The organism is Alcaligenes sp. RM2, assembly GCF_052931795.1.
Genome location: NZ_JBRFIO010000002.1, coordinates 1 through 57671, shown reverse-complemented (window position 1 = coordinate 57671; position 57671 = coordinate 1). Strand labels below are relative to the sequence as shown.

Genomic DNA, 57671 nt, shown 5'->3' with positions numbered 1-57671 from the left:
CAGCTCGATGGCGTCTTTCAAACCCGCTGTCTGAAACAAGGGGCTATCGGAAGCCACTTTCTGCGCAAAGTACTGCAGCACAGCGCCGATATTGTTGTTATCCAGTAAAGAGGCCAGCGCCTGCACGTGCTCGGGGCTGGGTGCAATGGGCAAGCGCAAATCCACGCTGGGGGCGTCGCTTTGCAATTGGGTACGAATATGGTTCAGATCCTGCTTGTCCATCGCCCCCACATAGCCTTTGGGGTACAAGCCATAGCGGCCTGCCCGTCCGGCAATCTGGCGCACTTCGGTTGCGTTCAAGGCTCGCATGGAGCGGCCGTCAAACTTGTGAACCGTAGAGAACAGGACGCGGCGAATCGGCAGGTTCAAGCCCATGCCAATCGCATCGGTGGCTACCAGCACATCGGCCTCGCCTTGGGAAAAGCGCTCGGACTCGGTGCGGCGCACTTCCGGAGCCAGCGCGCCATAAATGGTGGCAACTTTCCAGCCTTGGGCGCGGTAACGCGCACTTAGCGTTAAGACATCCTTACGGGTGAAAGCCACCACCGCATCACCTTTGGACACGCCCTGAGCTTCACGTTGACGATCTTTGCGCCCCCGCCACGGCGCTTCCTGACGCCCTTGCTTGCCTGTGGCTCGCGGCGGGTCTACCGGATAAGGCATGACCTCCAGCGGGGTTTTGCGTTCGGTAAATTCCAGCTCCATGGTCTCTTCCATGGAACGCACCAGACGCTCGCACGGACGCAGGACGGAAGCATCACCACAGACAAACAGGGTACGGGCCGGAACACCGACCAGAGCTGCAGTCCAGGCCCAGCCGCGCTGCTCGTCTTGCAACATTTGAATCTCGTCCAGAACGGCCACGCGCACTTCCATCGTGGGGTCCATCATCTCGACCGTGCAGGCAGTGTGCTGGGCACCGGGCACCATCACGCGCTCTTCGCCCGTAACCAGATTGCAGGGGATGCCCGCGTTCATCAGACGATCACGCACCTCCATGGCCAGCAGTCGCAGCGGAGCCAGATATACGCCGGATCGGGCTTCCATCAGGGCTTCCAGGGCCTCGTGCGTCTTGCCCGAATTGGTCGGGCCCAAACGGAACACCAGATGGCGGCGGATGCCTCGGGCCAGGCTGAACATTTCCGGGAAGTCGCCCAGGCGCATCAAGTCCTGGGCACGCTGTTGCTCCACACTTTCCAGAATGCGGCGCACCGGGCCATTGAGCAGACGCTTTTCAAAATCCCCGGCCTCGATTTCCTTTTGCTCGATGCCCTCTTCCAGAGCCATGCGCAAGGCTTTGGCCAGTTCCAGAAAGGACGAGCCATCAATCAGGGGGCGCTGGGTTTGCAAAAATGCATCCAGCGAATCTTCCAGACGTTGGGACAAGCGGTTTTGAGCCGCTGCATTGAACAAGACCGTGACGCGGGCAGGCAGTCGGTCCAGTTCCGAGCCGGTACGTGGCAAAGGCACGGCGGCCTGCATACGAACATTGGCGCGCCAGTGCTGACGCTCGCCCGCTACGGGCACATTCACCGCCAGCCACAAATCCTTGTGCCACCACAGGCGCAATGGATCTTCCGGGTCAATTTCGTAATCGCACGCTTCTTGCTTCTTGATCTGGTTCAGCACTTGTTGCTGACGCCATTGTGTACGCGCACGGTCAGCCGCTCGCTGGTACTGCGCACGTTCACGATTGCTCAAGCTGCTGGCGTATTGCTCGCGCCATTGCTCAATCTGGCTTTGATCAATCGCTGCCAATAAATCCGGGTGATGGGCAACACGGTCACGGCCGCCAGCGGCTCCGCCACGCACTTCCAGTTTGGTACTGGGCAAACGGCGATCAGCCAGCCATAGCTCGTATTCCTGACGAGTAATGCCCAGCAAGGCCATCGTTTCTTCCGACCCTATGCACTCCTGCTCCCAAGCCCAACGCTGCTGTCGTTGCTCTCTCTGACGCTCCTGGCGTTGGGCTTGAGCCTGCAGCAAAAACTCCTGCTGCTCGGCATCCAGCTTGAACTCCTGGGTCAAGACAGCGGCACTGGCATTGCGGCCATACACGGTCATGAACCAATGGGCAGGTTCCCCGGCTTGCAGGCCCTCGAAGGCCTCCAGGGTGATGCGTTGCGGCTCGCAACCTTGCTCTTTCAGCCAGGCTGTCAAACGCTCCTGGGCCTGATTGAACTTGCGCTGTTTGTCGTTTTGTTCTTTTTGACGCGCTTGTTCACGTTCTTTTTGGGCCTGCTCCCAGCGCTGACTGCGTTGCTCGCGATCGCGCTGTTCGGCCTGTAACTGCCACAAATAGGTCTGCGCCAAAGGCATGGACTGCCAGGCCTGCACTAAAGCCTGCAAGCGCGGGCCGCGCTCGGCTTCGGGCCAGTTCTCGCTTAAAGGCAAGGACTGGGAGGCTATCGCTCCGGCCAATTGAGCGCGCTGTTCAAGCAGTTGCTCACGCAAGGCTTCATAAATATCCGCTTCCAGCTTGTCCACGCTCATTTGATACAGCAGGCGCAGGGTACGAATCACGACCTCGGGCACACCTTGGGACTGTAAACGCTGGTCCGCATCCTTCAAACCCAGTTCGGCAGCGATGATCTGATTGAAAAAGGCGGCGTCCTGCGGCAAGCGCCAGGCTTTCAGCCACACGCGCCGTATGCCTGCCCGGTCCTGAAAACGCGCTTTCTTGGCGACCTGACGAGCCACACCTTCCAGACGAGGGTAATCCAGCCATTGAGGATGGAGCAGCAAGCCCGCTTGAGTGGGAACGGGAGAATCGGAAACAGACGAAGCGCGACGCGCAGCCATAGGGCGGGGACCTGAAAATACGGGAAGAAGAGAACGAGAAAGGCAGACAAGCCGGTTCAAGCAAGCATGAGCAGCATTATACGGGTCTGCTCGGGGACGTTCAGAGGATACAGGCAATCACCGTGCTGCACGTCTTTGTGGGTAAGAAGACACAGGACTACTCAGCCAACCATTCCAGACAAGCTTGCGGCAAAGCAGCCAAACCGGACTGGCTGTGATTACAACCCGGCACGATGCGAAAACGCGGCTCACCACCTTGTTGCTGCGCCAAAGCCTGCGCCAGTTCGCGGGTGCCATCCACCATGCGGCGCTCTTGCAAACGTAAACGACGCAGCTCGCGCTTGTCCTCAGGCATGGCTTCTTCTGCCGGGCCCAGGCTTTGCTCGAACTCGCCAACGGAGAACTGTACGGGCATCGTCATAGCGGCTTTGGGCAAGGGTTGGGCCAGCAGTCGAGCCAGATAGCCCTCCCCCCACCAGACCGAGGGGCTGGACACCACCAGTGCATCGAACAATTCTGGCTGTTGATACAGCAGATGCAAGGCAAACAGGCCACCCAGGGAATGGCCGCAGAGCAAACGCCGCTGCGCATTCAAAGGCGCCTGTGCGTAGGCCCAGGGCAAGAAAACGTCCTGCATCATGGCCAGAAAATCTGGCGCGTGGCCCGCTTCTCCATTGAGCGCGGGGGTGAAGTCCTGATCGCGCCAGACCTCCGCGCCATAACCTATCCCCAGCACGGCACAGGCTTGTGGAGCCTGCTTTTCACAGGTGGCCAACACCGCTTCAAATTGCGGTAGATCAAGCACACACAGCAATGGCCAGCCCTGCGCAGGCGCTGGCACGTCCGGCCAGGCCAAAGTCAGACGATACTGTCGGCCCAATAGGGAAAGAAAATCCAAATGTTCAAGCTGCATAAAAGAATCGCGGTAAGGACGCCAAAGCCCGGCTGATGAACTATACTTTCTTTCTATGTAAACGGTTATCATTCAGACACTTAATGTCCACATCTGCTGTTCCGGCTCCTGCGCTGGCCGACTATCAACACATCCTCAGACGTCGCTGGCTCCTGGTTGGGGCCCTGGTTCTTGTGATTCTGGCCTCGATTGTGGCCGACTTCATGTTGGGGCCCTCGGGTCTTAGCCTGGGAGAACTGAGCCATGCGCTGTTCAACCCGGAACAGTCCGACCCGACCACCCGCGTTATCGTCTGGGAAATCCGCCTGCCTTATGCCTTGATGGCCATGGCCATTGGTTTGGCACTCGGCCTGTCCGGTGCGGAAATGCAGACCATTCTGAATAACCCACTGGCCAGCCCCTTTACCTTGGGGATTTCCTCGGCAGCGGCGTTTGGCGCGTCCCTGGCCATTGTGCTGGACCTGTCGATTCCCGGCATTCCGCAAGCCTGGACCATTGCCGCCAATGCCTTTATTTTTGCCCTGCTATCCGCCATGCTTTTGGACGCGGTGGCCCGCTGGGGCGCCATGAGTACCGCCAACCTGGTGCTGTTTGGTATCGCGCTGGTGTTCTCCTTCAATGCACTGGTTTCGCTGGTGCAATTTGTGGCCAGCGCCGAAGCCCTGCAAGGGCTGGTGTTCTGGACCATGGGCAGTCTGTCGCGCTCCTCCTGGGGCAAGGTCGGCATCATGCTGGCGGTGTTTGCATTGATTCTGCCGCTGTCGCTGCGTGATACCTGGAAACTGACCGCCCTGCGTCTGGGTGAAGACCGCGCCACCAGCTTTGGTATCAATGTCTCACGCCTGCGCCTGGTGTCCTTGCTGCGTATCAGCTTGCTGGCCGCACTGGCCGTATCCTTTGTGGGCACCATCGGCTTTGTGGGCCTGATTGCGCCGCATATTGCCCGCCGCCTGTTTGGTGAAGATCACCGTTTCTACCTGCCCGGCAGTGCGCTGGTCGGTGGGGTGATTCTGTCGCTGGCCTCGATTGCCTCGAAAAACATTGTGCCCGGCATCATTATTCCGGTCGGCATTGTCACCTCGCTGGTGGGTGTGCCCTTCTTCCTGGGCGTTGTGCTGCGACGCCAAATAAAGTGAACCATGCTTGAAGTCCACGATCTGAGCCTGTCTTACGGCAAACGCGAAATTCTGTCCAAGTTGACCATCGAGCCTTTGCAGCCCGGTCAGCTGGTGGCTTTGCTGGGCCCCAATGGTAGCGGCAAATCCACTCTGCTCAAGTCCCTGGCGGGGCTGCTCAAGCCCACCACCGGCGAGATCCTGCTGGACGGTCAGGAGCTGAGCGGCGTCAGCTTCGAGCAGCGCGCCCAAAAAGTGGTGTACCTGCCCCAATCCCTGCCCGCCTCGGTCCACCTGCGTGTGTTTGAATCCGTACTGGTGGCGGCCAATGCCTCGGCCCCTGGTGGCCACGCCCGCGATGTGGATCATGAGCACATCATGCACATCCTGCAACGCCTGGGCATTGCGCACTTGTCCATGCACTATCTGGACCAGCTTTCGGGCGGTCAGAAACAGCTGGTGGGCCTGGCGCAAGCCCTGATACGCAAGCCTACCCTGCTGCTGCTGGACGAACCCTTGTCGGCTCTGGACCTGAACTATCAATTCCACGTGATGGACTTGCTGGCCCAGGAAACCCACGACAACAATCTGATCACTCTGATCGTGCTGCATGACCTGAACGTAGCTCTGCGCCATAGTGACTATGCGCTGATGATTGAAGGCGGTGGTCTGCTGGCGCAAGGCGAGCCTGCCAAGGTGATTACTCCCAACTCGCTGGCCCAGGCTTATGGCGTACGCGCCCGCGTGGAGAGCTGCTCGCAAGGCACCTTGCAAATCATTATCGACGGGCTGCAAGAGCCTGTGCTGTGACCTTCGGAGAACCCATGAACATCCTGCGCCACCTGCTGCTGTCGCTGACCTTGCTCTTGCCTTTGGGCGTGCAGGCCCAGCCCATCGAAGTTACTGATGCCATGGGTCGTACCGTTACCCTGCCTGGCCCCGCCAAACGCATTGTGCTGACTCAGGCACGTCACTTCCCGGTACTGGCTTTGGTCCACCCCGAGCCTGCAAACCTGATTGCAGGCTGGTCGGACGAGTTCAAAACCTCCTTCTCCAACGAGTACGAGACCTATCTGAAGCGCTACCCGCAACTGGCCAATATCCCTATTGTGGGTCGCCATACGGCAGATACCTTCTCGATCGAACAGGCCCTGGCCCTACGTCCGGATCTGGTCGTGCTGACGGCTGCCTTTGCGGGCCTGACTCCCGGTCAGGACACACGCGACTCGGCCCTGATCCAGCGCCTGACTGCCGCCAAAGTGCCCGTCATTGTGATCGACTTCTTTGTGAACCCGCTGGAGAACACCGTACCCAGCCTGCGCGCATTGGGCTACGCCGTGGGTGAGAAAGAACGCACCGACGAGTTCATCCAGTTCTACGAAGAACACATGCAGGGCGTTGCCCAGCGACTGGCCGATCTGCCCAAGGCGGATCATCCGCCCGTTTTTGTGCATGCCCATGCAGGCAGCACGGACTGCTGCAACTCGCCCGGCGCAGGCACCTTTAACGACATGATCAGCTATGCAGGCGGCCACAATATTGGCGCGGATGTCCTGAAAAGCTCCACCGGCAAGCTGAATTTTGAATACATCAATTCCCGCGCGCCTGTGGTCTATGTGGCTACGGGCACAGGCGCAGGCAAGCGCACCACCTCCGGTGGATTGGCTATTGGCACAGGCGTCAACGAAGACCAGGCTCGTAAAAGCCTGCAAGCCATTATTGACGGCAATCGTCTGCAAGCCCTGCCAGCCGTGCGCAGCGGCAATAGCCACGGCATCTGGCATGCCTTCAACGATTCACCTTTGCACATGATCTTTATCGAAGCTCTGGCGGCCTGGATTCACCCCGACCGTTTTCAGGGCGTATCGGCCTTGAAGACATTGGAAGAAGTGAACCAGCGCTTCCTGACCGTGCCGATGGAAGGCACCTACATGATTGATTTGAAGCCCGCCCCCTAAGCCTTCATGTCACGCCTGATTCCACTGGAACTGCCGCCTGCGGGCGGCCATCCCCATCACGTCTTGCTACGCCTGCCAGACAGCAAGCCAGAACAAGGCCCCCTGCCTTTGCTGTGCCTGCTCGATGGTCAGTGGACCTTGCCCTTGCTGGAAGAAAGCGGCCACCCCGCCTTGCAGCACTGCGCGATTCTGTCGCTGGGTTACCAAGGCGAGCGCGATCAGATCACACGTTATCGCGCCCTGGATTACACCCCGCCCAGCCCGGACAGCACTCTATGGGAAGACCCACGCGTCCCCCAATGGCAGGCGGGTGGCGCTCCTGCCATGATCGAACAAGTGCGTATGGCACTAGCCTTGGCCCAAAGCATGGAGCCTGCGCTGACCCGTTCGCGCATCAGCCTGTACGGCCACTCCTACGCTGGCCTGTTCGTGCTGTATGCCCTTAGCCGGCAAAGCCTGCCCATTCAGCACTACCTGTGCGCCAGCCCTTCCTTGTGGTGGCGTGATCCCCTGATCTGGACCTTGCTGGAGCAGGTAGACAAGCCGGTACTGGTAGATATTCTGGCCGGTGCCTCCGAGGCCTGGTATCCGCTTAGCGCTCAGGCAGCGGGCCCGGAAGGACGCAAAAATGGTGTGCCTACCCTGCCCACCATGCAAAAACTCCAAGCGCACTTGCAAGCCCAAGGCATGCAGGCGAATCTGCATGTTCTGCCCGGAGCCGGCCACGGCCACGTTCTGGCCCAAGCCACCTTGCGTGCCCTGGAACTGGCTTGTGGCGCGGCTTAGCCGTGTTCTTCCGGCGCGCATGACGCGCCTTTTTACTTCATATCCAAGTTTTCCCGCCCTAGGGTAACTCCCCCCATTCATCCTCTTGTTTTAGGCCTCAACTTCTTTTAGTCTGTATTTATATGCAAGTGCATAGAAATCAAAAAAAGAGATTGGAGACAAACATGAAGGTAGCGGTATTAGGTGGCGGGCACGGTTGTTACGCAGCAGCGGCAGACTTGAGCGAACAGGGCCACGAGGTCCGTTTATGGCGTCGTGATACGGCCCAGTTGCAGCCTTTGCTGGACCGTCCAGTCATGACCTTGAAAGACGAAGCAGGCGAGCGCGAAATCCCCATTGCCAAAGTCTGCGCCGATATTGGCGAGGCCATCGCCGGTGCCGATCTGGTACTGATTCCTTCGCCCGCCATTGCCCAAACCGATATTGCCCGCGTCATGGCTCCGCACCTGACAGACGGTCAGGTCGTATTTCTGCCCCCAGGCACCTTTGGCTCCTTCATCATGAGCGAGATCGTGCGCGGCACCGGCAACAAGGCCGATGTCAGCTGGGCCGAAACCGGCACCCTGCCCTGGCTGGCCCGCAAACATGGCGATACCGTCATCAACATCACCACCCGCGCCACCCGCCTGCCTACCGGCGTGTACCCCGCGCGCAATACCGACCACGCCCTGGATGTGATTGGCAAGGTCTTCCCCAGCGTGGAGCGCTGCGAAGATGCCCTGTCCGGTGCCCTGATGAACGCCGGCCCCATCATCCACCCACCGCTGATCATGATGAACGCCGGCCCGCTGGAGCACTTCCCGGCCTGGGACATTCATAACGAAGGCACTCAGCCTTCGGTCCGTGCCGTGACCACGCAACTGGACAATGAGCGCATGCGCATTCGTGAAGCGCTGGGCTACGGTGCCCCGCACTTCCCGCTGTCCGACCATTATGAAAACGATCAGTGGATGTATGGCGACCGTTCCTCGCACTCCAAGCTGGTGAAAAGCGGCGACTGGCGCGAGAAGATCGACCTGCACGAACACCGCTACATGCGTGAAGACACCATGCTGGGTCTGGCCTTCTTTGCCTCGGTAGCCGACTGGGCCGGTGTAGATGCTCCCGTCACCAAAGGCTTGCTGGCGATTGCCGGTGCCATCGTGGGTGAAGATTTGCGCCAAGGCCAACGTACACTGGCCAGCCTGGGTCTGGACACGATGAGCCGCGAGCAACTGCAAGAGATGCTGCAAGCCGGGAGAGCCTGATGAACGCGCCCGCCCCGATCAAACGTATCGTTGCGGTGGGCGCAGGTCGCATGGGGCGGGGCATCGCCCTGGCCTATGCGCTGCGCGGCCAAGCCGTGACCTTACTGGATTTCAAACCCCGTCAGCCTGCTGATAGTGCCCGTCTGGAAGCCGAAATACGCCAGGAATTGCGTGCCACGCTGGAACAACTGGCCGACCTGGGCATGTTCGCCACCGAACAGATCGACGACCATCTGGCCTGCATCAGCGTCGCCCCCTTGAGCGCAGCGGCGCAAGTGCTGGGCCAGGCCGATCTGATTTATGAAGGCGTGCCCGAAACACAAGAAGCCAAGACCGACGCCCTGGGACGTATCGGTGAACTGGCCCGGCCCGATGCGCTGATCGCCTCCACCACTTCCACCATGCTGGCCTCGGATCTGGCCCCCATGTTGAGCCATCCGGAGCGTTTCCTGAACGCACATTGGCTTAACCCGGCATTCCTGATTCCACTGGTCGAAATCAGTGCCCACCCCGGCACCAGCGAGCAGACCTTGAGCCGTCTGCAAAGCAATCTGGAATCCATCGGCAAAGTGCCTGTGGTCTGTGGTTGCCACCCCGGTTTCATCGTTCCACGCCTGCAAACCCTGATCATGAACGAGGCCGCTCGCATGGTTGAGGAAGGCGTAGCCAGCGCAGTCGATATTGATAAGGCCACCCGCTACGGCCTGGGTTTCCGCTTTGCCAGCATCGGCGTGCTGGAGTTCATCGACTACGGCGGCAACGACATTCTGTATCACGCCGGGCAATACCTGTCGCAGAACCTGGACCCGGAACGCTACGCCGTACCCGACATCATCACCCGTTATATGGAAAGTGGACGCAACGGTCTGCGCAGCGGACAAGGCTTTCACGAATACCCGGTGGACCAGCAACAAGCGTATCGACGCGACGTGCTGGCCCGCGTACTGGGAATGCTGGATCACATCGGCCTGGCCCCTGCCCGCGCCGAACACCTTGCCAAGGAGACACAGGAATGAAAAAAGACTCCCACGCTGCGCCTTCGTCTTGCTGCCCTCCAAGAGGGCGCTCTTCATCTTGGGACGGCCCTGCGATGAAGAAAACCGCTGCGTTGCTGTTTGCCCTGATGAGCTGTCACGGTCTGAGCCAAGCTCAGGAAGTCCCCACCTTGCGGGTAGGCTGGACCATTCCGGGCGAGGAAGCCAAATACCTGATGGCCAAGCGCCCCGAGCTGTTCCCGCAACTGGGCAAGAAATATCAAATCCAGTGGACTCAGTTCCAGGGCACTTCGCCCATGGTGCAAGCCATGCGTGCTGGCGTTCTGGAATGCTCCACCATGGCCCCCATGTCGCTGGCCAATGGCGCTATTGAAAGCGGTCTGGAAGCCTATATCGTGGCCCAGCACGTGCACTCGGACGATGACCACTTCTCCGTCTACTGGGCCGTGAAGGAAGACAGCCCGATCAAGACCGCGGCGGACCTGAAAGGCAAGGTCATTGGCACCAATGCTTATGGAGCCGGTGTGTACTTCGACATGCTGCTGTGGCTGCGCCAGAACGGTATTGACCCGGACAAGGATGTAAAAATCGTTGAAACCGGCTTTCCACCTGCAGCTGACGCGATTCGCAGTGGCCGTATTGATGCCGGTCCCATGGCCCAGCCCTTTGCCCTGCTGAACGAGAAGAAAGGCGGTTTGCGCAAACTGTTCTCCCTGTCCGAAGTGGCCAGCCCATCCGTACAGATTTTCGAAGCCTGCAGCAAATCCTATAGCGACGCCAATCCCGAAGTGGTGCGCGCCTATGTGCAGGACTTGAAAACGGCCATGGGCATGCTCAGCAAAGACCCTGCACTGGCCGTAGAAGTCACGGCACAAATTACCCGTGCGCCCAAGGACTTGCTGGCCCAGTACCTGTTCACCGACAAGGACTTTGCCCGCGTCCCGGATATGCAGCCCAATCTGGAATCCATCCAGGGCACCTACGACCGCTATCACAAGGCTGGTTTCCTGAAGAAAGCCTTGAACGTGCAGGACTTTTATCGGGCTGATTTACGCGAGGCAACACCATGATTGAACTGGATGGTGTCGGTAAAACCTTTAACACCCGGCAGGGCCGCAGCCATACGGCCCTGCAAGACATCGCCCTGAGCATTCCGGCAGGGCGATTCGTGTCTATTCTGGGACCCAGCGGTTGCGGCAAAAGCACCCTGCTCTATATGTTAGGGGGCTTTGAGTCCTGCTCCAGCGGCCAGATCCGCGTCAAGGGCAAGCCCATTACCGGCCCAGGCCCGGACCGGGGCCCGGTGTTTCAGGAGTACGCCCTGTTCCCCTGGAAAACCGTGCTGGGAAACGTGGCCTACGGCATGCGCGAACAAGGCATGCCCAAGGACCAGGCCGAACAGCGCGCCAGCGAATGGCTGGACAAGGTCAAGCTGGGGCCTTACGCCTCCTTCTATCCACGTGAACTGTCCGGCGGTATGCGTCAGCGTGCGGCCATCGCCCGCACCCTGGCCTATGAGCCGGACATCCTGCTGATGGACGAGCCCTTCGGGGCGCTGGATGCCCACACGCGCGTCACCCTGCAAACGGAACTGCTCAGCTTGTGGGAGCAGTTACGCAACACCGTGGTCTTTGTGACGCACGGCGTGGACGAGGCCGTCTTCCTGTCCGATACCGTGATTGTCATGACTGGCTCGCCCGGCCGCATCAAGGAGGTAGTGGAGATTGATCTGCCCCGCCCCCGCGTCCGTAGCGAGCTGCTGCGCAATCCGGTCTATCAGGAAACCATTATTCGTCTGGAGCAATCCTTGATGGCGGAGGCCCACCCATGACGCCACAGCACTGGTATGAACATCGCTGGGCCTCCTTGGTCATGGCGGCCATTCTGGTGCTGCTGGCCTGGGCAGGGCTGGCCCGTTGGGTAGGGCTGGATTCCTTCCCCAGCCCTTGGGCGGCCTTGGGCGAACTGCCTGCCCTGATCAGCGACCCGATGGCCTGGTCGGCAATCCTGCAGTCGGTTGGCCGCATGTTTGCCGGTTATGCCCTGGCACTGGTCGTGGCCGTCCCCCTGGGTTTGGCCATGGGCCGCAGCCGCCTGGTCTATACCGCTTTCTATCCTCTGGTGGCCCTGGCCTATCCCATGCCCAAAGCGGCCTTGATGCCGATCTTGATGCTGTGGTTCGGTCTGGGGGATTTCTCCAAGATCCTGGTTATTGCGCTGGGCGTGTCCCTGCCTTTGCTCTATCACAGCTATCACGGCGCAACCCGCATCGAGCCCAAGCTGATCTGGGTCGCCCAGTCCATGGGCATGGGGCCCATTGCCCGTCTGGGCAAAATTGTTCTGCCCGCCTCCTTGCCGGAAGTCATGATTGGCTGCCGGGTCGGGGTGGTCATGGCCCTGATCGTGATGGTGTCCTCCGAGATGATTGCGCGTCAGGAAGGTATAGGCAATCTGCTGTTCACCTCCATGGATATGGCGCAGTACTCCACGGTGTATGCCGTCATCATGCTGCTGGCCGTGCTGGGCATTGCCTGCGATGCGCTGTTCGAGTTTGTCCGCAAACGCTGCACACACTGGCATGACTCGACCCAGAGCCTGATGGACAAAGGATGACGCTATGACCACCAAAACCTTAGCCTCACCGGGACAAGCTATGCGTTCTACTCCAACCCGCCCGGCCAAACGCCGGGATTTGTCGGGACTGTCTTTATGCATCAGTCCGGCCCTGATGCTGATTGTCTGGGAGCTGTGCACCCGCTCGGGCTGGGTCAGCCCGCAGTTGCTGCCTGCCCCCTCTTCCATTCTGATGCGTGTATTGGAGCTGGCCGGTCAGGCGGACTTCTGGCAGAACCTGGGCATCACTGTCTACCGCCTGATTAGCGGTTTACTGATTGCCTGTGTGGCCGGTGTGGCCCTGGCGCTGATTGCACAGCTGACGCGCTGGAGTTCGTTTCTGCTGGATGCCCTGATCCGTCTGCTGGCCCCTATCCCCAAGATCGCCCTTTACCCGGCACTAATCCTGATCATGGGGTTTGAAAGCTCATCGAAAATCGCTCTGGTGGTCTCGGATGCGATTTTCCCTGTGCTGATGGCCAGTTGGGTGGCTGCGCAAACGGTGGACCGCAAGCTGATCTGGTCGGCGCGTGCCGCCGGGACATCTCGCAGCGCCTGCCTGTGGAAAATCATTTTGCCCGCCATCAGCCCGACCGTGCTGGCCGGTGTTCGGGTGGCAGGCGTCATTGCCTGCGTGGTGGTCTTTCTGGCCGAGATGATTGCCTCCACCGACGGTCTGGGCCATATGCTGACCGCCGCCGCACGCAGCTACCGCACGATTGATATGTTTGTACCCTTGGTCTGGATCTGTGTGCTGGGCTTCGCACTGAACCTGACGATTGCCGCTTTGCAGCGCAAAGTGGATCATACGAACTGATACTGAACCAACCACTTGCCCGGCCAATGGCAGCGCTGGCCGGGCTTTCGCAGGCTCACTCAATCACTCTGAACGAGTAGCCTGCTTTTTTTTGCATCAAGGAAGTCGCTTCACTATGGCCAGCCGTACTCTGACTGACGCCTATACCGGGCACGATACGTTTATCCCCTATCTGCTCAATCGCAGCACCTCGGCCTTAAATGCTGACTTTCAAACCTTGCTGCGCAGCCATGAACTGACCCTGCTGCACTGGCGTGTGCTGGCTTTTCTGAACGAAACCGATGGCCTGGGCGTCAGTACCCTGGCGCAATATACCGACGTGGATCAAACCACCTTGTCGCGCGCCCTGGTGGTAATGGAAAACGCGGGCCACCTGTCCCGCCAGCCCGACCCGCTGGACCAGCGCCGTGTACTGATCCATCTGCATGAGCAAGGTCGCCAGCACTTTCTGCGTGTTCTGCCCGCGGCTCTGGACATTCATCACCGCGCCATCCAGGGCTTTTCGGCGGAAGAACTGACCCAGTTGCGCCAGTTCCTGAACCGCATTCGCGCCAATATCAATGGAGATGCGCGCTAAATAGCCCGCCCCTGTGCTTTTTTATAAAGCGTCCGCGTGGCCGTTTTCATACCGTTGTCACCCTGAATCCGCCCCCAATCGGGGCGCGTTGCCTTTAAAGACCCACGCACGAAATGGACATTCAAGGGTATGAGCCTTTATTTACGTTAGGAAAGACCATAAAATGATAATGATTAACATTTAGTAGCGCAGCCTCCTGCCTGAGATGTCCTGCCAGGCAAGCTTGGCTTTCTTACGGAAAATAAGATCTCGTGACTCTCTCCCCTACCCGTGCTGGACGTCGCCAGCTTTTGCTGGCTGCCGCAGCCAGCCCTTTGCTGTTTGGCGTTCCCCGCCTGCTTCGCGCCCAAGACGGTCCCCTGAAAATTGCCCTGCTGACATCCTTGTCCGGCCCCTTCGCCTCCTTGGGCGAAAGCATGCGCGCCGGTCTGGAGTTGATGCTGCAACAGTGCAATTACGAGATGGGCGGGCGCAAGGTGCAGTTGCTGGTAGAAGACGACCACGGCAAACCGGACGAAGCCATCCGTAAAGTGCGCAAGCTGATCGAGCGCGACAAGATCGACGTTCTGGGCGGTGTCATCAGCGCCAATATCGCACTGGCCATTCGTGACATCGTGCACGATGCGCAACTGCCTACCTTCATTTCCAATGCCGCTGCCAATGGCCTGGCTCGTGAAGCAGCCAGCCCCTACGTATTCCGCCCCACCAAAACCAGCTGGATGCTGGGCCACACCGGCGCCTTGTGGGCCTTCGAGCACATTGAAAAATCCGGCGGCATCACGCTGGGTTCGGACTACACCGCTGGCCGCGAATACATTGAAGACTTCGCCAATACTTATCAGGAACAAGGCGGCACGCTGGGTGAGCGCATCTGGACGCCCTTGGGCACACCCGACTTCGCACCTATCCTGATGAATCTGGCCGCCAGCAATCCCAAGTTTGTCTACACCTTCCTGGCCGGTGCCGACGCTGTGCGTTTCCACCAGCAAATGCAGGACTACCAACTGCACGGCAAGATTCAGATCGTGGGCCCCGGTGCCCTGTTCGATCAGGAAGACGTGATTACCGCTGTGGGCGAAGCTGCTTTGGGTGGCGTCAGTACCTTCCACCAATCGCCCGGCGCTCCGGCTGCCCAGGACTTTGTGGCTGCTTACCAGGCCAGCCGTGGCCGTTTGCCCGGCGAAGCCAGCACCTCCGGTTACGTGACCGGCCAGGTCATCAAGGCCGGTCTGGATGCGGTCAAGGGTGATCTGTCCAACAAGGCGGCCTTCAAACAGGCCCTGCTGGACAAGCCTATCAACACCGCCTTTGGCCCCATGGCTTTTGACCCGCGCAATAACCAGTCCATTCTGGATATTTACGTCAACCGGGTGGAAAAAGACGCGCAAGGTCGCCCCTTTAACACGGTGGTCCACACTTACCAGCGTATCCAGGACCCCGGCCCGCGTTCTTGAGCTCCACCTTGTCTTATTTTCTGCTTCAAATCCTCAATGCCCTGTCCTTCTCAGCACTGCTGATGTTGGCGGGGCTGGGGCTGTCTTTAGTGCTCAGCCTGATGAACTTCATCAACCTGACACACGGCTCTTTTTTCCTGCTGGGCGGCTATATCAGCGTCCAGTGGCTGGCATCCGGCGCGCCCTGGTGGCTGGCCTTTCCCGCCGCTTTCGCACTGTGCGGGCTGATGGGCCTGTTGCTGGACCGCTTCCCCTTTCGCCAGTTCTACCAGCGCACCCACTTGATGCAGGTGCTGCTGACCTACGGCCTGTCCGTCATTCTGGCGGATTTGATGCGCTGGGGCTTCAGCGCCGACACGCTCTCGCCCATGCTGCCGCAAGTGCTGCGTGGCGGCGTGTGGATCATGGGCCTGCCCTTCCCCACCTATCGTCTGTTCCTGATCGTCACCGGCCTGACGCTGGCCTTGCTGTTCTGGTTCCTGCTGGATCGCACCCTGTGGGGTGCCGCCATTCGCGCTTGCGTGCAGGACGCCCAGATTGTCGAGACCCTGGGCTTGAACTCGCGTCGCCTGTTTGCCATCGGCATGGCGCTGGCCGCTGGTCTGGCCGGTTTGGGCGGCGCCCTGGGCGCTGGCATGCTGTCGGTTTACCCCGGTCTGGATGAAGAAATCCTCTTGCTGGCCTTGCTGGTGGTGGTCATTGGCGGCTTGAACTCGGTACGCGGCACCTTGCTGTGCGCGCTGATTCTGGGTTTCGTCACCACCTTTGCCCGCGTCTGGGTTCCAGCCTTTGCCAATGCCGCCACCCTGGCCGTCATGCTGGGCCTTCTGCTTTGCTGGCCCAATGGCTTGAGCAAATCCGCTACGCGTCAGGTTTAAATGAACAAGCTCAACACCTGCCTGCTGCGCACTGGACTTTGGCCTGCTCTGGCTTGCCTGGTCTTGCTTAGCAGCTATTTCTGGGGCGACGCCTTCTTGTGGCGCTTTGGCACCGAAGCCCTGCTGATTGCTTGCGCAGTCCTTAGCGTCAATCTCCTGATAGGTTACGGCGGTCTGGTATCCCTGGGCCACGGTGCCGTCTTTGGCTTTGCCGCCTATGCCACCGCTGTCAGCAGCCAGTATTGGGGCGCGTCCCTGCCGCTGATGCTGCTGGTGGGCATTGGGGCGGGCACTCTGTTGTCCATATTGATGGCGCTGATCAGCCTGCGCAGTTCCGAGCTGTTTTTCATGGTGGCTACGCTGGTCGCCGGGCAATTGATCTGGGAAGTTGCATTTCGCTGGCGTGATGTCACGGGCGGTGCCGATGGCCTGCGCGGTTTCCCGCGTCTGAGCCTGGGCGATCTGCCCTTGAGCGCCCCCTACACCCTGATGATTCTGGCCCTGGCGCTGGCGGTCATCTGCTGGTTGCTGCTGCGTTCTTTCAGCCGCGCCCCAATCGGGCTGGCCTTGACCGGTCTGCGCGATCAGCCCTTGCGCATGGCCGCCCTGGGTTATCAGGCATGGCGTATCCGCCTTTACACCTTCATGATTGCGGGTGCGGTAGCGGGTGCTGCTGGCGGCCTGTATCCCTTTGCGAATCAGTACGTCAGCCCGCAGCAAGTGCATTGGAGCTTCTCGGCCACGCTCATCATCATGGGTGTGATCGGTGGCATACGCACCTGGCGTGGCGCATTTATTGGGGCCACCTTCTATCTGTTTGCCCAGACCTACCTGAGCTCCTACACGGATCGTTGGCAGTTACTGGTAGGTTTGATCTTTGTGCTGACAGTTCTGTTCATGCCCAATGGTCTGGCAGAACGACGCAAGAGGTCTGCATGAGCGTTTTATTAAGCACTCGCGAACTGGCCTTGCATGTAGGCGGTCTGGATATCCTGACGGACGTCAGCCTGGAGCTGCGTGCGGGCGAAACCCTAGGGCTGATTGGCCCCAATGGCGCAGGTAAAACCACACTGTTCAACATCATCAGTGGTCTGGCCACTCCTTCCAGCGGTCAGGTATTCCTGGAAGGCAAGGACCTGCGCAGTCTGGGCCCGATTGAACGCGCCAAACAAGGTATGGTGCGCAGCTTTCAGACCAGCCGTATTTTTCCTGAACTGACCCTGCTGCAAAACCTGGCTCTGGCCGTGCGCATCAAAAAAGATTGCGCCTACCACTGGTGGGGCCGCAAGGCCGCCCGCGCCGCCAGCCAAGAAGCAGCCGAAGCATTGCTGGAACATAGCGCCCTGGCCGGCCGGGGCCATGTGCTGGGTCGATCCTTGTCCTATGGAGAGCAGCGCATTCTGGATTTGCTGATCGCCCTGGCGCAGCAACCCCGCGTGCTCTTGCTGGACGAGCCTACCGCTGGTCTGTCCGAGTCCGAATCGCGTGAAGTCATGGCATTGGTCCACGCCATGCGCGGCCAATGTGCCGTGCTGCTGATCAGCCATGACATTGATATTGTTTTCCAGGAATGTGACCGGATTGCCGTGCTGTCATCGGGCACCTTGTTGACCTGCGACACCCCGGACGCCGTGCGCCAGCACGAAGGCGCGCGTCAGGCCTATCTGGGCGAACTGGCTTTGGAGGCGGCATGAGCACAGCGCTGAACATCTCCGGCCTGCATGCACGCTACGACCGTGCCGACATTCTGCAAGAAATTTCGCTGGATATCCCCGCCGGGCAAAGTGTGGCCCTGCTGGGCCGCAACGGCGCCGGAAAAACCAGCCTGCTGCACTGCCTGTTCAATATGGGCCCGCAGTGGAGCGGACAAATCAATGTGCACGGGAAAAACATTGCAGGTTGGCCCACGCACAAAATCGCCCTGCTGGGCATGGCTTTGGTACCACAAGGCCGGGGCCGTTTCCCAACGCTGACCGTGCAGGAAAGCCTGCGTTTGGCCGGGCTGGCACGGCGTCCGCGCTCGGATGATCGTTGGACGCTGAACAGCATCTACGAAGCCATGCCGCGTCTGTACGAACGCCGCCAGTCCTCCTGCTCCGCCTTGAGCGGTGGCGAACGACAATTGCTGGCACTGGCCCGTGCGCTGCTGACGCAGTCCTCCATTATTGTTCTGGACGAACCCAGCGAAGGCCTGGCTCCCATGACGATTCAGGACACCTTGTTGCCGCAGCTGCAAACGCTGAACGAGCAAGGTATTACCGTACTGATCGCCGAACAGAATTTAAGTCTGGCTCTGCAGTTGGCCGAACGCGCTTTGTTATTGGGTAATGGTCAGCTGGTGTATGACGGCCCTGCCGAGCAACTGCGCCAGGACGCCGCCCTTTTGCAACGCCATCTGGGACTTTGACATGCTGTCCGTATACAGTTTGTCGCTTCCCTTGCCCGACGGTATGGAATCCTGGTTACGAAACCAGGTTCCCGACCACACCTTGGCGGTGATTGCCCGTCGCAGACAGCAGTCGGACCAGCATTTAAGCCTGCTGGCCCACGGTGCGCTGCGCCATTTTCTGGCGCCCTTGCTGGGCTGCACGCCACGCGCCGTTCCCATCACCCAACTGGAACATGGCAAGCCCGTGCTGGATCTGGACGATGCCGATCTGCACTTTAGCCTGTCGCACAGCGGCGAGCGTGTGCTGATTGGAATTGCCGACCGAACTATAGGCATAGACATCGAGGCCATGCGCCTGCCCGTCAAAGCAGGGCTGGTCGAACATTGCAGTGTGCCGTCCGAGCGGTCCTGGCTAAAGAGCGATCTGGACTTCTACGCGCTTTGGTGTGGCAAAGAGGCCGCCCTGAAACATGCAGGCACGGGTTTTCATATTCAGCCTCAAGAATTATCCTTGGACGGTCACCCAGATCATGGATGCACCGTACAATCCCCCCATCCCATCTTGCAAGGTTTGGTGGTGCACAGTCACCGGCCGGTGGAAAACTATGCCGCCGCCATCTGCCTGAACACCCCCTTTGCTCCGTGGACAGTCAGCTTTTTGGACAGCGCTCAACTGCCTGACACCAAGCTGACTGAGCACGAGTAAATCTGACAAGCCTGCTTATTTATGTAATAGTTCTCATTACCATGATGAAATCTATTCCTGTTGAACAAATTTGGCCTGACGCTTTTGCCCAGCGATACCGCGATGCTGGACACTGGCAAGGGGAAACTTTTGGCGCTTTGCTGCGCACGCGCGCGCAAAACCACCCGGAACGCGAAGCCATTGTTGGCGGCACCCAGCGCTGGACCTATGGCGCGCTGGACCAGTACGCCAGTCAGATCGCGGCGGGCCTGCTGCAAGCCGGTCTGCGCAAGGGCGACCGCGTCCTGGTGCACCTGCCCAACATCCCTGAGTTTGTCAGTGTGATCTTTGGCCTGTTCCGTGCCGGTCTTTTGCCCGTGTACGTCCTGCCTGCGCACCGCATCACCGAAGTCGAACACTTTGCCAATACTGCTCAAGCGCGCGCCTATATTGGTGTGGACGCTCATGCCGGTTTTGACTACCTGCCTTTGGTACGCGAACTGCGTGAACGCTGCCCGCAGGTCGAGCAGGTTTACATCGTGGGCGACGCACAAGAATTTACGTCCCTGGCCCAGTTGCAAAGCAGCGCTGCCAATGTAGACGTACCCGTATCGGCGGCCCAGCCTTCCGAAGTGGCGTTCCTGCAAATCTCGGGGGGCAGCACCGGCTTGTCCAAGCTGATCCCCCGCACGCACGACGACTACATCTACACCTTGCGCGAGAGCGCCAAGATTGCCGGACTGGACGAGAACAGTGTGTTTCTGGGCGCTTTGCCCATTGCCCACAACTTCCCCATGAGTTCACCCGGTTTTCTGGGTGCTCTGTACGCCGGAGCCAAAGTGGTGCTGAGCCCCGCCCCCAGCCCGGACGTTTGCTTTGAGCTGATCGAGCGCGAAGGCGTAACCGACACCAGTCTGGTTCCCCCCCTGCTGATGCTGTGGATGGATGCAGCTACCAAAACCAGTGCCAAGCTGGATTCATTGAAAGTCATCCAGGTGGGCGGAGCCAAGTTGAACGCCGAAGCGGCCAAGCGCGTACGTCCTACTCTGGGCGTGACCTTGCAGCAGGTATTTGGCATGGCCGAAGGTCTGGTGAACTACACCCGCCTGGACGATCCCGAGGACACCATCATCAACACACAGGGCCGTCCCATCAGCCCGGACGATGAAATCCTGATCGTGGACGACAACGGCAATCCGGTCGCCCCTGGGGAAACCGGCTATCTGCTGACACGGGGTCCTTACACGATCCGTGCCTACCACAACAACCCCGCGGCCAATGCCCGCTCCTTTACCGAGGACGGCTTCTATCGCACAGGCGACGTGGTACGCATGACGCCCGAAGGCTACTTGATGGTTCAGGGTCGTGCCACTGACCACATCAACCGCGCTGGCGAAAAAATCTCCGCCGAGGAAATTGAAGATCATCTGCTGGCTCACCCGCAGGTCTTTGATGCTGCCGTGGTATCGGTGCCCGACGAGTTTCTGGGCGAGCGCAGCTGCGCTTTCATCATCCCCAAAGATGACAAGCCCCGCGCGATTGAACTGAAGAAATGGATACGCAGCCGCGGTTTGGCCGACTTCAAAGTGCCGGATCAAATCGTGTTTGTGGACCGTTTCATGGAAACTGCGGCCCTGAAGATCAGCCGCAAGGAATTGCGCGCCCAACTGCGCGAACAACTCGAAAACACAACGCAAGAATAATCATGAGTACTGCACTTACCCTGGAACGCATGCGCGCAGATATTGCCGCCATGTTGCATGAAGACCCCCAGGACATTCTGGATGATGACAATCTGATCGACCTGGGTCTGGACTCCATGCGCGTCATGACCCTGGCCACCCGCTGGCGCGAAGCTGGCGCTCCTATCGAGTTTTCCGAGATGGCCTCGGTGGTCACCTTGGGCCAGTGGTGGTCCCTGATCGAACGCGCCCAACAAAACGGCCGTTGATTTTCTTACTGCAACACGCTTATGTTTAGCTCCCCTTCCGAACTGCCATTGCGCCCCCTGACCGAAGCACAAGAAGGTCTGTGGTACGCCCAGCGTTTGGACCCGCTCAACCCGATTTTCAATACCGGGCACTGCACGCATATCCATTCGGCGCTGGACACCGCGCTGTTTGCGCAAGCCATCAATCTGACGCTGACCGAAGCCGATGCCTTGACCTTGCGCATGGTGGACACGCCCGACGGCCCGGCCCAGTATCTGCGCCCGCAAGAGCCCATTCAACTGGAAATTGTGGACCTGTCTGCCCACGCAGACGGGGCCGAACAAGCCCAAGCCCAGCTGATGGCAGACCTGCGCACACCGCTGGACCCAACCGTTGCGCCACTGGCACGGCACATCCTGTTTGTACTGGGGCCCAAGCACCATCTTTGGTATCAGCGTATCCATCACCTGGCCGCTGACGGCTATGGCATGGCACTGATCGAGACGCGAGTGGTCAAGCTCTACAAGGCCCTGCTAAGTGGCCGTGAAGATCATGGGCATGCGCTGGAATCGTTCACCCTTTTACAGGATGACGATCAAAACTATCGGAGTAGCGAGCGCCGCAGCAAGGACAGACAGTTCTGGCTGGACACATTAAGCGATGCAGAACCCGCCCAAAGCCTGAGCGAATCCCAGGCTTTGAGCGATCATCATTTCCTGCTGGCACGCAGCGCCGTCAAGCCCGAACTGACAGCCAGCCTGCAAGCATTGGCACAAAGCAGCGACATCAGCTGGCCAGACATCCTGACGGGCCTGACCGCCGCCTATGTGCGCCGTCACACCCGCCAGGACGAATGCACGGTGGGCGTGCCCTGGATGGGCCGTCTGGGCCATATCAGTGCCCGTATCGTCTCCACCGTCATGAACGTGGCACCGCTGCGTTTGCAGATCGACGAATCCCAGCCCTTGAATCAGTACCTGATCCAAGTTTCCAAGGCTCTGCGTCAGGCACGTCGTCATGGCCGCTACCGTAGTGAACAACTGCGCCGTGATCTGGGTTTGCTGGGTGGCATGCGCCGCCTGCACGGCCCCATCATCAACGTGCTGCCGTTCGATGCGCCCTACGAACAAGCGGGCCTGACCGCCAGCCAGACCGTGCTGTGCGCTGGCCCCGTGGAAGACTTGAACTTCACCTTCCGCGCCCAACCCGATGCCAGTGGCTTGCGTCTGGAAGTGGAAGCCAACCCGCGTCTGTACACCGACGCACAGATTCAAACCCATCTGGTCCGTCTGGAGCAGTTCCTGCTGCGCGCTTTGCAGGCTGAAACCCTGTCTGCCGTGCCGACCTTGACGGATGCCGAACACCACCACTGGATTGAGACCGTCAACCAGACTGCTCACCCGGTCCCTGAAACAACGCTATGGGCACTGATCCACGCCCAGTTGCAGGCTCACCCGGAACAAAGTGGCCTGGAATTTGAGGGCAAGAAGCTCAGCTACGCCCAGATCAACGAACAAACCGCCAATCTGGCCGCGCAACTGCGTCTGGCCGGTGTGCAGACCGGCGATATTGTCGCCGTGGCCCTGCCTCGTTCGCTGGAGCTGGTGCTGTCCTTGCTGGCTATTCACCGTGCTGGTGCTGCCTACTTGCCGCTGGATCTGGACCAGCCTGCCGATCGCCTGAACACCATCTTGCAGGCCGCTCAACCGCGACTGCTGGTCGGCCAGCCCGGTTGCACGCTCAATGCCTCTTTGCTGGTCCCGCAGCCTGAACAAACCTGCACTGCGCCAGACTGGGCCACCGCCGGTCCGCACGATCCTTCCTACCTGATCTACACCTCCGGCTCTACCGGCACACCCAAAGGCGTGCTGGTTAACCACGACGCCATCGTCAATCGTCTGGTATGGATGCAAACGCACTACAGCATTGGTGCCGGTGATCGAATTTTGCAGAAAACCCCGGCCACGTTTGACGTGTCGGTGTGGGAGTTCTTCCTGCCCTTCCTGTCAGGTGCAACCTTGGTCGTCGCCCCACCACAAGCGCACCGCGATCCGGCTCATATTGCCCGCCTGATGCGCGAACAAAGCATCACAGTGCTGCACTTTGTGCCCTCCATGCTCAGCGCCTTCCTGGATGAGCCTGCCGCTCGTGGACTGGCTCCGCGCCTGGTGTTTTGCAGTGGTGAAGAACTGTCGGCCGCTACCCGCGACCGCTTCCATTCCCTGCTGAATGCTGAACTGCACAATCTGTACGGCCCAACCGAAGCCGCCGTGGACGTGTCCTACTGGCCTGCGTCGCGGGATGACCAATCCCAGCCTGTGCCCATCGGTTTCCCCGTATGGAACACCGCCCTGTACATTCTGGACGAGCAGTTACAACCTGTACCGCCCGGCGTGGCCGGTCATCTTTACCTGGCTGGCCGACAGTTGGCACAAGGCTACTGGGGCCGCCCGGACCTGACTGAAGAACGCTTTGTGCCCGACCCTTACGCCCTGCATGGCGACCGCATGTACGCCACCGGCGATGTGGCCCGCTGGCGTGAAGATGGCGCGGTTATTTTCCTGGGCCGCTCCGATCACCAGATCAAACTGCGCGGTCAACGTATCGAGCTGGGTGAAATTGAAGCCTTGCTGGCGCGTCATCCCGATGTGGCCCACGTAACCGTGATTGCCCGTGAAGACATACCCGGTCAAATGGCGATTGTGGCTTACTGGGTACCGCAAGCAGGCAGCCAGTGCACGGACAACACGCTGGCCGCTTATGTAGGCGAGCACTTGCCGTCCTACATGGTGCCCAGCGCCTGGATCAGCCTGGATGCCCTGCCGGTGACAGCCAACGGCAAGCTGGACCGCAAGGCGCTGCCCGTTCCTGCCTTGCAGGCCCGCTCGGCAGGCTTGCCGCTGGACGGTGCCACTCAGCACCAAATTGCCGCTGCTTTCGCCACCGTACTGGAAAGCAGCGAAACGCTTTACGCCGACGACGACTTCTTCGCCTTGGGCGGACACTCGCTGCTGGCTGCCAAACTGGCCTTGATACTGCGTGAAGCACGCGGTCAGGCCGTATCAATTGGCACTATTTTTGAATACCCCACTATTGCCCGTCTGGCCAAACATCTGGATCAGTCTGGCAGCGCGGCAGCCGATGGTTTTGGTGCCGTCATCACCTTGCGTCCGGGGCCGAACGATCAGCCCGCGCTGTTTGTGGTTCACCCGGCCGGTGGTTTGTCCTGGTGCTATGCGGCACTGGCACGTCACCTGCCTGCCGGCCGCGCTGTTTATGGCTTGCAAGCCAGTGTGCTGTCTGACGCCTCGCTAGGTCTGGATGGCAGCCTGGATGCCATGGCCAAGGTGTATGTGGATCGTATCGAGCAAGTTCAAGCACAAGGCCCCTACCATCTGGCAGGTTGGTCCGTGGGCGGCATTATTGCTCAGGCCATGGCCGTGGAGCTGCGTCGTCGCGGTCAACTGGTAGGCATGTTGTCCTTGCTGGACGCCTATCCCAGCGACGCGTGGCGTAACGAACCGGCCCCCGAGCCCAATGCCATCTACAAGGCGCTGCTGCATATTGCGGGCCACGACCCAGACAGCTTGCCCGACGTTTCCCTGACCCGTCAGGGTGTGGTGGACTTCCTCAAGCGCAGCGGTCACCCGCTGGCCGAGTTGCCCGACACGCGTCTGGACAGCGTATTTCAGGTAGTGGAAAACAATAACCGCCTGGTGCGCCTGTACGAGCATCACGTCTATGACGGCCCCATGCTTTATTTCCGCGCAGCGCTGGATCACGCCGGCACACAATTGCATCCCGATTTGTGGAAGCCCTACACAGGGCAGTTGGATGTGCACGACATTGCCTCCTTGCACGCGCATTTGACCGGTACTGAAGCCGTGGCCATCATGGCCCCGCTGATGGACTCGGCCATGGCTTTTGCCGAACAGGCACAAGCCCAACCTGAACTCGATGTATAAGCCATGTCTGTAAGACGTTTCTTTCTGGATATCTCGCCACTAATCGAAAGTCGAGCATTCCGCTTTGCCTACTTCGCTCGGGCCGCCACGGTGCTGGTCACCGGCATGTTGATGGTGGCTGCCAGCGTGCAGCTTTATGAGCTGACCAAATCCAGTGTGGCCGTTGCCTTTCTGAACGTGTCCATGGCCACCCCCATGGTGCTGGCACTGATCGCCGGCGGTGTCTTGTCGGACCGCATGGACAGGCGCAGCCTGATGGTGTGGTCACGCAGTGTCTACATCATCAGCGTGGTGCTGTTCCTGCTCAATACGCTCTTGCCCAACCCGCAGGTCTGGTTGATCTATGTGGCTGCTGCCATTGGTGGTGCGGCAGGCGGGATCAGCGTCCCGGCCATGATGTCCGCTACCCCGGCACTGGTCGGTCGAGACAAGCTGGCCGCTGCGGCCGCCCTGTCCGGTCTGGCCATGCAGTTGGGCGGTATTATCGGCCCCGCACTGGCTGGCGTGTTGATCTCCGGTCCCGGCCTGATTTTCTGCTACGTGATTGTCCTGTGCGGTGTCATCGTCACCCCTTTGCTCTTGCGTGCTCTGCCGCCATTGCCTCCGCAAGCGGGCAAGCAGCCTCAGAAAAACGCCTTCCAATCCCTGCGTGATGGCCTTGGTTTTGTGGCCAGCCACCCCTTGCTGCGCGCCCTGTTGCTGATTGATCTGGCTGCCCTGATTCTGGCCACGCCTTTGGCCCTGATGCCCGAGTGGGGCGACACCATTCTGAAAATGGGCGCCACCGCCACCGGCTATCTGTATGCCGCTCCGGCTGTGGGTGCCACGCTGGCCGCCCTGTCCAGTGGCTGGTGCCGTCAGGTATCCCGCCCAGGTGCTGCCATTGTGATTGCCGTGCTGATCTGGGGCCTGGCGGTTGCGGCCCTGTCCCTGCAAACCACGCTGTGGTGGGCGCTGATCTGCCTGGCCATCATGGGTGCTGCCGACACCATCTCCAAAATCATGCGTATGGCGCTGGTTCAGCACCACACCCCCGATTACCTGTTGGGCCGTGTCTCCAGCCTGTGGATGACGCAATATTCCCTGGGCCAGGCCCTGGGCAATATGCAAATGGGTTATCTGTCCCGTCTGCTGGGCCCGGCAGTCGCCGTGGCCGTGGGTGGTTTGGCCTGTGCCGCTGTCGCTTGCGGTTTCGGCGTGTTCAACCAAGGCCTGCGTTCGGCCAGCAAACAGGATGGCCCGCCCAATGCCTGACATCTCGCTTTTGTTCTACCCACGCCTGCTGCACGCCTGTAGAAAGATCTCCTACATGGACCGTCTTGTCGACCGAACCTTTATTTAGGATTAAAAGATGCTAATCAATGTCAATTGCATTCGCCGTACCCCTGCCGCACTGCTGCGCAAGGCCGGCCTGAGCGCAGCCGTCCTGTCCCTGTCCCTGGCCAATGCCTTTGCAGCCCCCGCTTTTGACCAGCCTGATGCTGACTTTCGCGGTTCCCTGAATGCTGCTGGCGTGGTCTATGCAGGCTCCGAAGCCCAACTGGCAGGCCGTGGTTTCACCCCCGGCCAGGAAGTGATCCTGCTGCAAAACGGTCACACTCTGACCCCTCAAGCCCTGGTTGCCGACAAAGAAGGCAATCTGAGCACCAAGATCGCCATCCCCGCTGACGCCGCTGTGGGCGTGCACCCTGTGGTCATGCAAGTCAGCAAGCCCTCGACGGCCGACATCTTCAATCTGAAGGTGTCCCCAAAAGTTGAGCTGAGCGGTCAGGACAAATTCGAACTGCAATCCCAGCACCTGGTGCCCGGCTTGTACCAAAGCGCCTACAGCCCCAAGAACAAAGTGCTGTTCGTGACTTCCGCCGTGGGCCGCCCACCCGTCAAGCAGTCGCAATTGGTGAAAGTGAACCCCAAGACCCTGGCGGTTGAAGCCAGCGTGACACCTGCCGCCCAAAAAGGCCGTGACGATGGTCAGGTTCAAGCCGTTTACGGTGTGGACGTGGACGACAAGCAAGGCAATGTCTGGGTCACCAACACCCGCAGCAGCTCCATTGCTGTCTACAGCCAGAAAGACCTGAAACTGGTCAAACAGTTTGAAGACGGCGTCGTCAGCCACCCACGCGACGTGGTTGTAGACGAGAAAACAGACCGTGCCTACGTGTCCTCGCCCGGCGCCAACACCATCGCTGTATTCGACACCAAGAAGCTGACTCAGCTGGACCCGATCGAGCTGCAATCGAAGACCCGCAACAAGCCCGGCAGCATGAGCCTGATTCTGGACGCTGAAAAAGACCGTCTGTACACCGTCAGCGCCAGCACCAACGAGCTGATCATTGTTGACCTGAAAAACGACAATGCCCAAACCGTGTTCCCCGTACCTGGCGCACGTGGTCTGGCTGGCGTGTCGGTAGACAGCAAGAATGATCAGGTCTACATCACCGCCCAGGGCAGCGACAACCTGCTGATCATCAATGCCAAAGACGGTGCCGTTCAGCACGACATCAAGATCGGTGCCGGTGCCCTGAACGTGGTGTTCGATCCCAAGACATCCCTGGCTTACGTGGCCTCCCGCGGTGCGGGCACCGTGACGGCCGTGAATGGTAAGGGTGAAATCGTTGCCAACCTGGACGGTGGCAGCTTCCCCAACCACGTCTCCCTGGATGGCGAAGGCAATGCCTATCTGGTCAACAAATCCAAAGGTAAGGATGACCAGACGGCTGACCGCATCACACGCCTGCATCTGAAGTAAACCGCCCGATGCGCCCCTTCCATGAAAAGGGGCGCCAAGGCAAAACCCTTGCCCCAAAAAGGACTCCTATGAATAGCCGTATAGCCGACCAAGTCCGCCATGCCACCATTGAAGAATGGTTAGGTCATTACCAGGCCGACAGCAGCGTATTTGCCTCTCCCACCGTCAGTTTGATGGCACACGGCACGGCACTGGAGCGGCATACCAACAATGCCCAAGGGCAACTGCTCTCTGATGCCCAAACCTTGCTGGCGCAAGCCGCTCAGCAAGGTCTGGATGCCCCCCTGTTGATGGGAGTGATCCCCTTTAACCCGACTCGCCAGGCTTACCTGCGCGTTCCCAAAGAATATCAGCGCGATCCCGTCCTGCTGCGCCCGGTACAACGCCCGCCGTTGGCCAAATCCAGCAACAGCATTGCCAGCCAAAGCCTGCTGCCTGATGGCGAAGGCTACGAAGACAGCGTCAGCCGCATCCTGGCCACGATGCGCGAACAGAACATTTCCAAAACCGTGATGGCCCGCACTGTCACCATCACTTTGAACGAAGCCCTGGACCGTCGGACTGTGTTGAGCAATATGCTCCACAGCAATCCTGCCGGCTACACCTACGCCCTGCCCTTGCCGGGCGGCAAGGCTCAAGACCCGGATCTGTTTTTTGGGGCCAGCCCCGAGTTGCTGGTGCGTCGCCAGGGCGATCTGGTTACCGTCAACCCGCTGGCAGGCACCGCCCCTCGCTTTGCCGACCCACAGCGCGACCAGGCCAGCGCCGACAGCTTGATGGATTCCAGCAAAGACCTGCGCGAGCACGCCTACGTGATCCAGGACGTGGTGCGCATCCTGTCCCAGTTCTGCGACTCCCTGGACATGCCTGATGGCCCCAGCCTGACCAGCACCGCCAACCTGTGGCACCTGTCCACCCGTATCAGCGGCCGTTTGCGTGACCCGTCCGTCACCTCTTTGGAGCTGGCACTGGCCATGCACCCCACGCCGGCCGTTTGCGGCCTGCCCACCCAGCCCGCCATGCAGGCCATCGAAGCCACTGAAGTCTTTGATCGCGGCTACTTTGCAGGCGCCATAGGCTGGAACGACCACGAAGGCAACGGCGAATGGGCAGTCGCCATTCGTTGCGGCCATTACACCCAGCAAGAGCTGACCTTATCGGCTGGCGCCGGCATTGTGGACGGCTCCGTCCCTGCCCTGGAACGCCAGGAAACCGGCAATAAACTCATGACCCTGATTAACTCATTGGGTCTGGCCCAGAACATAACCCTCTAAAGGAGACACGATTCATGACCATTCACGCCTTGCCCAGCTACGAACTGCCTCAAACCCCCGTAGCCAACCGCGTCAATTGGCGCCCACAGCCCAATCGTGCCGCCCTGCTCATTCACGATATGCAGACCTACTTTCTGCAGAAATACGATATGAGCCAGGCTCCTATCCCCATGTTGATCGAACGCATTGCCGCCCTGCGCGAGGTTTGCCACAAGCTGGGAATACCCGTGTTCTACACCGCCCAGCCTACCGAGCAACCCGAGAAAGACCGCGCCTTGCTAAACGACTTCTGGGGCCCCGGCCTGACCGCCAGCGAATTTCATGAGCAACAAGCCGTGGTTCCCGAGCTGACACCGGCCGAAAACGACATCATGCTGACCAAGTGGCGCTACAGCGCCTTCCAGCGCTCCGACCTGCGTGAGCAACTGCGCAATCTGGGCCGCGATCAGCTGATCATCACCGGCGTTTACGCCCACATCGGCTGCATGACCACCGCCCTGGAAGCCTTCATGCAAGACGTGCAGCCCTTCCTGGCTATCGACGGCGTTGCCGACTTCTCGCTGGAAGAACACCACATGGCGATCCGCCACGTCTCGCAACGCTGCGGCGTCAGCCTGACCTGCGCCGAAATCCAGGACAGCCTGCAAAGCTAAACAGGAAGCACACATGAGCCCACAAGAATTTGCAGGTGAATGCATAGCCGTCACGGGCGCGGCCCGTGGCATTGGCGCTGCCGTCACCCAACTACTGCTGGAACGAGGCGCCAGCGTCATCGCCCTGGACCTGGACGTAGAAGGACTGACCCAACTGAGTCAATCCGAATACAGTGATCGGGTTTCCTGCCACCTGGTCGACATCAGCCAAGCCGATGCCGTCGATGCAGCGCTGGCCCAAGGGCAGGAAAAACTGGGGCCCATTCATCGTTTAGCCTGTGTCGCGGGCGTCCTGCAAATGGGCCGCATCACCGAGCTGAGCAACGAACAATGGGATCGCACCTTTGCCATCAACACCACCGGCGTCTTCAACGTCTGCCGCAACGTGGCCAAAGGCATGATCGAGCGCAAGCAAGGCGCGATCGTCAACGTCAGCTCCAACTCCGCCGCCACACCACGCATCGCTATGGGAGCCTACGCCGCCTCCAAAGCCGCCGTCACCCAACTGAGCCGCTGCCTGGGCCTGGAACTGGCCCCACACGGCATCCGGGTGAACATCATCTCCCCCGGCTCCACCGACACCCCCATGCAACAAGCCATGTGGGCACAAGGCAGCTCGCGCGAAACCGTCATCGCGGGTTCCGGCGAAAACTACCGTCTGGGCATCCCCCTGCAAAAAATCGCCACCCCCGAAGAAATCGCCGAAGCCGTCCTGTTCCTGCTCTCGGACCGCGCCAGCCACATCACCCTGTCCGACTTGCGCGTGGACGGCGGTGCCACACTGGACCAAGGCTAAACAGCCAGACGCAAAAAAGGGCGGAATCTCCGCCCTTTTTATTGCCCATCGGAACGAGGCCGGACAAAAGCATACGAACATCCCTACTAGTGACAGTGCCGATAAGGACTGACCACCTATTGCCAAGTCAAGGAAGAATACGAACGAACCGAAACATCGTAAATGCGGCTCAATGAAGACAGACTCAGTCAGGTCAAATCGGATCGAATCAGGTCAGGTCAGGTCAGGTCAGGTCAGGTCAGGTCAGCATCAGATTAGACCTGCTCAGTGCAGGTAGCCTCCTATCAGCTACCTCTTAATTCCGTCGAGTCTGTGAACTAGATCGAGCAGCTCCAGCGTGCCAACCGCCCCCGCCAACAACCGTTGAAAGCAGGCCCACTCAAGAGCACTGCCACCATGCTGTTCGGGTCGGGGCAGGCTCAGGCGGGGCGGATCAGAGTGCTTGCCGCGGGCCTGAGATTGCGTAGGGATGCAAGGGGCCTGCTGTTTGAGCCAGGCGCTTGTACTTGGTCCGGGGGACCAAGTACCTGGCGAGTTCAGGCCCCGCCCGTAGCAATCTCAGGACAAGGGAACTGGTGCGCAGCACCAGCAAGCGCTCAGCCCCGCCGGAGCCTGCCCCGACCCGAACAGCCCCCCGGTCCAGCCTCCTGAGCCCGCCTATAGCCCGTCCCTCACAGCTTAAGTCCAGCTACTTCTTGTTCTCGACCGGAGCCTCAACCTGCTCAATCCCGAACAAATGCTCCAAACCCAAGGCCAAAGCATCCCGCCACGCCACAAAATCATGTGCCGTCGCACTCTCCACGTAACGCATGTCATACCCCCGCGCCCGCAGCACATCATCCAGATGACGATTAGCCTGCACCAGGCTGACATCCCGGCTGGAACCTGAAGACTCAAACACCCCGGCACTCATATAAATCTTCACTGGCACAGCTTCTGAGTCCGCCATCTGCCGCGTCAGCCACTGCCCACGAGTATCACCCGGCGGAGCCCACCAGAACGACCCCGACATGCTCAGAACATTGCCAAACAGTTGCGGCAAACGCCAAGCGGCATTCATGGCTGCCAAACCACCATAGCTGGAGCCGCCAATCGCCGTCTTGTCCGCTGTCGACTGCACCCCCTGGGCCTTGAGCCAAGGCATCAATTCCTTATCCAGAAACTTGATATAAGCCTCATTGGGCGGCAACTCCCGCGCCCGTTCCGCCATGCCCGGATTGTCCACCAGGACCAGCCACATAGGCTCCACGCGCCCCTGCGCAATCAAGGTATCCAGCATGGCCGGCGCACGCGCCAAATCCCGATAGTCCCGACCATCGAACAAAATCAAGGTGTGATCAATTTCCTGAGCCCGAGTGCCCGCAGGCTGATAAATCTGCACCTGCCGTTCCACACCCAAAGCCTCGCTGGGCAAGCGCTCCGTACGCCATTGCCCCTGCCCCAACTGCTGCGGCTCCAGGCTCACCACTTCGGCAGGTGCCTGCGTCAAACGCAAGACCGACTCACCATCAAACAGATCCTTGCTGTTTTCCGGCAAAGCCTTGGCATTATGAGGATCGCGCTGCAACGCCGCCCGCAGCACTTCGCGCGCCAGGTTCTGGCCCACATAAGGCACATCCGGCGCCATGCGATAGGCAAAGCGGGCATCACGCGGCAAATCGTAGGTGATGTACCAGATATCCGACTCACCCAAACGATGCATGCGATCGCTATACGAGAAAGGCCCGCCATGCAGACGCACCTCGTTCTGGGCACCGCGCCAGACAAACGTGACGCGATCATGCGTAGTGCTGTAGCGCTCCACCAAAGGCGAACCTACACGCTGCACATAGTCCCAGAAACCGCGAGACGGCTCGCCCGCGCGCAAGCGCATGCTCCACTGACGGATCACATCGCCTTGCAAAGGCTCGGCCTGAGCCGGCGCTTGGGGAGCCGTAACCGATTCAACCTGCCACTGATACTCGCCCTGCCCCTGCACACGCAAACGATATTCGCCCGCCGTGCTGGCAATAAAGCCAAAAGGGCCACCCCGTTCCGGGGCATCTGCCCAATGACGAATCGCCTTGCCATCCGGGCCGAACAATTCCAGCGCCACATCACCACTGTGCTGCCAACTGCCTTGCACCAGCTCATTTTGCTGCAAGCTCAGTATTCGTTCATGATGTTCGTGCGCCTGAACCTCACCTTGAGCCGAAGGCAGCGTAGCCGCCCAAGCCGACCCAGCCATTCCCACCATCAATACAGCAACAACAGGTGCGCGCAACATACATCCTCCTAAATGCCGGTTTGCCGCAGGACAAGCCCAGTACCAAGAAGCAGTATACGATCAAAAATAATCAGCGCACCCCTCGGCTGGCTCGAGGCGGCGCCATTCATCACTCTAGACGGAAAGCCTGAATCAAACGATCCAGCTCTTGCACCTGCTCCTGCAACTCGCTGGAGGTGTGCGCCACCTGGTTCACCATCTCCGCGTTTTGCTGAGTGGCCGAATCCAACTGCCCCACCGCCACGTTGATTTGCTCGATACCAATGGTTTGCTCGCGAGTAGAAGCCGCAATCTCGTGAACAATCGTCATCACTTGCGAGCTGCCGGTGACCATCTCCTCAATGACCTCACCGACCTGCCCCATCAACTGCACGCCTTCGCGGGTGCTATTGGAGGACGCTTCCACCAATTGAGCAATCTCCTGGGCTGACGCCGTCGTGCGCTGCGCCAGAGCACGTACCTCACCGGCCACCACCGCAAAGCCTCGACCTTGCTCACCGGCTCGCGCCGCTTCCACAGCCGCGTTCAAGGCCAGAATATTGGTCTGAAAGGCAATCGAGTTAATCACCGTGGTAATGTCCGCCACCTTGCCACTGGTATCGCGAATCGCGCCCATGCGGTCCACCAGTTCACTGACCATCTGACCACCATGCTGGGCAGTTTTCTGCACCTGGCTGGAGACTTCCTCGGCACGCATGGCGTTTTCTTCGCTCATGCGAACGGTGCCCGTCATCTCTTCCATGGCCGATGCTGTTTCCTGCAAGGCCGCCGCCTGCTGAGTCGTGCGACTGGACAGCTCCAGATTGCCCACAGACAGTTGAGAGGTATCGTCCGCAATCACTCCACTGCTGTGTTGCAGCGTGCGCATCACCTCGTTCAACTTCAGGCGCATCTGCTCGATGGAGGCCATCACGCTATTGTCTGGAATAGAGCGTAGGGAATGAGCAACCCGCAAATCCCCATCAGCAATCGCTTGAGCAGCATCATGCAGCACCTTAGGTTCAGCCCCCAGCTCGGCAAAGATCTGGCGCGCCAGAAACACAGTAACCGCTGATACCAGCAGCACGATCAGAACGAACACGAGTGACGAGCTGAGCAGATTGCTCAGGAAGCGCGCCTGAATATTGTCGATATACACGCCCGAGATCAGCACCCAATCCCACTGCGTCACCCCTTTGCCAAAGGCCAGTTTGGGGGCATTGCTCTTGTCGCTAAGCTTGGGCCAGTGATACTCCAGAAAACCTTCGCCACCATTGCGGCCGATGCGGCTCATCTCGGCAAAAGGGTGCACGCCGTTGCTGTCGACCACGGCACTGACGTTCTGGCCGTCCAGCTCCGGTCGGCTGGGATTCATGATGGACACCACATCGGTCGATAACACCGACACATAACCTTCCTGCCCAAAACGGATACTAGCGATGCGTTGCAGCGCCTGCTTTTGCGCCTCTTCCTTGCTGAGAACGCCTTTGCTGACCAGTTGCTGATAGTCCTGCGTAATGTTTACTGCAATATTGACGATGTGCTGCAAACTACTTTTTCGCTCCTCCATCTGTGCCTGATAGAGCTGATAGTTCACAAACGCAAAAACCGCCACCAACGCCATCAAGCACAAGATCAATGGCAACCACAACTTCTGTTTCAAGCCCAAACGCATCATATTCCCCGAGCAACGCTGAAAAGACAGGTCCCAGGTACGCAAAAACCGACCGTGTCACCACGGTCGGCCTGCATGGAGGCCCCATCGAACAAGCTGGGTAACGGCCTCGGGCTTGAAATACTTAATTAAAGTTACATATCGAGATAATTGGATGCTAAGGCGGCTTATAAAACACTACCGCTCAAGCGTCGGGAAGCTTCATGGCCTTGACCAAAAGAAGGTTCGCTGCTGGCCAGAGTCAGCAAGAAGCCATCTTCAGACATCAATTCCGAGGTCAGACGCCCCTGGTAATGACCCAGCTCCAGATTCAAGGCAAGATCGCGCTGTTCCAGGTTATCGACGCCTTTGATAACCAGCTCAAAGCCCTGCTCGCTCAGTAAATGGCACGCGGTTTCCAGCAATGCCTTGAACGTCGGTTCACGGCAGGCGCGCTGAATAACCTCGGCTTCCAGTTTGACGCCGCTGATTGGCCAGCCACGCAAACGGTTGAGCTTGCTGTTCTCAATATCGGGGCTGGTCAGCCAGACCTGAATGTCCTGTTCTTTCAGAAACTGCAAAGCCTGGATCAGTTCTGGTGTTTCTTCCAATTCCTCGTCGCTGAACAAGTCCAGCTCTACACAGCAAGGTTGCAGCTCGAACTGACTCAACATGCTGGGCATGCGCTTATAGAGGGGCAGCAGCATATCGATGGGCAACTTCAGACCAATATGGCTGGCACGCAGCGAATACTCCTGCCACCAGCGACGCACGTCAGCCATCAGAGTACGCAGCATCCATTCGCACAAAGCCTGACGGTGAATGGCGTCAGGCATATGGCGCAGCACCAGATCCGATGACAGACGCAAGCCTGTGGGCGAGGTCCAGAACACCTGGGCGTCCACACCACTGTATTGGCCCGTACTGGTCGCCACCCGCAACTGATAAGAGAAAGACAGCGCTTCGCTGGCCTGCGGATCAAGCACATCCAGAGTTTCCAGCGCACGCAAGAGTTCCAGCGGCGTGGGCTGGGACGCTTCCTGCTCGTCGCGCTGGGCGTAAAACTCCATAATTTCAGTATCTTGCGGCTCTTGCTGGGCGATCAACTTGCCCGTAAAGGTGTAGCCCCAGCCGTGCACCGACTTGATCGGCAAGGCCACCCCTGCCTGAGTGGCCTTGCGGCGCAAACGGCTGATCAGGGAATCCACTGCACGGCTGTCACTGGCAGCCAGGCCTTTGTCGCGCATCAGGTCTTCACGGCTGAAACGGGCATCCGCATGGCGGATGAATGCGTCCATTAATTGACGTTCGCTATGCGTCAGTTCCAGTCCCACCCCATTGGGAGCCACCAGAGTCCAGCCTTTATCGCGCAAGATCCATTCCTGCTGGCCACTCTGATCCTGAACCTCTTCCATCGCCTGGGCGGCACCCACGGCGGCATACACATTACGGCGGCGCACGGCATGGCACCAGGCCATCAGCTCGGGAACTTGCACATCCATAGCCAGACACGCATCAGCACCCGTCAGCAGCAACTGCACACGAGCACTGGCAGACAGGCCGGACTGAACGGCCACAATACCCAGCGAGCCAAAGTCATTGCGCAATTTGGCCACCATCAAAGGCACGTAGCCCGTCTCAACAGGAAACAGCAACAGATCGGCCTGGCTCAGACGCGCCTCGGCTACCTTCTCCAGGGATCTGACAACGCTTGTCTTGGTACCGAAAACCCGCAGTTGCTCCAGCCAGTAGTGCAAGCCTTCGCCTTCTTCCAAAACAATCAACACGCAGTGTGCATGTTCCATAAGCGCCTACTATTTAATTATTGTCAGTCCCACGACGGTCCCGGCGAGGGCCGACAATACTATTTTTATCAATAGTTAGAATTATCACTTCTAGAATACGGAGCACAAAGTAAAGAATGGTCAAATGTGGCGTTTGAAATTTTTTGTCTTCAAAATAACGTCCGCCTTACCACCTGAACCATCTCGGGATTATTTTCTAATCGCTGTTCTTTTAAAATCATGCCCCACAAATAATTATAGTTTCCATAACGATGGGGCATAAAAAACCCGCTCGAAAGCGGGTTGTTCTAGCTCAAGACCAGGCAGAATACTTACTGGGCGGCAGCGTCCAGGCGAGACTGCAACTGGGCAGCAGGCAGCCAGCCATCAGCGCGGCTACCATCGGCAAAGTAAATGGCCGGGGTACCTTGAACGCGCAGTTTTTGTCCCACTGCCAATAACTGATCCAATGGATGCTCACACGAGGCTTTCTCGGGTCGCACTCCGCCCCCCATCCAATCACTCAAGGTTTTAGCGGGGTTTTGGGCACACCAGATGTCCTCGGCTTTGCGGCGGCTATCCGGTCCCAGGATGGGAAACATCAGGCTATAAACCGTAACATTGTCGATCTCCTGCAAAGTTGTATGCAGACGTTTGCAATAGCCGCAATTGGGATCTTCAAAAACCACCATTTGACGGCTACCGTCGCCTTTTACCAGCTTGATAGCCTTATCCAGCGGCAAGTCATTCAGCGACACACGATTGAGTTCCTGCATGCGCTGCTCGGTCAGATCAACACGAGTTTTGCTATCCAGCAAAGAACCCTGCATCACAAAGCTGGCCTGCGGGTCGGTGTAGAGCAAGGTGCCGCCCACTTCCACTTCCAGCAAATTGGGAAATGGTGTGGCGCGAATACCATCGACCGTCACGCCGGGGAAAGCGGCTTCAAAGGCCTGGCGGGTAGTCTCGAAACGTGTGTCTACTTTGGCGGGGCTGGCGGCCTGAGCCAGGCTGCACAGCGACAAAAGCGCCAGTGCCAATACAGAACGAAGGTGCAACATCATGAGGTACTTCCTTTGCTAATCGACAAGACCCTAGCGGCCTTAGAACAAGAGCGCGCCGGGGCTGACGCCGGCAGCATGCGCAATCAGGCGGCGTTTCACCCAGGGCATGCGGTCCACCACTTGCATACCGGCATTGCGCAGCATGGAAGCCGGTGCCCCCGGTGCCGCAAACAGACGATACAAGCCATCGGTGGCTGCCCGCATGGCCGCAATCGGTTCAGCGCGAGCGCGCTTGTAGCGATTGAGTACACGCATATCACCGACCGAATAATGCGGGCCGCGCTCGGACAAGACCTTGATCAGGGCTTCGATATCGCCCAGACCCAGATTCAAACCCTGGCCAGCCAAAGGATGGACGCGATGCGCCGCATCACCCACCAAGGCCACACCGGGCGACACCAGGCCGCTACGCTCAAAGGTCAAAGGGAAACCGCGTACCGGGCTACGTAAGCTTAATTGCCCCAAACGGCCATTGGATAAAGAGAACAAGCTGTTTTGCAGATACTGCGCCTGCTCCTCTGAGGGCATGGCCAGCACCTTGTCGGCCTGCGCTTGCGGCACGGACCAGACCATGGAGACTTGCGATCTACCATCCACATCCGGCATAGGCAACAGGGCCAGAATCGAATCGCCAGTAAACCACTGCAAGGCAACTTGCTGGTGCGGGCGCTCTACGTTGAAGTGGGCCACCAAACCGGCGTCCCCATACTCACGACCATGATGCTCAATGCCAGCGGCAGACCGCAGGCCGGAACGGGCACCATCTGCCCCCACAAACAAATCGGCGCTGATGCGCTTCTGTCCGGCTGTGATGATGGTCTTGCCTTCCAGACGCTCGAAACGGTCTTCAATCCAGGGCACACCGAACACTTGCAAGGCCTGATACAGCGCCTGCTCCATCTGTCCGGACTCAACGATCCAGGCCAGATAATCCTGCGCGTCCTGCCAAGCATGCAGATTCAGGCAACCGCCGCCATCACCATGTACTTCCATGGCCTGCACTGGCGAAATGCGCTGGGCCGACATCAAGTTCCAAGCACCCAACTGCGTCAGAAAACGCTGGCTGGCGACCGAGACGGCGTAGACACGGGGGTGATACTGCCCCGCCGCCAGTTCCATAGGCTTGTAAGCGGGGGACAGGATGCTGACATCAAACCCGGCCTTGCGTAAACCCAGGGCGCTGGCCATACCGGCCAAGGCCCCTCCACACACCACAATTCGTTCTTTGCTCATCGTGCGCTCGGTGCTCCTGCCTGACGTGGCCACAACAGCCACATTTGACCTTGCTGCTTCATGCGCCCTGCCTGCGCACCAGCCTGATCGCCCGTGCCCCAGTACAAGTCGGTACGTGCGGCACCTTTAATCGCCGCGCCCGTGTCCTGAGCAAAAACCAGTCGCTGCAGAGGCTGGTTAGAAGCAGGCTGCGAGGTAGCCAAGTACACAGGCGTACCCAAAGGCACGTACGTGGGGTCAATAGCCACGGAACGCAGACCAATCAAGGGAATGCCATAGGCACCTTTAGGGCCCAGCTCCGGATCCACAATGGCCTCTTCGCGGAAGAACACCATAGCGGTATTTACATTCATCATTTCCTGAACGCGATGCGGATTGCGCTTGGCCCAGGCCTTGATGTTTTGCATGGAAGTCTGCGCCAAAGGCATCTCGCCCTGCTTGGCCAGCCATTGGCCTACCGAGGCATAAGGGCGACCGTTATGGTCGGCATAGGCCAGACGCACGGCGCTGCCATCGGGCAGGACCGCACGACCCGAGCCCTGGATCTGCAGAAAAAAGCCTTCTACCGGATCTTCCGCATACACGATCACTGGTGGCTGGCGCTCCTGCCTGGATACGATCTGCTCGCGAGTGTCGTAAGGCACAATGCGTTTGCCCACTTGCTTGCCGCGAATACGCTTGCCAGCCAGCTCGGGATACAAGCTACCCAGATCAATCGTCAACAAATCATCCGGCGCAGCGAAAAGCGGCCATTGATAGCTGGAACTACGGGTGCGCGAGGCCTTGAGCAAAGGCTCGTAATAGCCCGTGACCGTATTTTGAGCCACCTTGCCGTCGCCGGTCAGCAAACGCCAGGGCTGCAACTGTTGCTGCAGAAAATCACGTACAGCAGCCGTATCTTTGGTGTCAGCGTTCAGACCGGCAGAAGCCGCAGCCTGACAAACAGGCTGCCAGGCACGGGGATTGGCACGTGCGGGCATGGCCAGCGAACCGCTGACAGGACGCATCAGGCCCTTGCAGTTATTGATGAAACCTTTCCAGACATGGTCCAGCGAATCAGCCTGCCAGCCCGGCAAGGCGGACCAGTTCACGGCTTGATAACGCCCTGCCAACGCACGCGCCGGGGTTTCCGGCAGTGCCGACAAGGACGGCACGCGCAACGGTTGCAGAGCGATATCAGGACCGCCTTCTGCTGTACCCGGAGCCGTTGGCGAAGAACCCTGATCCCCAGGAATGGTGGAACAGGCACTTAATGCCAGCAGTACGGCTGGCACGCAATAAATTATCTTCATGGCTGGGTTTGGCCCTTAGTGCAAGGTACGGGGAGAGGAAAGGATGAACTCCTGAATGGCGACCTCAAAGGGCACACCATTTTCACCAACACATTGATAGCTGCCGCGCATGGTGCCAAACGGCGTGTTCAGGGGGCAACCACTGGTGTACTCAAAGGTCTCACCTGGAGCCAGCACCGGCTGTTGTCCTACAACGCCCAGGCCACGCACTTCCTGAACCTGCTGATTGTCGTCCGTAATGATCCAGTGACGACTGATAATCTGGGCCGTCTGCTGTCCATTGTTGGTAATCCGTACGGTATAGGCAAAAACATATTGATTGCTATCGGGCTCGGATTGCTCAGGCAGGTACTGGGGCGTGATCTGCACCTCAATATCGTCAGGCTTCATGATGGATTCCAGGTTACGGCTGTACAAATACGGGGCGCTGCACAGCCCCCCGCTTGAAACTATAATGATGACATATGGCCACGATTTTCGTGATGTCTAATCTTTACGGCACCTATTATGTCCCAAGCCAGCTCCACACGTATCGCTCCCAGTATTTTATCGGCCGACTTCGCCCGCCTGGGTGAAGAAGTCCGCAATGTTATCGCCGCCGGTGCCGACTGGGTTCACTGCGACATCATGGACAACCACTTTGTACCGAACCTGACTTTCGGCCCCATGGTCTGTGCTGCGCTGCGCCCCCACACCACTGCCCCCATCGACGTACACCTGATGGTGGAGCCCGTGGACGCGCTGATCCCCGAATTTGCCAAAGCCGGTGCCGATTACATCAGTTTTCACCCCGAAGCCTCGCGCCACGTGGATCGCACCCTGTCGCTGATCCGTGACCACGGCTGTAAGGCCGGCCTGGTATTCAACCCGGCCACCCCGCTGAACTGGATGGATCACCTGATGGACAAGCTGGATCTGGTCCTGCTGATGTCCGTTAACCCCGGCTTTGGTGGCCAGGCCTTTATCCCCAGCGCCATGGACAAGCTGCGCCAAGCCCGCGCCCGCATTGATGCGTGGACTGCAGAAGGTGGTCAGCCCATCCTTCTGCAAATCGACGGTGGCGTGAAGGTGGACAATATCGGCGCCATCCGTGCAGCCGGTGCTGACACCTTTGTGGCCGGTTCGGCTATTTTTGGTCAGCCCGACTACGCTCAGGTCATCCGCGACATGCGCGCGCAAATCGCTCTGGCAGAGCAGGCCTAAATCCTGCGTTCGGCCTGCTGTTCCCGCTACTGCAGCATCGTATTGCGGCTATAACTGCCCTGCCGAACCGCACTGTCGGGGCGGCGGCGCTCCACAAACAAGGCATTGCCCTGCACCCGCTTGGCCTGTGCCTTGGCAGAACTGGCCAGCTCCGCAATTAAAGAGCCCGAATACAATTCGGGCTCCTCGATTGTGACCACACCTAAAGACAGGCTCACTAGCGGGTGAAACACCAGCACGCCTTGACGGTTTTCAGCCAAATAGCCGCCTGCTTGCCGATGCTCCAGTCTATACAGGGACTCCAGCTCTTTTTCCAGCTCGTCCAGAATGCTTTGGCAGCGCTCGGCCCAGTCCGGGCTGGTAAACACCAAAATAAAATCGTCCCCCCCCACATGGCCCACAAAGTCCATGCGAGCCACCGCGTAACGGGTGAAGAGCTCGGCCATGGAGCGTAACAGCTCATCGCCTTTGCGATAGCCGTACAAATCGTTGTAGGGTTTGAAGTGGTCCAGATCCGCATAGCACACAGCGAAGTTCTGCCGATTACGCAGCAAACCATCAATATGCTCATCAATCGGCACATTACCCGGCAATTGCGTCAGTGGATTGGCATAACGCGCCGTCATGATCTGAATCTGCGTAATTTCACGCATCAGCTCCACACTGGAGCCCAGGCCCAGATACTCACCCGCCCCGGTAATGATGAAACCATCACTCAAGGCATCCCCCGCTCCCTGCGTCATCAAGGTGCCCAGCTCCAGCAAGCTGGTATCGCAGTCAACAATCAGCGGTGGGGTTTCAATAAACAGGGAGCATGGCTTGTTGCCATACAGTTCGCGGTGATAAGGCCGGGCAAGCTGATCATAAAGCTGGCTACGACGCAAAATACCCGTCGGTCGATCCCCTCGCACCAGAGCCACGGCACTAAGATCTGGGTGGCTTTGAAACAGCTCATACACACGATTCGTGGGTGTATTATCAGGCACCGCAGGCGCGGCACGCAGTAAACGCCGCACGCTCATGGAATCACGGCCTTGCACTTGACGTTGAGTGCGCACAGTGGAGGGTCCAAACAGCGCGGCTTGAGCGGGCTCCAGCTGAGGAGGGGGGTTAGGTTGAGGGCGACACAGCAAATAGCCCTGCCCACAGGCCACGCCCAAGTACCGCAAGGTGCGTAGTTCCGCGCCGGTTTCAATCCCTTCAGCAATCACAACGGATTGAGCATGGCTGGCAATATCGCAAATGGAGCGTACCAATTGCTGCTTGAGCACATCGGTATCAATATCGCGCACAAAGTATTTGTCGATCTTGACGTACTCGGGCCGCAATTCGGACCACAAACGCAGCGAGGCATAGCCTTCACCCAGATCATCAATGGCAAACTGCAGGCCTTCTTTTCGATAAAGCTCAATAGCCTGATTCAGATAGTCGTAGCTGTCAGTACGCTCGGATTCGGTCAATTCGACCACCACCCGGCTCCAGTCAATGCCATCCAGCTGTGGCATACCGGTACGCGGTTCGATGCGGGCCGAAGGCAACATGCGCATCACCACATCCGGGCTGGAGTTCAAAAACAGTTTGCCCGCCAAACCCTGCTGCTTGAAACTGCTGACCAAGGTATGGCAACACAGCTCTTCCAGATCCCATAAGCGGCCACATTGCCGGGCGGCGTCAAACAAGGCCAAGGGCGAATAAAAACTGCTGTCCTTTGGCCCTCGAATCAAACCCTCGTAACCCAGAATCAAGCCGGACTGCAAATCCACAATGGGCTGAAAAACCGGCGTAACTTGTTTTTCTACGAGAATCTGATGAAATGTATCGAGCATCATACTTCCGCTCCTAGGGCCTTTCTGAACGGACTATCGAAAGCCAATCTTGTACCAAAATACGGTTTGCTCACTAAATTGATAAGCCCGCGTGCAGTAAGGAGCTTTAACATGATGAATCAAACGAAATGAAAACCGATGTTCCGAAAACTTTTTTCTGCTCGACCTTAACAGGAATTTGACAATATTTTGTCACAAGTCCGCTACAAAAAGATGAATATTTTCTCTGTGCTGTTTGATTTGGATGGAACCCTGCTCGATACCATTCCCGATCTGGCCTCGGCATGTAATGCCATGCGTATCGACCTGGGTTTACCCCCGCTCCCAGAGGAGCGCATCGCTACTTTCGTGGGCAAAGGCTCGGAAAACCTGGTGCGACGCGCTCTGACCGATCTACCTGAACCTCCTGACTACACCCCGGCATTGGAATCATTTTATTACCATTACCAATTATGTAATGGCCAACACAGCCGCCTGTATCCGGGTGTACTAGAAGGATTGGATGACTTTAAAAGCCAGGGATTGCGTCTGGCTGTGGTCACCAACAAGCCCGAACAATTTGCCCGCCCCTTGCTGGAACAAATGGGTTTGGGCCCGTACTTCGAACTGGTGGTGGGCGGTGATACCTGCCCGCGCAAAAAGCCCGACCCCATGCCTTTTGTCTACGCGTGCGAGCAAATGAAACTGGCTCCCGAACAGGCTTTGGTCATTGGGGATTCCATGAATGACGCCCAGGCAGCGCGTGCGGCGAACATCCCCGTACTGTTGGTTCCTTACGGCTATAACGAAGGCAAGGATGTGCAAAGCCTGGATTCCGATGGTATAGTTGCCTCTATTGCCGACGCGGCCACCTGGCTGCGCAATAAACGCAACACCATATTTACGTCATAAAATTCATGTCTACTCGCACTCACGCATCCACAATCTACGGCGCTTATTGGCGCTGGTGGCGTTCGTGTATCGGGTAGATATAACCTTGAAGTCTGGCGTCCCTGCAAAGTAGTACACAGCGGACCGCCTCCAGGAAAATAAGCCCGGTAATCACAACGACCGGGCTTTTTTTGTTTCTGTCCGGCTCGTCGTACCCACTGACCCTCGAGATCCCAATGACAGAAATAGAATTCAATGCCCTAGCAGCAGAAGGCTTTAACCGCATTCCCCTGATTGCGGAAACCTATGCCGACCTGGATACGCCCCTGTCGATTTATCTGAAACTGGCGCACAACGGCCCCGAAGGCGGGCGTTACAGCTGCCTGATGGAATCGGTTGTGGGCGGCGAGCAGTTCGGTCGCTACTCCTTTATTGGCCTGCCTGCCCGTACCGTGATCCGCAGCTACGGCCGTCATACCCAAGTGCTGCACGATGGCAAGATTGTCGAAACAGCCGAAGGCGATCCGCTGGAATTCATCGAGCAATTCCAGGCCCGTTTCAAAGTAGCCCTGCGTCCTGGCATGCCCCGCTTTGCGGGTGGTCTGGCTGGTTACTTCGGCTACGACACGGTGCGTCACATCGAACCGTCCCTGGGCATGAACCGCAAACCCTTCCCTTCCGACCAGGAAGAAGGCGTGCCGGACATCATGCTGCTACAAGTGGACGAACTGGTGATTGTGGATAATCTGGCTGGCCGCACTTACCTGCTGGTCTACGCCGATCCCGCCCAGCCCGAAGCCTACGTACTGGCCAAGCGTCGTCTGAAAGATCTGCGCGAAAAGCTGCGTTCACCCGTCGTGATCCCTTACGCCTACGCCAGCATGCAAACCGAATGCGAGCGCGACTTCGACAAAGAGGATTACCTGAAGGCCGTGGCCCGCGCCAAGGAATACATTGCAGCCGGTGACCTGATGCAAGTGCAGATCGGCCAGGTCATCACCAAACCTTTCCGCGACTCGCCCTTATCCCTGTACCGCGCCCTGCGTTCGCTGAACCCATCGCCTTACATGTACTTCTGGAACTTCGACGACTTCCAGGTCGTGGGTGCATCGCCAGAAATTCTGGTGCGTCAGGAAGAACACCGTCAGGATGGCCGCAACATGGAGCGCGTCACCATTCGCCCACTGGCCGGCACTCGCAAACGCGGTGCCACACCTGAAGCCGATGCCGCACTGGCCGCCGAGCTGAAGTCCGACCCTAAAGAACGCGCCGAACACCTGATGCTGATCGACCTGGCCCGCAACGATATTGGCCGTATCGCCAAAACCGGCTCGGTACAAGTCACGGACACCATGGCAATCGAACGTTACTCGCATGTTCAGCACCTGGTCTCCAATGTCTGCGGCGAACTGCAGGACGGCATGAGCCAGATGGACGTGCTGCGCGCCTCCTTCCCCGCGGGCACCCTGACCGGCGCCCCCAAGGTACGCGCCATGGAAGTCATTGATGAACTGGAGCCCGTGCGCCGTGGCGTTTACGGTGGTGCTGCTGGCTACCTGAGCTACTCGGGCGAAATGGATCTGGCCATTGCCATACGCACCGGCGTCATCAAGGACGGCATGCTCTATGTGCAGGCCGCCGCCGGTGTCGTGGCCGACTCCGATCCCGAAAAAGAATGGCAAGAGACCGAAGCCAAGGCACGCGCCGTAATCCGCGCTGCCGAACAAGTGCAATTCGGTCTGGACGAGCCTATTTAATCGCCCCACTGCCATCCTTTTTTTGCCGGAGTATTCCCATGCTGTTCATGCTCGATAACTATGACTCGTTTACCTACAACCTGGTCCAGTACTTTGGAGAACTGGGTCAGGAAGTAGTGGTACGACGCAACGATCAAGTCACACTTGAAGAAATTGAAGCCTTGAATCCCAGCCATCTGTGCGTCTCGCCCGGCCCTAAGTCCCCTGCGGATGCGGGCCTGTCGGTTGCACTGATCCAGCACTTTGCCGGCAAGCTACCGATTCTGGGCGTCTGCCTGGGTCATCAGGCGATCGGGCATGCTTTTGGTGCGCGCATTATCCGTGCGCAGCAAATCATGCATGGGAAAGTCTCCCCTATTACTCACCAGGGCACGGACGTATTCAGCAACTTGCCCTCGCCCTTTAACGTCACCCGTTATCACTCCCTGGCCATCGAGCGCGACAGCCTGCCCGACTGTCTGGAGGTAACCGCGCAAACCGAAGACGGCGAGATCATGGGTGTCCGTCACCGCGAATTGCCTATTTATGGCGTGCAGTTTCACCCCGAGTCGGTGCTAAGCGAGCATGGCCACGCCTTACTGAAGAACTTTCTGGACCTTTAAATCATGAACACCATCACTCCTACCGAAGCACTGGTGCGCTGTATCGAACACCGGGAAATCTTCCACGACGAAATGCTGCATCTGATGCGCATGCTCATGCGCGGCGAAATGTCGCCTCAGATCGCGGCTGCCTTGCTGATGGGCTTGCGCGTGAAAAAAGAAAGCGTGGGTGAAATTTCTGCCGCCGCCCAGGTGATGCGCGAATTTGCCACCCCCGTCATTACGCCCAATCCGGACGAACTGCTGGATATGTGCGGTACAGGTGGCGACGGCTCCAATACCTTCAATATCTCCACCGCCTCCATGTTTGTGGCCGCCTCCGTAGGAGTGAAAGTAGCCAAGCACGGCAACCGCAGTGCCTCTTCCTCGTCCGGTAGTGCGGACGTGCTGGAAGCCCTGGGCGTGAACCTGACCTTCTCGCCCGAGCAAGTGGCGCAAAGCATTGCCGAAACCAATATTGGTTTCATGTTCGCCCCCGCTCACCACGGCGCCATGAAAAATGTGGCTGCTGTCCGCAAAGAGCTGGGCGTGCGCACTATTTTCAATATTCTGGGCCCACTGACCAACCCGGCCGGAGCAACCAACCAATTGATGGGCGTCTTCCACCCGGACCTGGTGGGGATTCAGGTGCGCGTAATGCAACGCCTGGGGGCCAAACACGTGCTGATCGTGCACGGCAAGGACGGTATGGATGAAGCCTCTCTGGGTGCGGCCACCCTGGTGGGCGAACTGAAAGACGGTCAGGTGCGGGAATACGAAATTCACCCCGAAGACTTTGGCATGGCCATGACCTCCAACCGCAGCATTCGCGTCTCCAGCAAGGAAGAATCTGCCGTGATGATTATGGAAGCCCTCAATAACCAAGAGGGTACGGCTCGTGATATCGTGGGCCTCAATGCTGGTTTGGCCATCTATGCTGCCAACCACGCCGACTCCATTGAACAAGGCCTGCGCATGGCTTTTGAGGCCATTGCCAACGGTGCCGCACGCGAAAAACTCGAACAATTCCGCGCTTATACAAGGAAGTTAAATCCATGAACGACATTCTGGCCAAGATCCTCGACACCAAAAGAGCTGAAGTCGTCACCGCCCGCCAACTGCGCAGCGAGTCCGATCTGCTGCGCGAAGCGAAGAACCGGAACGACCTGCGCGGCTTTGCCAGCGCCATTGAAGACAAGATTGCTCAAGGCAAGCCTGCCATTATTGCGGAAGTCAAAAAGGCCTCCCCGTCCAAGGGTGTGATCCGTGCCGACTTCAACCCGACTGAGATTGCCTCCAGCTACGCCGCCCACGGGGCGGCCTGCCTGTCGGTCCTGACCGATATCCAGTATTTTCAGGGTTCCTACGACCACCTGCGCCAGGCCCGTGCCGTATGCGCACTGCCCGTACTGCGCAAAGACTTCATTATTGACCCCTATCAGATCATCCATGCCCGAGCCATGGGTGCCGACTGCATCTTGCTGATCGTCGCCGCGCTGGAGAAGGATCAGCTGATGGAATACGAAGAAATGGCCCACGAACTGGGCATGGACGTCCTGGTTGAAGTACATGACCGCGCCGAGCTGGATATTGCCTTGCAAATGAAGACCAGCCTGCTGGGCATCAATAACCGCAATCTGCGCACCTTTGAAACCAGCACCCAGAACACGCTGGACCTGCTGCCCTTTATCCCCAGCGAAAAACGCGTTGTCACCGAAAGCGGTATTCACACCATTGAAGATGTGGCCCTGATGCGCGAGAACCAGGTGCAAGCCTTCCTGGTCGGTGAGGCCTTCATGCGTGAACCTGATCCAGGCGTTGCCTTGCAGAACCTGTTCTTCGGTCAGCCTGCATGAGCACCCACGCTTGCCCCCTGTGTGCCTTGAAACCCGATCAATTGCTATGGTCGGGTGCAGGGCTGCAGGTACTGGCCGTCACGGACAGCCCGTTTCCCGGCTATACACGGGTAATCTGGCAAGATCATGTGGCTGAAATGACAGACCTGTCTGAAGAACAACGGCAGCACATCATGGCAGCCGTATATGTGGTTGAGCAGACTCAGCGTGAACAACTGGGAGTCGCCAAGATCAATCTGGCTCAATTCGGAAATCAGGTGCCGCATCTGCATTGGCACATCATCCCTCGCTGGAAGGACGACCCGTTCTTTCCGGACTCTGCCTGGTCACCCGCCCCCATGCGCACAGAAGAACAAAAGCAAGGCTGGGCTTCCCACGAAGAACGCCTGCTTGAGCAAGTCAGCCAGTATCAGCAGGCACTTTGTATTGCGCTAAAAGCACGATTCAAGCACTAAACCCGCTATTCAAGTCCTGCTATTAAAGAAATACCCGCTGGCCTGTAAAAAGTCAGCGGGTATTTTTTGCCTCCCGGAAAAGAGACGGCGCACTGTAACAGACAAGTACACCGCTTATCCGTGGAGCCCGCTACAGTGCGACTCCACCGGCAGGAGCCAAGCTGCTGTTGTGCTACTTGCACGCAACCCACATAAACAGCTTGCTTGCTTGCTTGCTTGCTTGCTTGCTTGCATAGCATGGCCATAGCCAACTCTTTATACCTGGCAGCATGACCACCTCGACTTCACAAATCTCCACCTACGAACGATCAGAGTAAGGAGTGCCCAACGACTTCTTTCCGACAAACCCCTTGACCCAGTCACTTCGAGCACAAAATTAACCTAGATCAAGCCTGGACGACAATCGCCTAGCCCCTTCAAAAACCACCATATATAGTGTCGTGAATCCTAAAAATCACTATATATAGGCTCTGGTGAAAAACATGGCTACCCAGGAAACTGCCTCGCGTCCAGCTGCTCAGCTGGACATCATCCGTTCCATTACTGAATATCTGGACCGCCAGGACTGGCGCGTGCAAGCCAATGCCAACCAGGGCTATTCGCTGGGCGGTCTGATTCTGAACAGCTCGGGCAAGATGATTGCCAACTACTGGCTCAGCCACGTTTACCCCGAAGCAATCGGCCAGGCACACCGTCAGGCCGACCTGCACATCCACGATCTGGACATGCTCTCTGGCTACTGCGCCGGCTGGTCCTTGCGCACTTTCCTGAACGAAGGGCTCAATGGCGTACCCGGAAAGATTGAATCCGGCCCACCGCGGCATCTAAGCAGTGCGGTCGGTCAGGTCGTCAATTTCCTGGGCACCCTGCAGAACGAATGGGCCGGAGCCCAGGCCTTCAGCTCCTTTGATACCTATATGGCGCCCTTCATCCGCAAGGACGGCCTGAGCTACAAACAGGTGCGCCAATGCATGCAGGAGCTGATCTACAACCTGAACGTACCCTCACGCTGGGGGACGCAGACGCCCTTTACCAATCTGACCTTTGATTGGGTTTGCCCCGAAGACCTGCGCGAGCAAGTGCCGCAAATCGGTGGCGAAGAAATGCCGTTTTGCTACGGGGATCTGCAGGCCGAAATGGACATGATCAACCAGGCCTATATCGAAGTCATGAGCGAGGGTGATGCCCGTGGCCGTGCCTTCACCTTCCCGATTCCCACCTACAACATCACCCGGGATTTTGACTGGCACAGCCCGAATGCCGAGCGCCTGTTTGCCATGACGGCCAAATATGGCCTGCCCTACTTCCAGAACTTCATTAACTCCGAGCTGGAACCCAATATGATCCGCTCCATGTGCTGCCGCCTGCAGCTGGATCTGCGCGAGCTGCTCAAACGCGGTAATGGCTTGTTTGGCTCTGCCGAGCAAACCGGCTCCCTGGGAGTGGTCACCCTGAACTGCGCCCGCTTGGGGTATCTGTATCAAGGCGATGAAGCTGGTCTGTTTGCCCGTTTGGATGAGCTGCTGGAAATGGGCCGCGACAGCCTGGAAATCAAGCGCACGGTGATCCAGCAGCATATGGACCAAGGGCTGTTTCCCTACACACGCCGCTATTTAGGCACCTTGCGTAATCACTTCTCCACGCTGGGAGTTAACGGCATTAACGAGATGATCCGCAACTTTACCCAGGACAAGCAGAATCTTTGCACGCCGTGGGGGCACCGCTTTGCCTTGCGTTTGCTGGATCACATTCGGGAGCGCATGGTGGAGTTTCAGGAAAGTACCGGCCACCTGTACAACCTGGAAGCCACCCCTGCCGAGGGCACCACTTACCGCTTTGCCAAAGAAGATCGCGCCCGCTGGCCCGACATTCTGCAAGCAGGGACCGAGCAAATGCCCTACTACACTAATTCCTCACAGCTGCCGGTGGGCTTTACTGAAGACCCCTTCGAGGCATTGGAGCGACAAGACGAGCTGCAAGGCAAATACACCGGCGGCACCGTGCTGCACCTCTATATGACCGAAGCACTGTCCAGCACTGATGCCTGCCGCAATCTGGTGCAACGAGCCTTGAACCGTTTTTCCTTGCCTTACATCACCGTTACGCCCACATTTTCTATCTGTCCCAAGCACGGCTATCTGTCTGGAAAACATGAGTTTTGTCCACATTGCGATAGTGAGCTGCTGGCCAACAAGATAGCTCAAGCTCGGGCCGAGGCTGACGTTCAAAACGAAGTTATCGCGGACACGTCAACGCCGTCGTCGACACCGACACCGACACCGACACCGACACCGACACCGACACCGACACCGACACCAGTCCATTAAAGCCGATCTCTTCAAGCCAACTTTTTACCAAGACAGGCTAAACCCAATCCACTTGGCTCAACTAAAACCAGGCTTTTGGTTGTCCTTAGCCTTTATCTACAACCAGCCTCTTGGCACAAACCCAGGCTAGTCACATCCGCATAGCGTGACGGCCCTTTTTTCCAAGGAGTTATTCATGAACACCGACACCCTCACTCTTCAAGATTCCGAACGCCAGCCTTGCGAAATTTGGACACGCGTCATGGGCTATCACCGTCCCATGTCGTCTTTCAATATTGGCAAGCAAGGTGAGTTTCATGAGCGACGCTACTTCACCGAAGCCAGCGCCTGCGCAAGCAATACCGTCCCCACCCGATAAACAGCCCGGTCAAATTCCATGACTTACGCCACGCGCCATCTTTACCCGGCCACGCCTGCCCACAAAGTGGCATTGAAAGTGGGTGGCTGCGCCCCTTTCTCGGCTACGGATTACCCCGGCCAATTAGCCGCTGTCATCTTTGTGCAAGGCTGCCCCTGGCGCTGTGGCTACTGCCACAACCCCCACCTGCAAGAGCGCACACCAGACAGTGCTATTGATTGGAACGCCTTGCTGGACTTTCTGAATCGCCGCGTCGGCCTGCTGGATGCCGTCGTCTTTAGCGGCGGCGAGCCCACACTGGACCCGGCCCTGGGCTCCGCCATCCGCGCGGTGCGCAGGCTGGGTTTCAAAATCGGTTTACACACCGCAGGCACACATCCGGCCAGACTGCTGGAAATCCTGCCTTGGGTGGACTGGATAGGCCTGGATATCAAGGCAGAGTTCAGTCACTACGACGCCATTACTCAACGCAGCAATAGTGCCGCTGCGCCCTTACGCAGTTTGCAGTTGCTGCTGAACGAAGACGTTCTGTTTGAGTGCCGCAGCACTATTCATCCCCAGCTGCACAGTCCCGCCTCGGTACAAGCTTTGGGACAACACCTGCATGAGCTGGGCGTCCAGCGCTATGCCGTGCAGATTTTCCGCACACAAGGCTGTGATGATGATTTCCTGAATGAAACTGGGCAGGCTTTGCAGGCCTACCCGGGAGCGGAAGTTTTGGAAAACCTCCAGAAGCTGTTTCCGCACTTTGAAGTGCGACGCTCTTAATTGTCTCAGGAAGAAGCGGGGGTGCGTATCGGGCGGCGCAGCACATCCTGTAAAGCTGCTTTACCCTGTTTAAGCACTGCACGCGGATGCAGAATATCGGGGTCCAAGGCGTCCAGGGTGTTTTTCACCATCAGACCCAATTCGGTATCACCCTCAATCGACAGACGTCGATTAAAGAACAAGGTATCCGGATCTTCCTGCCGCTGCAAAAGCTGATAAAAAGCCCAAAGATCCGCTTTCAGAGTCAAATCCGGACGTTGTACGCGTGCCGACAGAGGATAAAAAGCCCCTTGGCGCCACGTATAGTCAAACGCTAAGCCGGCATCCGCCACCTGTATGCGTAAAGCTCGCCCTTCCAACCGTTCCGCAATGTCAGCCGGCAAGTGCGGACGCATCAGCACGTTCAAGCCCGTACAAAACAAGCGGGAGCCGGGCCACGGAGGTAATCGGCTTAAAACACCCGCCACAACAGCGGGTAAACGGGGTGTCGTTATTTCATTCACTTTTGCATCCCTCCCTTAAAAACGCTCTGACACCGGCGACACCCATTCCAAACCGGGGCGACCATGCCAGAAACCGTTGCACGCCTTAGCGGGCAGTAAAGGCAGCATATCCTCGTGGGCATCCCTTGTCTGAATACGCCCCTGAATCACGTCATTAAACAAATGCACGACCGCATCCATATGCTGAGATTGCGGACTCAAACGCAGCATATTCACTCCCAAATCGCGCAAATCCTGTACCTGCTCCAGTAAGGTGTACACCCAAGCGGATTGAGTCTGGATACCGTTAATCGTCAGAAAACCCTGCCCTTCACGGGTTTCCAGCAGCAAGCCATCGGGATAGTCCATGCACACGTACTGGCAATTGTCCTTGGGCAGATTGCGGTTACGCGCCGCAAAGCAACGGGCCGAGAAAGCCAGGGGCAAACGCCCGAAGGCAAAGACCTCGGTTTCCAAACCGGCAGGTCTGTCTTGCTGCAACTGCGCCAATCCTGCACGGCCCATTTCCAGAGGCATCACCCAACGCACCGCGCCTTGAGAAGCAATCAAATCCAGCACTGGCCCGTTATAAACATTTAAAAAAGGGCCGGCGACAAAGTCCCGACCCTGCATCAAACGTACTGCTCCCATATCATTGGCTTCGACCAGATAATCAGCCTGTTTGGTGACCTTGCGTAGCGTATTCACGTCCCGCCCGGACTCCAGCAAGACCTGACTAGACAGAACCGGCACCTTGCCAGCCTGGGCCAGCATCTGGGCAATATCCAGCCAATCATCCAGTCGTAGCTCGTGACGACGCGAACATACGGTCTCGCCCAGATACACCACATCGATCGGCCAGTCGCAGGCCGACTCATAAAACTGCATCGTGGCCACGCGGGACCAGTAATACTGCAAGGGGCCTAAAGATAATTTCATGATTGAGCCTCCCATGCTCTACTTCCAGGGCCGAGAATAGGCACCCAGCGTATGTTGCTGCCCTTCGGCCAATTTGTTCAAAGCCCCCATCCAGGCCGGATGGACTGAATAACGGGCTGGCGTGGATTTGGCCGAATCAATGGCTTGCCGCCATACCTGAGTAACTTGAGCCACATAAGCCGGGCTGCGCTGTCGGCCTTCAATCTTGATTGCGCTGACACCCGCCGCCAACAGTTGTGGCAACAAGGACAAAGTGTTCAGGCTGGTGGGCTCCTCCAGTGCGTAATAGTTTTCGCCTGCCACATCAAAACGCCCTTTGCACAAAGTGGGGTAAGCCGCATTTTCACCATCCTGATAGCGGTCGATCAACACACCATTCAGACGCGACTCCAGCCCCTGATCTGTCTGCTCCCAGCGCACATGCCCGGCGGGGGAACAGACTCCATGTGTATTGGGGGACTCACCAGTGGCATAGGAGGACAAGGCACAGCGGCCCTCCACCATCACGCACAAGCTGCCAAAGCCAAAAACCTCAACCTGAACAGGGACCTGCTCACAGACCTGCTCCACTTGGGTCATGGACAGGACACGCGGCAAAACCACGCGCTGAATACCGAAGTTCTGGTGGTAATACTTGATGGCTTCCGGATTGGTGGCTGAACCCTGCACCGACAAGTGCAAGCGCAGATTGGGATGTGCCTGACTGGCATAGGCCATCAATCCTGGGTCTGCCATGATGACCGCATCGACCTGAGCCTGGGCAGCTCGGTCCACCGCGTCGCGCCACTGTTGCCAGGCATTGGGTTGCGGGTAGGTATTGAGAGCCAGCAAAACTTTGCGGCCGCGCTGGTGTGCGTAATCAATCCCTTGTGCAATCGCCTGTGCATCAAAATTAAGCCCGGCAAAGTTCCGGGCATTGGTGGCATCCCGGAACCCCAGATAGACACTATCGGCTCCGTTATCAATGGCTGCTTTCAAAGCAGGCAAGCTGCCCGCTGGGCAAACCAGTTCCATCTGCGGGTTATCGGACGCGGCTAAAGCCGTGGACGCTGTATTCATGACACTCCCCGATCAGCAATCTGGCCAGGGTGGATCCTGGCTCGACAAGACCACCACTATGCCTGCTCTGAAATTAAGGGGCCTTAACGCATATCAAATTCTTCCCACCTCCTGACCCGTGGCAAACAAGTCCCACTTTGCCTGCGCCATAGGCGGGCAGAATGGTCCACAATGCCTTCCAAGCCTTTCGTGCTGGAGTCTTGATGACACAAACTGAGATCACGCTGGATACTCGCGGCCTGCCCGCACCCGAGCCTTTGGAGCATTGCCTGGAAGCACTGGCTGAACTGGCTCCCACCCAGGCCTTGCTCATGTGGCTGGATCGAGAACCTTTCCCCTTGTATGAAATCCTGCGACGCAGCGGCTTCAAGTATCACGGCACCCACCAAGAAAACGGCTTCAAGCTCATCATCCGCAGGAACTAAGTCTATGCAACGCGCTTTATCGCTGGATCAGTCACCCTCTTTGTCACTGACCTTGCCCCTGTTTGCGAATGTCCCTTTTTTTGGACTGCTGGCTGCCATGCTGGCGCTCTATAGCGGACCGGAATTATTCAACTCCCGCTGGCACCCCGCCACCTTGGCCATAACCCATGCCTGGACCTTGGGGATCGTGGGCAGTGCCATGTTTGCCTCTTTGGCACATATTCTGGCCGTGGCCTGCAATGTGCGTATTCAGGTGTCACGCGGTCAGGCGCTAGCTTTTTGGGGCTTGCTCAGCGCTGGCACACTATTTCTGATGACAGGCTTTCTTAGCTGGCAAAGCTGGGCTTACACGCTGGCAGGCGCTTGTCTTGCCTTTGCTTTGGGGGCTTATCTACTGACTGCCATGCTGGCCTTGTGGCGCTCTCGGCGCGACGTCTTTCGCGGCGCCAAAGAAATCGTTGCTCCTATCCGACTGGCTTTGCTGGGACTGTTGCTGACTGTCTCAACGGGGCTTGCCATGCTGGTCGCCTTGGCAAGCGAACAAGCCGTCGCCAATTTGCTGAATCTTCACATGACGATGGGCTTGGCAGCTTGGGCAGGCTTGCTGCTGATTGCCATGTCGTTCCAACTGCTGCCTATTTTTCAAATCACCGAACTCTACCCGACGCCTCTAGTACGTTGGCTACCTTGGGTCGTAGGAGCCTTGTTGATTGCACAGTGGGCCCTGGCCTCCTTACCTGGCTCCTGGTTACCTTTGCGTGATCTGGTCACCTACCTGATCTTTTTAAGCTACGGCTTATGGGCGGTGATTACGTGGGCGCGCCTCTGGAAACGCAAGCGTCCGACAGCAGGAGCCAGCACTTTATTCTGGTATAGCTCCTTAAGCAGCCTGTTGATTGCTGTTCTGTTGAACTTCTGGACCCACAATCCCGCCGCCTCCAACGCAGAGCTGGCGATTGGTGTCTTGCTCATTATGGGAGCCTTGGGTTCCGTCGTCTGTGGGATGCTCTATACCATCGTGCCCTTTCTGCTTTGGCGCGAGGCCCAGGAGCATGTCAGCATGGATACGGACAATACCGAGCACACGCGTGCCCTCTTGCGCCTTAACCCCAAGACTGCCAACTACATCCCCGCGTCCACCGCCCGCGCGCATTGGGCTTTGCATAGCCTAAGTCTGGTGCTTTGGACAGGTGCGAGCTTGGGGATCGAGTCTTTCGCCTGGATAGCTGCTCCTGCTTTGCTGCTGTCTTTTGCAAGCTTGACTTGGAATCTATGCACAGCCTGGCAGCGCTATCGCCGTAGCCTGCGCGCTATCCGCGCATATCAGGCAGAACACCATATTGCCGCAAAGCCGCGCTGTCCAGAATCGTAAAATTACGTCGCTGAACCCGAATCAGATCCCGGTCCATCAAATCACGCAAGGTACGTGATAAGTGCTCCGGGGTCAGATTCAGGCGGGAAGCAATGACGGACTTACCGACATCGATCCTGAAGGGGACACCCTCTTCGCCCGGCCACTCCTGCAAAAGGTAATTCACCAGACGTTGCACACCATTTTGCAGCGTATAGGCCTCCAACTCGCCCATCAAGCGATAAAGCCGCTCACTTAAACCAGCCAGCATCAGGCGAGCAACATCACTGCCCTTCTCCAGCTGCTCCATCAAGGTGTCTCTATTGATATGCAAGAGCAGAGAGTCCACCAAAGTCTGGGCCGTCACAATGTAATTACGGCCCATGAACATCAGCGCCTCACCAAACCCCTCTCCTGGCCCCACCAGGCGAACGACGCGCTCTGAGCCCGTGGACGAGACAAATACCAGCTTCACCCGACCATAGACCAACATGTGAAAGCCCAAACAAGGATCTCCACTGTGAAATAAAGTCGTACCACGCAAAGCGTGTACTTCCTGAGTACCTTTAGCAATGGGCTCCAGTTGTTCCGGTGGCAGCTCCTTGAATATAGGCAGATGAGCCAGCTGGGCCTTTATCCGCTTCCAGCGTCCCGGCCCTTCACCCTGCAGTAGCCTGGTGTCTGACAATTCTTCATTGCTTGCCTGCGAGGCCATGTCTTGAGCCGCCATATCTTTTCCGTATGCCAAATAGAACCATAGCTAGACTGACATACTCCGTTCCCTCTTGTTCAGATTAGCTCGGTGCCTGATTGATACACGTCAAACAGATAAATCGAGGCTTTAAAGAGGACGTAAAAAGATAGTCAGAACTGCTAGTTCAGCATGACTTAGGAACAGATCCAAGCAAAAAGCGGTCAAATTTGACCATGTTAGAGGTAGGGAATATTGAGAGGGGAAACTGATTGGGGACAGCCTCATTTCCAAATCGACTTGAATTCTGAATGGATGCAATAGGCCTTAGCAGAGCCAGCTACGTCGACGTTAAAGAGAAAACTGAGTAGGAATTTCGGAGGGCTCAGGGAGGACGAATACAGGCAGTGACTAAGTACGCTACAGCCCTAAGCTAAGGGGACAGATGTCGGCAGTTGCAGGCGCCAATCTTGGTCATCAAAGCTGATTGATGCAGAAAGCTCAGCAACTAATGCTACAAGCGCGCAGAGTAGAACGACCGAGCCCCCTGCAGGTAAGCAGCGATGGATTGAACGTCAAACCCTAGGGTGCAGGGACAGAATGCCAAGACCGACCTGCTAGGCTTAGGCCAAACGGCGTCGGTAAGAACAGGGAATACACGCAGCCCGGAACGGGCCAAGATGGGGGGCGGTACGCCTGAACCGGGCGGTCCAGGGTCAGGCCTTCGAGCAATCCGAGACAGGCCGGTAGCCTGCGCTTTTGTCGCCGCATAAAACAAAACCCCCGCAAGGGATGCTTGCGGGGGTTTTGAGGAATAAGAGCTTGACGATGACCTACTTTCACAGACGTCCGTC

Annotated in this window: 51 protein-coding genes (1 of these 51 running past the window's edge); 37 read left to right on the top strand and 14 right to left on the bottom strand. The window is 58.1% G+C overall.

The features are described 5' to 3' along the window. Together ACU6HM_RS07090 and ACU6HM_RS07085 are read right to left on the bottom strand one after the other, a co-directional pair. On the bottom strand, positions 1–2802 hold the 5' portion of the coding sequence (locus tag ACU6HM_RS07090) for a helicase-related protein (RefSeq protein WP_446763581.1). Its footprint begins 399 nt before the window's first position; the window shows 2802 of its 3201 coding nt (coding positions 1–2802); the start codon lies at positions 2800–2802; its stop codon lies beyond the left edge, outside the window. A 157-nt stretch (positions 2803–2959) separates the two neighbouring features. Beyond that, on the bottom strand, positions 2960–3715 hold the full coding sequence (locus tag ACU6HM_RS07085; protein ID WP_369326115.1) for an alpha/beta hydrolase: 756 nt from the start codon (positions 3713–3715) through the stop codon (positions 2960–2962). A gap of 83 nt (positions 3716–3798) precedes the next feature. Between ACU6HM_RS07085 and ACU6HM_RS07080 the strand changes: the two genes are divergently transcribed. The 25 genes from ACU6HM_RS07080 to ACU6HM_RS06960 all read left to right on the top strand — a co-directional run bounded on the left by ACU6HM_RS07080 (position 3799) and on the right by ACU6HM_RS06960 (position 30597). Continuing rightward, entirely contained in the window at positions 3799–4851 is a 1053-nt protein-coding gene (locus ACU6HM_RS07080) for a FecCD family ABC transporter permease (protein WP_021447070.1), read from the top strand. A gap of 3 nt (positions 4852–4854) precedes the next feature. After that, entirely contained in the window at positions 4855–5640 is a 786-nt protein-coding gene (locus tag ACU6HM_RS07075) for an ABC transporter ATP-binding protein (RefSeq protein WP_021447071.1), read from the top strand. 14 nt (positions 5641–5654) lie between these two features. Next, on the top strand, positions 5655–6788 hold the full coding sequence (locus ACU6HM_RS07070; protein ID WP_446763580.1) for an ABC transporter substrate-binding protein: 1134 nt from the start codon (positions 5655–5657) through the stop codon (positions 6786–6788). A gap of 6 nt (positions 6789–6794) precedes the next feature. Then, complete coding sequence (locus tag ACU6HM_RS07065) at positions 6795–7574, top strand: alpha/beta hydrolase (protein WP_446763579.1); 780 nt, start codon at positions 6795–6797, stop codon at positions 7572–7574. A 164-nt stretch (positions 7575–7738) separates the two neighbouring features. Then, on the top strand, positions 7739–8821 hold the full coding sequence (locus ACU6HM_RS07060) for an NAD/NADP-dependent octopine/nopaline dehydrogenase family protein (protein ID WP_060186119.1): 1083 nt from the start codon (positions 7739–7741) through the stop codon (positions 8819–8821). Next, entirely contained in the window at positions 8821–9837 is a 1017-nt protein-coding gene (locus tag ACU6HM_RS07055; protein WP_203145184.1) for a 3-hydroxybutyryl-CoA dehydrogenase, read from the top strand. The genes ACU6HM_RS07060 and ACU6HM_RS07055 overlap by 1 nt, the downstream gene beginning before the upstream one ends. 74 nt (positions 9838–9911) lie before the next feature. Further along, positions 9912–10886: an ABC transporter substrate-binding protein gene (locus tag ACU6HM_RS07050; RefSeq protein ID WP_009462834.1), complete on the top strand. Its 975-nt coding sequence runs from the start codon at positions 9912–9914 to the stop codon at positions 10884–10886. Then, entirely contained in the window at positions 10883–11647 is a 765-nt protein-coding gene (locus ACU6HM_RS07045; RefSeq protein WP_009462836.1) for an ABC transporter ATP-binding protein, read from the top strand. Before ACU6HM_RS07050 ends, ACU6HM_RS07045 begins: the two co-directional genes overlap by 4 nt. Beyond that, positions 11644–12429, top strand: a complete 786-nt coding sequence (locus tag ACU6HM_RS07040) for an ABC transporter permease (RefSeq protein WP_035268452.1) — start codon at positions 11644–11646, stop codon at positions 12427–12429. The genes ACU6HM_RS07045 and ACU6HM_RS07040 overlap by 4 nt, the downstream gene beginning before the upstream one ends. Before the next feature lie 40 nt (positions 12430–12469). Beyond that, on the top strand, positions 12470–13246 hold the full coding sequence (locus tag ACU6HM_RS07035) for an ABC transporter permease (protein WP_235484294.1): 777 nt from the start codon (positions 12470–12472) through the stop codon (positions 13244–13246). Positions 13247–13361: 115 nt separating this feature from the next. Next, on the top strand, positions 13362–13823 hold the full coding sequence (locus ACU6HM_RS07030; protein WP_009462841.1) for a MarR family winged helix-turn-helix transcriptional regulator: 462 nt from the start codon (positions 13362–13364) through the stop codon (positions 13821–13823). Positions 13824–14074: 251 nt separating this feature from the next. After that, entirely contained in the window at positions 14075–15277 is a 1203-nt protein-coding gene (locus ACU6HM_RS07025) for an ABC transporter substrate-binding protein (RefSeq protein ID WP_230940611.1), read from the top strand. An 8-nt stretch (positions 15278–15285) separates the two neighbouring features. Continuing rightward, complete coding sequence (locus ACU6HM_RS07020) at positions 15286–16155, top strand: branched-chain amino acid ABC transporter permease (protein ID WP_035268872.1); 870 nt, start codon at positions 15286–15288, stop codon at positions 16153–16155. Continuing rightward, positions 16156–17094, top strand: coding sequence for a branched-chain amino acid ABC transporter permease (locus tag ACU6HM_RS07015; protein WP_009462849.1), 939 nt, complete (start codon positions 16156–16158; stop codon positions 17092–17094). It abuts the gene before it with no gap. Next, entirely contained in the window at positions 17091–17849 is a 759-nt protein-coding gene (locus ACU6HM_RS07010) for an ABC transporter ATP-binding protein (protein WP_302357342.1), read from the top strand. Before ACU6HM_RS07015 ends, ACU6HM_RS07010 begins: the two co-directional genes overlap by 4 nt. After that, on the top strand, positions 17846–18562 hold the full coding sequence (locus tag ACU6HM_RS07005) for an ABC transporter ATP-binding protein (RefSeq protein ID WP_009462853.1): 717 nt from the start codon (positions 17846–17848) through the stop codon (positions 18560–18562). The genes ACU6HM_RS07010 and ACU6HM_RS07005 overlap by 4 nt, the downstream gene beginning before the upstream one ends. Before the next feature lies 1 nt (position 18563). Further along, complete coding sequence (locus tag ACU6HM_RS07000; protein WP_250756602.1) at positions 18564–19250, top strand: 4'-phosphopantetheinyl transferase family protein; 687 nt, start codon at positions 18564–18566, stop codon at positions 19248–19250. Between the two features lie 41 nt (positions 19251–19291). Continuing rightward, complete coding sequence (locus ACU6HM_RS06995; protein ID WP_446763578.1) at positions 19292–20932, top strand: (2,3-dihydroxybenzoyl)adenylate synthase; 1641 nt, start codon at positions 19292–19294, stop codon at positions 20930–20932. A 2-nt stretch (positions 20933–20934) separates the two neighbouring features. Further along, entirely contained in the window at positions 20935–21180 is a 246-nt protein-coding gene (locus ACU6HM_RS06990; protein WP_003804459.1) for a phosphopantetheine-binding protein, read from the top strand. A 21-nt stretch (positions 21181–21201) separates the two neighbouring features. Continuing rightward, on the top strand, positions 21202–25125 hold the full coding sequence (locus ACU6HM_RS06985) for an amino acid adenylation domain-containing protein (protein WP_446763577.1): 3924 nt from the start codon (positions 21202–21204) through the stop codon (positions 25123–25125). A 3-nt stretch (positions 25126–25128) separates the two neighbouring features. Continuing rightward, entirely contained in the window at positions 25129–26379 is a 1251-nt protein-coding gene (gene entS / locus ACU6HM_RS06980) for an enterobactin transporter EntS (RefSeq protein WP_125303948.1), read from the top strand. Between the two features lie 97 nt (positions 26380–26476). Next, positions 26477–27874, top strand: a complete 1398-nt coding sequence (locus tag ACU6HM_RS06975; protein WP_446763576.1) for a YncE family protein — start codon at positions 26477–26479, stop codon at positions 27872–27874. 68 nt (positions 27875–27942) lie between these two features. Continuing rightward, positions 27943–29148 carry an isochorismate synthase gene (locus ACU6HM_RS06970; RefSeq protein ID WP_446763575.1) on the top strand — a complete coding sequence of 402 codons (1206 nt, stop codon included), beginning with the start codon at positions 27943–27945 and terminating at the stop codon, positions 29146–29148. A 14-nt stretch (positions 29149–29162) separates the two neighbouring features. Further along, positions 29163–29801, top strand: coding sequence for an isochorismatase family protein (locus ACU6HM_RS06965; protein WP_009458555.1), 639 nt, complete (start codon positions 29163–29165; stop codon positions 29799–29801). A gap of 13 nt (positions 29802–29814) precedes the next feature. Then, positions 29815–30597: a 2,3-dihydro-2,3-dihydroxybenzoate dehydrogenase gene (locus tag ACU6HM_RS06960; RefSeq protein ID WP_250756598.1), complete on the top strand. Its 783-nt coding sequence runs from the start codon at positions 29815–29817 to the stop codon at positions 30595–30597. A gap of 688 nt (positions 30598–31285) precedes the next feature. On the opposite strand, the gene ACU6HM_RS06955 is transcribed toward ACU6HM_RS06960, so the two are convergent. The 7 genes from ACU6HM_RS06955 to apaG all read right to left on the bottom strand — a co-directional run bounded on the left by ACU6HM_RS06955 (position 31286) and on the right by apaG (position 40259). After that, positions 31286–32863, bottom strand: coding sequence for an alpha/beta hydrolase-fold protein (locus ACU6HM_RS06955; protein ID WP_446763574.1), 1578 nt, complete (start codon positions 32861–32863; stop codon positions 31286–31288). 109 nt (positions 32864–32972) lie between these two features. Beyond that, positions 32973–34505: a methyl-accepting chemotaxis protein gene (locus ACU6HM_RS06950; RefSeq protein WP_164837976.1), complete on the bottom strand. Its 1533-nt coding sequence runs from the start codon at positions 34503–34505 to the stop codon at positions 32973–32975. A 179-nt stretch (positions 34506–34684) separates the two neighbouring features. Next, positions 34685–36301: an EAL domain-containing response regulator gene (locus tag ACU6HM_RS06945; protein WP_250756597.1), complete on the bottom strand. Its 1617-nt coding sequence runs from the start codon at positions 36299–36301 to the stop codon at positions 34685–34687. A gap of 311 nt (positions 36302–36612) precedes the next feature. Continuing rightward, positions 36613–37344, bottom strand: coding sequence for a DsbC family protein (locus tag ACU6HM_RS06940; protein ID WP_009458548.1), 732 nt, complete (start codon positions 37342–37344; stop codon positions 36613–36615). Positions 37345–37383: 39 nt separating this feature from the next. Next, positions 37384–38577 (bottom strand): FAD-dependent monooxygenase, encoded by a 1194-nt coding sequence (locus ACU6HM_RS06935; RefSeq protein ID WP_446763573.1) that lies wholly within the window; start codon positions 38575–38577, stop codon positions 37384–37386. Next, positions 38574–39869: a murein transglycosylase A gene (mltA, locus tag ACU6HM_RS06930; protein WP_250756595.1), complete on the bottom strand. Its 1296-nt coding sequence runs from the start codon at positions 39867–39869 to the stop codon at positions 38574–38576. Before mltA ends, ACU6HM_RS06935 begins: the two co-directional genes overlap by 4 nt. Positions 39870–39884: 15 nt before the next feature. Then, a complete protein-coding gene (gene apaG / locus ACU6HM_RS06925) occupies positions 39885–40259 on the bottom strand; it encodes a Co2+/Mg2+ efflux protein ApaG (protein ID WP_021447080.1) in 375 nt (124 codons plus the stop codon). A gap of 117 nt (positions 40260–40376) precedes the next feature. Here apaG and rpe point away from each other — a divergent pair, with 117 nt between their 5' ends. After that, on the top strand, positions 40377–41072 hold the full coding sequence (gene rpe / locus ACU6HM_RS06920) for a ribulose-phosphate 3-epimerase (RefSeq protein ID WP_009458542.1): 696 nt from the start codon (positions 40377–40379) through the stop codon (positions 41070–41072). A gap of 26 nt (positions 41073–41098) precedes the next feature. Here rpe and ACU6HM_RS06915 read toward each other — a convergent pair whose 3' ends face one another. Further along, positions 41099–42901: an EAL domain-containing protein gene (locus tag ACU6HM_RS06915; protein WP_446763572.1), complete on the bottom strand. Its 1803-nt coding sequence runs from the start codon at positions 42899–42901 to the stop codon at positions 41099–41101. Between the two features lie 210 nt (positions 42902–43111). Here ACU6HM_RS06915 and ACU6HM_RS06910 point away from each other — a divergent pair, with 210 nt between their 5' ends. The 9 genes from ACU6HM_RS06910 to ACU6HM_RS06870 all read left to right on the top strand — a co-directional run bounded on the left by ACU6HM_RS06910 (position 43112) and on the right by ACU6HM_RS06870 (position 51870). Continuing rightward, positions 43112–43789 carry a phosphoglycolate phosphatase gene (locus tag ACU6HM_RS06910; RefSeq protein ID WP_446763571.1) on the top strand — a complete coding sequence of 226 codons (678 nt, stop codon included), beginning with the start codon at positions 43112–43114 and terminating at the stop codon, positions 43787–43789. A 215-nt stretch (positions 43790–44004) separates the two neighbouring features. After that, positions 44005–45525, top strand: a complete 1521-nt coding sequence (gene trpE, locus ACU6HM_RS06905; protein WP_009458527.1) for an anthranilate synthase component I — start codon at positions 44005–44007, stop codon at positions 45523–45525. 38 nt (positions 45526–45563) lie between these two features. Beyond that, positions 45564–46127: an anthranilate synthase component II gene (locus ACU6HM_RS06900; RefSeq protein ID WP_021447083.1), complete on the top strand. Its 564-nt coding sequence runs from the start codon at positions 45564–45566 to the stop codon at positions 46125–46127. A 3-nt stretch (positions 46128–46130) separates the two neighbouring features. Next, on the top strand, positions 46131–47165 hold the full coding sequence (gene trpD, locus ACU6HM_RS06895) for an anthranilate phosphoribosyltransferase (protein ID WP_035268496.1): 1035 nt from the start codon (positions 46131–46133) through the stop codon (positions 47163–47165). Then, positions 47162–47962, top strand: coding sequence for an indole-3-glycerol phosphate synthase TrpC (gene trpC, locus ACU6HM_RS06890; protein ID WP_009458523.1), 801 nt, complete (start codon positions 47162–47164; stop codon positions 47960–47962). Before trpD ends, trpC begins: the two co-directional genes overlap by 4 nt. Then, positions 47959–48417 carry an HIT family protein gene (locus tag ACU6HM_RS06885; protein ID WP_446763570.1) on the top strand — a complete coding sequence of 153 codons (459 nt, stop codon included), beginning with the start codon at positions 47959–47961 and terminating at the stop codon, positions 48415–48417. Before trpC ends, ACU6HM_RS06885 begins: the two co-directional genes overlap by 4 nt. A gap of 482 nt (positions 48418–48899) precedes the next feature. Continuing rightward, positions 48900–50744, top strand: a complete 1845-nt coding sequence (locus ACU6HM_RS06880; protein WP_446763569.1) for a ribonucleoside triphosphate reductase — start codon at positions 48900–48902, stop codon at positions 50742–50744. 175 nt (positions 50745–50919) lie between these two features. After that, on the top strand, positions 50920–51102 hold the full coding sequence (gene nrdD, locus ACU6HM_RS06875; RefSeq protein WP_446763568.1) for an anaerobic ribonucleoside-triphosphate reductase: 183 nt from the start codon (positions 50920–50922) through the stop codon (positions 51100–51102). 18 nt (positions 51103–51120) lie between these two features. Further along, positions 51121–51870: an anaerobic ribonucleoside-triphosphate reductase activating protein gene (locus ACU6HM_RS06870; RefSeq protein ID WP_035268503.1), complete on the top strand. Its 750-nt coding sequence runs from the start codon at positions 51121–51123 to the stop codon at positions 51868–51870. 5 nt (positions 51871–51875) lie between these two features. Here the strand turns inward: ACU6HM_RS06870 and ubiT are convergent, their stop codons facing one another. The 3 genes from ubiT to ubiU are packed head-to-tail and all read right to left on the bottom strand — an operon-like array spanning position 51876 to position 54305. After that, entirely contained in the window at positions 51876–52373 is a 498-nt protein-coding gene (gene ubiT / locus ACU6HM_RS06865) for a ubiquinone anaerobic biosynthesis accessory factor UbiT (RefSeq protein WP_035268506.1), read from the bottom strand. A 15-nt stretch (positions 52374–52388) separates the two neighbouring features. Next, positions 52389–53291: a ubiquinone anaerobic biosynthesis protein UbiV gene (gene ubiV / locus ACU6HM_RS06860; RefSeq protein ID WP_446763567.1), complete on the bottom strand. Its 903-nt coding sequence runs from the start codon at positions 53289–53291 to the stop codon at positions 52389–52391. Positions 53292–53309: 18 nt separating this feature from the next. Further along, positions 53310–54305, bottom strand: coding sequence for a ubiquinone anaerobic biosynthesis protein UbiU (ubiU, locus tag ACU6HM_RS06855; RefSeq protein WP_009458516.1), 996 nt, complete (start codon positions 54303–54305; stop codon positions 53310–53312). A gap of 248 nt (positions 54306–54553) precedes the next feature. Here ubiU and ACU6HM_RS06850 point away from each other — a divergent pair, with 248 nt between their 5' ends. Beyond that, a complete protein-coding gene (locus ACU6HM_RS06850) occupies positions 54554–54775 on the top strand; it encodes a DUF2249 domain-containing protein (RefSeq protein ID WP_035268878.1) in 222 nt (73 codons plus the stop codon). A gap of 4 nt (positions 54776–54779) precedes the next feature. Beyond that, positions 54780–56147 (top strand): hypothetical protein, encoded by a 1368-nt coding sequence (locus tag ACU6HM_RS06845; RefSeq protein ID WP_446763566.1) that lies wholly within the window; start codon positions 54780–54782, stop codon positions 56145–56147. On the opposite strand, the gene ACU6HM_RS06840 is transcribed toward ACU6HM_RS06845, so the two are convergent. Then, positions 56086–56856 carry a Crp/Fnr family transcriptional regulator gene (locus ACU6HM_RS06840; RefSeq protein WP_369326099.1) on the bottom strand — a complete coding sequence of 257 codons (771 nt, stop codon included), beginning with the start codon at positions 56854–56856 and terminating at the stop codon, positions 56086–56088. The genes ACU6HM_RS06845 and ACU6HM_RS06840 overlap by 62 nt on opposite strands. Positions 56857–57671: the final 815 nt, after the last annotated feature.

Coding starts and splice junctions, on each gene's coding strand:
- ACU6HM_RS07085 (WP_369326115.1), bottom strand. CDS start 3,715: ATGCAGCTTGAACATTTGGATTTTCTTTCCCTATTGGGCCGACAGTAT.
- ACU6HM_RS07080 (WP_021447070.1), top strand. CDS start 3,799: ATGTCCACATCTGCTGTTCCGGCTCCTGCGCTGGCCGACTATCAACAC.
- ACU6HM_RS07075 (WP_021447071.1), top strand. CDS start 4,855: ATGCTTGAAGTCCACGATCTGAGCCTGTCTTACGGCAAACGCGAAATT.
- ACU6HM_RS07070 (WP_446763580.1), top strand. CDS start 5,655: ATGAACATCCTGCGCCACCTGCTGCTGTCGCTGACCTTGCTCTTGCCT.
- ACU6HM_RS07065 (WP_446763579.1), top strand. CDS start 6,795: ATGTCACGCCTGATTCCACTGGAACTGCCGCCTGCGGGCGGCCATCCC.
- ACU6HM_RS07060 (WP_060186119.1), top strand. CDS start 7,739: ATGAAGGTAGCGGTATTAGGTGGCGGGCACGGTTGTTACGCAGCAGCG.
- ACU6HM_RS07055 (WP_203145184.1), top strand. CDS start 8,821: ATGAACGCGCCCGCCCCGATCAAACGTATCGTTGCGGTGGGCGCAGGT.
- ACU6HM_RS07050 (WP_009462834.1), top strand. CDS start 9,912: ATGAAGAAAACCGCTGCGTTGCTGTTTGCCCTGATGAGCTGTCACGGT.
- ACU6HM_RS07045 (WP_009462836.1), top strand. CDS start 10,883: ATGATTGAACTGGATGGTGTCGGTAAAACCTTTAACACCCGGCAGGGC.
- ACU6HM_RS07040 (WP_035268452.1), top strand. CDS start 11,644: ATGACGCCACAGCACTGGTATGAACATCGCTGGGCCTCCTTGGTCATG.
- ACU6HM_RS07035 (WP_235484294.1), top strand. CDS start 12,470: ATGCGTTCTACTCCAACCCGCCCGGCCAAACGCCGGGATTTGTCGGGA.
- ACU6HM_RS07030 (WP_009462841.1), top strand. CDS start 13,362: ATGGCCAGCCGTACTCTGACTGACGCCTATACCGGGCACGATACGTTT.
- ACU6HM_RS07015 (WP_009462849.1), top strand. CDS start 16,156: ATGAACAAGCTCAACACCTGCCTGCTGCGCACTGGACTTTGGCCTGCT.
- ACU6HM_RS07010 (WP_302357342.1), top strand. CDS start 17,091: ATGAGCGTTTTATTAAGCACTCGCGAACTGGCCTTGCATGTAGGCGGT.
- ACU6HM_RS07005 (WP_009462853.1), top strand. CDS start 17,846: ATGAGCACAGCGCTGAACATCTCCGGCCTGCATGCACGCTACGACCGT.
- ACU6HM_RS07000 (WP_250756602.1), top strand. CDS start 18,564: ATGCTGTCCGTATACAGTTTGTCGCTTCCCTTGCCCGACGGTATGGAA.
- ACU6HM_RS06995 (WP_446763578.1), top strand. CDS start 19,292: ATGATGAAATCTATTCCTGTTGAACAAATTTGGCCTGACGCTTTTGCC.
- ACU6HM_RS06990 (WP_003804459.1), top strand. CDS start 20,935: ATGAGTACTGCACTTACCCTGGAACGCATGCGCGCAGATATTGCCGCC.
- ACU6HM_RS06985 (WP_446763577.1), top strand. CDS start 21,202: ATGTTTAGCTCCCCTTCCGAACTGCCATTGCGCCCCCTGACCGAAGCA.
- entS (WP_125303948.1), top strand. CDS start 25,129: ATGTCTGTAAGACGTTTCTTTCTGGATATCTCGCCACTAATCGAAAGT.
- ACU6HM_RS06975 (WP_446763576.1), top strand. CDS start 26,477: ATGCTAATCAATGTCAATTGCATTCGCCGTACCCCTGCCGCACTGCTG.
- ACU6HM_RS06970 (WP_446763575.1), top strand. CDS start 27,943: ATGAATAGCCGTATAGCCGACCAAGTCCGCCATGCCACCATTGAAGAA.
- ACU6HM_RS06965 (WP_009458555.1), top strand. CDS start 29,163: ATGACCATTCACGCCTTGCCCAGCTACGAACTGCCTCAAACCCCCGTA.
- ACU6HM_RS06960 (WP_250756598.1), top strand. CDS start 29,815: ATGAGCCCACAAGAATTTGCAGGTGAATGCATAGCCGTCACGGGCGCG.
- ACU6HM_RS06955 (WP_446763574.1), bottom strand. CDS start 32,863: ATGTTGCGCGCACCTGTTGTTGCTGTATTGATGGTGGGAATGGCTGGG.
- ACU6HM_RS06945 (WP_250756597.1), bottom strand. CDS start 36,301: ATGGAACATGCACACTGCGTGTTGATTGTTTTGGAAGAAGGCGAAGGC.
- ACU6HM_RS06940 (WP_009458548.1), bottom strand. CDS start 37,344: ATGATGTTGCACCTTCGTTCTGTATTGGCACTGGCGCTTTTGTCGCTG.
- ACU6HM_RS06935 (WP_446763573.1), bottom strand. CDS start 38,577: ATGAGCAAAGAACGAATTGTGGTGTGTGGAGGGGCCTTGGCCGGTATG.
- mltA (WP_250756595.1), bottom strand. CDS start 39,869: ATGAAGATAATTTATTGCGTGCCAGCCGTACTGCTGGCATTAAGTGCC.
- apaG (WP_021447080.1), bottom strand. CDS start 40,259: ATGAAGCCTGACGATATTGAGGTGCAGATCACGCCCCAGTACCTGCCT.
- rpe (WP_009458542.1), top strand. CDS start 40,377: ATGTCCCAAGCCAGCTCCACACGTATCGCTCCCAGTATTTTATCGGCC.
- ACU6HM_RS06915 (WP_446763572.1), bottom strand. CDS start 42,901: ATGATGCTCGATACATTTCATCAGATTCTCGTAGAAAAACAAGTTACG.
- ACU6HM_RS06910 (WP_446763571.1), top strand. CDS start 43,112: ATGAATATTTTCTCTGTGCTGTTTGATTTGGATGGAACCCTGCTCGAT.
- trpE (WP_009458527.1), top strand. CDS start 44,005: ATGACAGAAATAGAATTCAATGCCCTAGCAGCAGAAGGCTTTAACCGC.
- ACU6HM_RS06900 (WP_021447083.1), top strand. CDS start 45,564: ATGCTGTTCATGCTCGATAACTATGACTCGTTTACCTACAACCTGGTC.
- trpD (WP_035268496.1), top strand. CDS start 46,131: ATGAACACCATCACTCCTACCGAAGCACTGGTGCGCTGTATCGAACAC.
- trpC (WP_009458523.1), top strand. CDS start 47,162: ATGAACGACATTCTGGCCAAGATCCTCGACACCAAAAGAGCTGAAGTC.
- ACU6HM_RS06885 (WP_446763570.1), top strand. CDS start 47,959: ATGAGCACCCACGCTTGCCCCCTGTGTGCCTTGAAACCCGATCAATTG.
- ACU6HM_RS06880 (WP_446763569.1), top strand. CDS start 48,900: ATGGCTACCCAGGAAACTGCCTCGCGTCCAGCTGCTCAGCTGGACATC.
- nrdD (WP_446763568.1), top strand. CDS start 50,920: ATGAACACCGACACCCTCACTCTTCAAGATTCCGAACGCCAGCCTTGC.
- ACU6HM_RS06870 (WP_035268503.1), top strand. CDS start 51,121: ATGACTTACGCCACGCGCCATCTTTACCCGGCCACGCCTGCCCACAAA.
- ubiV (WP_446763567.1), bottom strand. CDS start 53,291: ATGAAATTATCTTTAGGCCCCTTGCAGTATTACTGGTCCCGCGTGGCC.
- ubiU (WP_009458516.1), bottom strand. CDS start 54,305: ATGGAACTGGTTTGCCCAGCGGGCAGCTTGCCTGCTTTGAAAGCAGCC.
- ACU6HM_RS06850 (WP_035268878.1), top strand. CDS start 54,554: ATGACACAAACTGAGATCACGCTGGATACTCGCGGCCTGCCCGCACCC.
- ACU6HM_RS06845 (WP_446763566.1), top strand. CDS start 54,780: ATGCAACGCGCTTTATCGCTGGATCAGTCACCCTCTTTGTCACTGACC.
- ACU6HM_RS06840 (WP_369326099.1), bottom strand. CDS start 56,856: ATGGCGGCTCAAGACATGGCCTCGCAGGCAAGCAATGAAGAATTGTCA.